This window comes from Nocardioides sp. LMS-CY, assembly GCF_018732145.1.
Classification (GTDB): Bacteria; Actinomycetota; Actinomycetes; order Propionibacteriales; family Nocardioidaceae; genus Nocardioides; species Nocardioides soli.
Genome location: NZ_CP076104.1, coordinates 1421437 through 1478034, shown reverse-complemented (window position 1 = coordinate 1478034; position 56598 = coordinate 1421437). Strand labels below are relative to the sequence as shown.

General features: G+C 72.0%; 54 protein-coding genes (2 of these 54 cut by a window edge). 14 read left to right on the top strand and 40 right to left on the bottom strand.

Translation table 11 applies throughout. The annotated features are described in order from the left end of the window. A protein-coding gene (locus KM427_RS07040; RefSeq protein ID WP_215526757.1) for an acetate/propionate family kinase crosses the window boundary here: on the bottom strand, positions 1-281 show its 5' portion. It extends 748 nt beyond the left edge of the window; 281 of the gene's 1029 nt are visible here — the first part of the coding sequence; its start codon is at positions 279-281; its stop codon lies beyond the left edge, outside the window. A gap of 1 nt (position 282) precedes the next feature. Next, positions 283-2628: a phosphoketolase family protein gene (locus tag KM427_RS07035; protein WP_215526756.1), complete on the bottom strand. Its 2346-nt coding sequence runs from the start codon at positions 2626-2628 to the stop codon at positions 283-285. 139 nt (positions 2629-2767) lie between these two features. Here KM427_RS07035 and KM427_RS07030 point away from each other — a divergent pair, with 139 nt between their 5' ends. Together KM427_RS07030 and KM427_RS07025 are read left to right on the top strand one after the other, a co-directional pair. After that, a complete protein-coding gene (locus KM427_RS07030) occupies positions 2768-3211 on the top strand; it encodes a DUF5709 domain-containing protein (protein ID WP_215526755.1) in 444 nt (147 codons plus the stop codon). Between the two features lie 75 nt (positions 3212-3286). Further along, positions 3287-3430 (top strand): GPGG-motif small membrane protein, encoded by a 144-nt coding sequence (locus tag KM427_RS07025; protein WP_215526754.1) that lies wholly within the window; start codon positions 3287-3289, stop codon positions 3428-3430. On the opposite strand, the gene KM427_RS07020 is transcribed toward KM427_RS07025, so the two are convergent. After that, the gene (locus KM427_RS07020; RefSeq protein WP_215526753.1) at positions 3423-4070 is read right to left on the bottom strand and encodes a UdgX family uracil-DNA binding protein; all 648 of its coding nucleotides are present in this window, start codon (positions 4068-4070) and stop codon (positions 3423-3425) included. The genes KM427_RS07025 and KM427_RS07020 overlap by 8 nt on opposite strands. Before the next feature lie 191 nt (positions 4071-4261). On the opposite strand from KM427_RS07020, the gene KM427_RS07015 reads away from it, so the two are divergent. Continuing rightward, positions 4262-5128, top strand: coding sequence for a TIGR03619 family F420-dependent LLM class oxidoreductase (locus KM427_RS07015; protein ID WP_215526752.1), 867 nt, complete (start codon positions 4262-4264; stop codon positions 5126-5128). A gap of 193 nt (positions 5129-5321) precedes the next feature. Here the strand turns inward: KM427_RS07015 and KM427_RS07010 are convergent, their stop codons facing one another. From KM427_RS07010 to KM427_RS06965, 10 genes are all read right to left on the bottom strand, one after another. Beyond that, complete coding sequence (locus tag KM427_RS07010; RefSeq protein ID WP_215526751.1) at positions 5322-6920, bottom strand: IS1182 family transposase; 1599 nt, start codon at positions 6918-6920, stop codon at positions 5322-5324. 61 nt (positions 6921-6981) lie between these two features. Next, complete coding sequence (locus tag KM427_RS07005; RefSeq protein WP_215526750.1) at positions 6982-7281, bottom strand: type II toxin-antitoxin system RelE/ParE family toxin; 300 nt, start codon at positions 7279-7281, stop codon at positions 6982-6984. After that, a complete protein-coding gene (locus KM427_RS07000) occupies positions 7278-7532 on the bottom strand; it encodes a ribbon-helix-helix protein, CopG family (RefSeq protein WP_183591253.1) in 255 nt (84 codons plus the stop codon). The genes KM427_RS07005 and KM427_RS07000 overlap by 4 nt, the downstream gene beginning before the upstream one ends. Before the next feature lie 51 nt (positions 7533-7583). Further along, positions 7584-9161: a glutamine-hydrolyzing GMP synthase gene (gene guaA, locus KM427_RS06995; RefSeq protein ID WP_286674339.1), complete on the bottom strand. Its 1578-nt coding sequence runs from the start codon at positions 9159-9161 to the stop codon at positions 7584-7586. A 144-nt stretch (positions 9162-9305) separates the two neighbouring features. Beyond that, positions 9306-10346, bottom strand: a complete 1041-nt coding sequence (locus tag KM427_RS06990; protein WP_215526749.1) for a hypothetical protein — start codon at positions 10344-10346, stop codon at positions 9306-9308. Positions 10347-10671: 325 nt separating this feature from the next. Further along, positions 10672-12411: a GMC oxidoreductase gene (locus KM427_RS06985; protein WP_252275118.1), complete on the bottom strand. Its 1740-nt coding sequence runs from the start codon at positions 12409-12411 to the stop codon at positions 10672-10674. Continuing rightward, complete coding sequence (locus KM427_RS06980; RefSeq protein WP_215526748.1) at positions 12398-14017, bottom strand: succinic semialdehyde dehydrogenase; 1620 nt, start codon at positions 14015-14017, stop codon at positions 12398-12400. The genes KM427_RS06985 and KM427_RS06980 overlap by 14 nt, the downstream gene beginning before the upstream one ends. Before the next feature lie 147 nt (positions 14018-14164). Continuing rightward, positions 14165-15604, bottom strand: coding sequence for an aldehyde dehydrogenase (locus tag KM427_RS06975; protein ID WP_215526747.1), 1440 nt, complete (start codon positions 15602-15604; stop codon positions 14165-14167). Between the two features lie 54 nt (positions 15605-15658). Next, positions 15659-16765, bottom strand: coding sequence for an Rv3169 family protein (locus KM427_RS06970; protein WP_215526746.1), 1107 nt, complete (start codon positions 16763-16765; stop codon positions 15659-15661). Beyond that, positions 16762-17898: a phosphotransferase family protein gene (locus KM427_RS06965; protein WP_215526745.1), complete on the bottom strand. Its 1137-nt coding sequence runs from the start codon at positions 17896-17898 to the stop codon at positions 16762-16764. The genes KM427_RS06970 and KM427_RS06965 overlap by 4 nt, the downstream gene beginning before the upstream one ends. Positions 17899-18174: 276 nt before the next feature. Between KM427_RS06965 and KM427_RS06960 the strand changes: the two genes are divergently transcribed. Beyond that, positions 18175-19125 (top strand): type IV toxin-antitoxin system AbiEi family antitoxin domain-containing protein, encoded by a 951-nt coding sequence (locus KM427_RS06960; protein WP_215526744.1) that lies wholly within the window; start codon positions 18175-18177, stop codon positions 19123-19125. Between the two features lie 96 nt (positions 19126-19221). Here KM427_RS06960 and KM427_RS06955 read toward each other — a convergent pair whose 3' ends face one another. From KM427_RS06955 to guaB, 5 genes are read right to left on the bottom strand one after another with little or no spacing between them, the layout of a single operon-like run. Next, a complete protein-coding gene (locus tag KM427_RS06955) occupies positions 19222-20958 on the bottom strand; it encodes a glycerol-3-phosphate dehydrogenase/oxidase (protein ID WP_215526743.1) in 1737 nt (578 codons plus the stop codon). A 33-nt stretch (positions 20959-20991) separates the two neighbouring features. Then, positions 20992-21792, bottom strand: a complete 801-nt coding sequence (locus tag KM427_RS06950) for a carbon-nitrogen hydrolase family protein (RefSeq protein WP_215526742.1) — start codon at positions 21790-21792, stop codon at positions 20992-20994. After that, positions 21789-22250 (bottom strand): ribonuclease HI, encoded by a 462-nt coding sequence (rnhA, locus tag KM427_RS06945; RefSeq protein ID WP_252275116.1) that lies wholly within the window; start codon positions 22248-22250, stop codon positions 21789-21791. Before rnhA ends, KM427_RS06950 begins: the two co-directional genes overlap by 4 nt. Further along, on the bottom strand, positions 22247-23353 hold the full coding sequence (locus tag KM427_RS06940; protein WP_183591264.1) for a GuaB3 family IMP dehydrogenase-related protein: 1107 nt from the start codon (positions 23351-23353) through the stop codon (positions 22247-22249). The genes rnhA and KM427_RS06940 overlap by 4 nt, the downstream gene beginning before the upstream one ends. 16 nt (positions 23354-23369) lie before the next feature. After that, complete coding sequence (gene guaB, locus KM427_RS06935) at positions 23370-24872, bottom strand: IMP dehydrogenase (protein WP_183591265.1); 1503 nt, start codon at positions 24870-24872, stop codon at positions 23370-23372. Positions 24873-24959: 87 nt separating this feature from the next. On the opposite strand from guaB, the gene KM427_RS06930 reads away from it, so the two are divergent. Beyond that, complete coding sequence (locus tag KM427_RS06930; RefSeq protein WP_215526741.1) at positions 24960-26435, top strand: glycosyltransferase family 39 protein; 1476 nt, start codon at positions 24960-24962, stop codon at positions 26433-26435. A gap of 79 nt (positions 26436-26514) precedes the next feature. On the opposite strand, the gene groL is transcribed toward KM427_RS06930, so the two are convergent. Then, positions 26515-28140, bottom strand: coding sequence for a chaperonin GroEL (gene groL, locus KM427_RS06925; protein ID WP_215526740.1), 1626 nt, complete (start codon positions 28138-28140; stop codon positions 26515-26517). Positions 28141-28220: 80 nt separating this feature from the next. Then, positions 28221-28514, bottom strand: a complete 294-nt coding sequence (groES, locus tag KM427_RS06920) for a co-chaperone GroES (protein WP_183592203.1) — start codon at positions 28512-28514, stop codon at positions 28221-28223. A 191-nt stretch (positions 28515-28705) separates the two neighbouring features. Between groES and KM427_RS06915 the strand changes: the two genes are divergently transcribed. Continuing rightward, on the top strand, positions 28706-29872 hold the full coding sequence (locus tag KM427_RS06915; RefSeq protein ID WP_215526739.1) for a class I SAM-dependent methyltransferase: 1167 nt from the start codon (positions 28706-28708) through the stop codon (positions 29870-29872). A gap of 64 nt (positions 29873-29936) precedes the next feature. Here KM427_RS06915 and KM427_RS06910 read toward each other — a convergent pair whose 3' ends face one another. The 3 genes from KM427_RS06910 to KM427_RS06900 all read right to left on the bottom strand — a co-directional run bounded on the left by KM427_RS06910 (position 29937) and on the right by KM427_RS06900 (position 32451). After that, complete coding sequence (locus tag KM427_RS06910; RefSeq protein ID WP_183591269.1) at positions 29937-30569, bottom strand: hypothetical protein; 633 nt, start codon at positions 30567-30569, stop codon at positions 29937-29939. 140 nt (positions 30570-30709) lie between these two features. Next, the gene (locus KM427_RS06905; protein ID WP_215526738.1) at positions 30710-31354 is read right to left on the bottom strand and encodes an MBL fold metallo-hydrolase; all 645 of its coding nucleotides are present in this window, start codon (positions 31352-31354) and stop codon (positions 30710-30712) included. Then, complete coding sequence (locus KM427_RS06900) at positions 31351-32451, bottom strand: S-(hydroxymethyl)mycothiol dehydrogenase (RefSeq protein WP_183591271.1); 1101 nt, start codon at positions 32449-32451, stop codon at positions 31351-31353. Before KM427_RS06900 ends, KM427_RS06905 begins: the two co-directional genes overlap by 4 nt. 94 nt (positions 32452-32545) lie before the next feature. On the opposite strand from KM427_RS06900, the gene KM427_RS06895 reads away from it, so the two are divergent. The 3 genes from KM427_RS06895 to KM427_RS06885 all read left to right on the top strand — a co-directional run bounded on the left by KM427_RS06895 (position 32546) and on the right by KM427_RS06885 (position 36453). Continuing rightward, a complete protein-coding gene (locus KM427_RS06895) occupies positions 32546-33079 on the top strand; it encodes a SigE family RNA polymerase sigma factor (protein WP_215526737.1) in 534 nt (177 codons plus the stop codon). After that, positions 33076-34200, top strand: coding sequence for a WD40 repeat domain-containing protein (locus KM427_RS06890; RefSeq protein ID WP_215526736.1), 1125 nt, complete (start codon positions 33076-33078; stop codon positions 34198-34200). The genes KM427_RS06895 and KM427_RS06890 overlap by 4 nt, the downstream gene beginning before the upstream one ends. 93 nt (positions 34201-34293) lie before the next feature. Continuing rightward, positions 34294-36453, top strand: coding sequence for an MMPL family transporter (locus KM427_RS06885; protein WP_215526735.1), 2160 nt, complete (start codon positions 34294-34296; stop codon positions 36451-36453). 110 nt (positions 36454-36563) lie between these two features. Here the strand turns inward: KM427_RS06885 and tsaD are convergent, their stop codons facing one another. The 6 genes from tsaD to KM427_RS06855 form a co-directional block, all read right to left on the bottom strand. Next, the gene (gene tsaD, locus KM427_RS06880; protein WP_215526734.1) at positions 36564-37619 is read right to left on the bottom strand and encodes a tRNA (adenosine(37)-N6)-threonylcarbamoyltransferase complex transferase subunit TsaD; all 1056 of its coding nucleotides are present in this window, start codon (positions 37617-37619) and stop codon (positions 36564-36566) included. Between the two features lie 182 nt (positions 37620-37801). Beyond that, complete coding sequence (gene rimI / locus KM427_RS06875; RefSeq protein WP_215526733.1) at positions 37802-38266, bottom strand: ribosomal protein S18-alanine N-acetyltransferase; 465 nt, start codon at positions 38264-38266, stop codon at positions 37802-37804. Next, positions 38263-38907 carry a tRNA (adenosine(37)-N6)-threonylcarbamoyltransferase complex dimerization subunit type 1 TsaB gene (gene tsaB, locus KM427_RS06870; protein ID WP_215526732.1) on the bottom strand — a complete coding sequence of 215 codons (645 nt, stop codon included), beginning with the start codon at positions 38905-38907 and terminating at the stop codon, positions 38263-38265. Before tsaB ends, rimI begins: the two co-directional genes overlap by 4 nt. A 22-nt stretch (positions 38908-38929) precedes the next feature. Then, on the bottom strand, positions 38930-39481 hold the full coding sequence (locus KM427_RS06865; RefSeq protein WP_215526731.1) for a mycothiol transferase: 552 nt from the start codon (positions 39479-39481) through the stop codon (positions 38930-38932). Next, positions 39481-39843 (bottom strand): STAS domain-containing protein, encoded by a 363-nt coding sequence (locus tag KM427_RS06860; protein WP_183591280.1) that lies wholly within the window; start codon positions 39841-39843, stop codon positions 39481-39483. Before KM427_RS06860 ends, KM427_RS06865 begins: the two co-directional genes overlap by 1 nt. Before the next feature lie 40 nt (positions 39844-39883). Continuing rightward, positions 39884-40963: a DNA polymerase domain-containing protein gene (locus KM427_RS06855; RefSeq protein ID WP_215526730.1), complete on the bottom strand. Its 1080-nt coding sequence runs from the start codon at positions 40961-40963 to the stop codon at positions 39884-39886. 143 nt (positions 40964-41106) lie between these two features. Between KM427_RS06855 and msrB the strand changes: the two genes are divergently transcribed. Further along, positions 41107-41511, top strand: a complete 405-nt coding sequence (gene msrB / locus KM427_RS06850; RefSeq protein WP_215526729.1) for a peptide-methionine (R)-S-oxide reductase MsrB — start codon at positions 41107-41109, stop codon at positions 41509-41511. Between the two features lie 7 nt (positions 41512-41518). Here the strand turns inward: msrB and KM427_RS06845 are convergent, their stop codons facing one another. Both KM427_RS06845 and hemQ read right to left on the bottom strand, forming a co-directional pair. Continuing rightward, positions 41519-42157 carry a hypothetical protein gene (locus tag KM427_RS06845; RefSeq protein ID WP_215526728.1) on the bottom strand — a complete coding sequence of 213 codons (639 nt, stop codon included), beginning with the start codon at positions 42155-42157 and terminating at the stop codon, positions 41519-41521. Between the two features lie 198 nt (positions 42158-42355). After that, complete coding sequence (gene hemQ / locus KM427_RS06840; RefSeq protein WP_183591293.1) at positions 42356-43084, bottom strand: hydrogen peroxide-dependent heme synthase; 729 nt, start codon at positions 43082-43084, stop codon at positions 42356-42358. A gap of 85 nt (positions 43085-43169) precedes the next feature. On the opposite strand from hemQ, the gene KM427_RS06835 reads away from it, so the two are divergent. Further along, positions 43170-44033 (top strand): AraC family transcriptional regulator, encoded by an 864-nt coding sequence (locus tag KM427_RS06835; protein ID WP_215526727.1) that lies wholly within the window; start codon positions 43170-43172, stop codon positions 44031-44033. A 6-nt stretch (positions 44034-44039) separates the two neighbouring features. On the opposite strand, the gene KM427_RS06830 is transcribed toward KM427_RS06835, so the two are convergent. The 4 genes from KM427_RS06830 to hemG all read right to left on the bottom strand — a co-directional run bounded on the left by KM427_RS06830 (position 44040) and on the right by hemG (position 48981). Further along, entirely contained in the window at positions 44040-44705 is a 666-nt protein-coding gene (locus KM427_RS06830; protein WP_215526726.1) for a response regulator transcription factor, read from the bottom strand. Beyond that, positions 44702-46759 (bottom strand): sensor histidine kinase, encoded by a 2058-nt coding sequence (locus tag KM427_RS06825; RefSeq protein WP_215526725.1) that lies wholly within the window; start codon positions 46757-46759, stop codon positions 44702-44704. The genes KM427_RS06830 and KM427_RS06825 overlap by 4 nt, the downstream gene beginning before the upstream one ends. Before the next feature lie 7 nt (positions 46760-46766). Continuing rightward, positions 46767-47477 (bottom strand): hypothetical protein, encoded by a 711-nt coding sequence (locus tag KM427_RS06820; protein ID WP_215526724.1) that lies wholly within the window; start codon positions 47475-47477, stop codon positions 46767-46769. A 145-nt stretch (positions 47478-47622) separates the two neighbouring features. After that, on the bottom strand, positions 47623-48981 hold the full coding sequence (gene hemG, locus KM427_RS06815; protein WP_215526723.1) for a protoporphyrinogen oxidase: 1359 nt from the start codon (positions 48979-48981) through the stop codon (positions 47623-47625). Between the two features lie 60 nt (positions 48982-49041). Between hemG and KM427_RS06810 the strand changes: the two genes are divergently transcribed. Next, on the top strand, positions 49042-49992 hold the full coding sequence (locus KM427_RS06810; RefSeq protein ID WP_215526722.1) for a DUF4349 domain-containing protein: 951 nt from the start codon (positions 49042-49044) through the stop codon (positions 49990-49992). Here KM427_RS06810 and hemE read toward each other — a convergent pair. Beyond that, positions 49977-51032, bottom strand: a complete 1056-nt coding sequence (gene hemE, locus KM427_RS06805; protein ID WP_215526721.1) for a uroporphyrinogen decarboxylase — start codon at positions 51030-51032, stop codon at positions 49977-49979. The genes KM427_RS06810 and hemE overlap by 16 nt on opposite strands. 70 nt (positions 51033-51102) lie before the next feature. On the opposite strand from hemE, the gene KM427_RS06800 reads away from it, so the two are divergent. Next, entirely contained in the window at positions 51103-51741 is a 639-nt protein-coding gene (locus tag KM427_RS06800; protein ID WP_183591300.1) for a DUF3000 domain-containing protein, read from the top strand. 4 nt (positions 51742-51745) lie between these two features. Beyond that, positions 51746-52993 (top strand): HRDC domain-containing protein, encoded by a 1248-nt coding sequence (locus KM427_RS06795; RefSeq protein WP_215526720.1) that lies wholly within the window; start codon positions 51746-51748, stop codon positions 52991-52993. A 608-nt stretch (positions 52994-53601) separates the two neighbouring features. Here the strand turns inward: KM427_RS06795 and KM427_RS06790 are convergent. The 4 genes from KM427_RS06790 to hrpA form a co-directional block, all read right to left on the bottom strand. Beyond that, positions 53602-54981, bottom strand: a complete 1380-nt coding sequence (locus tag KM427_RS06790) for an ABC transporter substrate-binding protein (protein WP_183591302.1) — start codon at positions 54979-54981, stop codon at positions 53602-53604. 108 nt (positions 54982-55089) lie between these two features. Continuing rightward, entirely contained in the window at positions 55090-55536 is a 447-nt protein-coding gene (locus KM427_RS06785; protein ID WP_221199516.1) for a type II toxin-antitoxin system PemK/MazF family toxin, read from the bottom strand. A gap of 126 nt (positions 55537-55662) precedes the next feature. Further along, positions 55663-56280, bottom strand: coding sequence for a hypothetical protein (locus KM427_RS06780; protein ID WP_252275114.1), 618 nt, complete (start codon positions 56278-56280; stop codon positions 55663-55665). Beyond that, a protein-coding gene (hrpA, locus tag KM427_RS06775; RefSeq protein ID WP_252275111.1) for an ATP-dependent RNA helicase HrpA crosses the window boundary here: on the bottom strand, positions 56277-56598 show its 3' end. Its footprint extends 3482 nt past the window's final position; only the last 322 of its 3804 coding nucleotides appear in the window; the start codon falls outside the window, past its right edge — the gene reads right to left on this strand; its stop codon occupies positions 56277-56279. The genes KM427_RS06780 and hrpA overlap by 4 nt, the downstream gene beginning before the upstream one ends.

The following is a 56598-nucleotide window of genomic DNA, read 5'->3' as shown; positions in this document are numbered from 1 at the left end:
GTGTCGAAGCAGGCGACGACCGGCACGCCGGGGTGCCGCTCGACCAGGTCGCGGGCGGCCTCCAGGGCCGGCGGGTTGTGCAGCGGCGCCAGTCCCGAGACCTGCTCGAGCTCGTCGAGCACCGCCTCCGTGACCAGGACGGCGGAGGTGCGCGACCCGCCGTGCACGAAGCGCACACCGATGGCGTCGTACGGCCCGCCGTCGTCGTGGGCCTCCCGGCCGTCGTCGAGCAGGGAGACCTTGAGGCTGCTGGAGCCGGGGTTCACGACCAGCGTGCGCACCTCAGCGGCCTGTCCACTCCCAGTCACGGATCTCGGGCAGGTCCTCGCCGGCGGTCCGAACGTACTGCCGGTGCCGGATCAGCGCGTCCTTGAGGCGCTCCCGCGCCGCCCCGGACGTGGCGTGCAGCCGCGGCACGCGGTCGATGACGTCCATCGCCAGGTGGAAGCGGTCGATCTCGTTGAGCACGGTCATGTCGAACGGCGTAGTGGTGGTGCCCTCCTCCTTGTAGCCGCGCACGTGGATGTTCTCGTGGTTGGTGCGGCGGTAGGTCAGCCGGTGGATCAGCCACGGATAGCCGTGGTAGGCGAAGATCACCGGCCTGTCGCGGGTGAAGAGCGCGTCGAAGTCGGCGTCCGACAGGCCGTGCGAGTGCTCCCGCTCCGGCTGCAGCCGCATCAGGTCGACGACGTTGACGACCCGGATCCGCAAGGAGGGCAGCTCCTCACGGAGCAGCTGCACCGCGGCGAGCGTCTCCATCGTCGGCACGTCGCCGGCGCAGGCCATCACGACGTCGGGCTCCCCCTCGGCGTCGTTGGACGCCCACTCCCAGATGCCGGCGCCCTTGGTGCAGTGCACGATCGCGTCGTCCATGGAGAGGTACTGGCGGGCCGGCTGCTTGCCGGCGACGATGACGTTCACATAGTGCCGGCTGCGCAGGCAGTGGTCGCCGACGGACAGCAGCGTGTTCGCGTCCGGCGGCAGGTAGACGCGCACCACGCTCGCCTTCTTGTTGACGACGTGGTCGATGAATCCCGGGTCCTGGTGGGAGAACCCGTTGTGGTCCTGGCGCCACACGTGCGAGGTGAGCAGGTAGTTCAGCGAAGCCACGGGGCGCCGCCAGGAGATCCGGCGCGTCGACTCCAGCCACTTCGCGTGCTGGTTGAACATCGAGTCGACGAGGTGGATGAACGCCTCGTAGCACGAGAACAGCCCGTGCCGCCCGGTGAGCAGATAGCCCTCCAGCCAGCCCTGGCAGGTGTGCTCGGAGAGGATCTCCATGATCCGCCCGTCGGGGGCGAGGTGGTCGTCGTACTCGCGGATCTCGGCATTCCAGGTGCGGTCGGTGACCTCCATGACGTCCTGGAGCCGGTTGGAGCTGTTCTCGTCGGGCGAGAAGAGCCGGAAGGTGTCGAGGTTCTGGGCCATCACGTCGCGCAGGAAGCCGCCCAGCACGCGGGTGGCCTCCGCCGAGCCGGTGCCGGGCCGGTCGACCTCGACGGCGTAGTCGCGGAAGTCGGGCATCCTGAGGTCGCGCAGCAGCACCCCGCCGTTGGTGTGCGGCGATGCGCTCATCCGCAGGTCGCCCTCGGGGTGCAGCTCGGCGATGTCGACGGCCGGCGCGCCGGCCTCGTCGAAGAGCTCCTCGGGCCGGTAGCCACGCAGCCACTCCTCGAGCACCTTGCGGTGCGCCTTGTCGGTGCGCGCGTTGGCGAAGGGCACCTGGTGGGAGCGCCAGTAGCCCTCGACCTTCAGGCCGTCGACCTCCTGGGGTCCGGTCCAGCCCTTCGGGGAGCGCAGCACGATCATCGGCCACGGGCGCCGCGGCGTCGGCTCCGACGAGGCGCGCGCCTCGCCCTGGATGTCGGCGATCTCGTCGAGCGCGTCCCCGAGCGCGCCCGCGAAGTCGGCGTGCATCTGGGCCGGGTCCGACCCCGCAACGACGTACGGCGTGTGCCCGTAGCCGCGCAGCAGCGAGACCAGCTCCTCCTCGGGGATCCGCGCGAGCACGGTCGGGTTGGCGATCTTGTAGCCGTTGAGATGCAGGATCGGCAGCACCGCGCCGTCGCGGCGCGGGTCGACGAACTTGGTGCCGTGCCAGCTGGTCGCGAGCGGCCCGGTCTCCGCCTCGCCGTCACCGACCACCGCGGCCACGACCAGGTCGGGGTTGTCGAACGCCGCGCCGTACGCGTGCGAGAGGGCATAGCCGAGCTCGCCGCCCTCGTGGATCGAGCCCGGCGTCTCGGGGGCGGCGTGGCTGGGGATGCCGCCCGGGAACGAGAACTGCGTGAACAGCCGCTCCAGGCCGCGCTCGTCGAGGCCGACGTTCGGGTAGGTCTCGGTGTAGGTGCCCTCGAGGTACGACGCGGCGACCACGCCCGGGCCGCCGTGGCCCGGACCTGTGATGAAGATCATCGGCTGGTCGCGCTCCATGATCGCGCGGTTGAGGTGGGCGTAGACGAAGTTCAGGCCGGGGGTGGTGCCCCAGTGGCCGAGCAGCCGCGGCTTCACGTGCTCCTCGCGGAGCGGCTCGTGCAGCAGTGGGTTGCCCATCAGGTAGATCTGCCCGACGGAGAGGTAGTTGGCGGCCCGCCACCAGCGGTCCAGCGTCACGAACTCGGGGTCCATGCATCCCACCGTCCTCGGATGCGCCCGCCGGAGGCAAGGGTCCGGGGTCCCGGCGGCCGAATCTCACCTGAACCGGGTGGGCACCATGGGCGGAGTAGCGTGATCTGACCGACCGCGGACCGGCGACGAAGGAGGACCCGTGACCACCAGTCATGGCGACGGCGACCAGGAGCTGTACGGCGACTACAGCGTCGACGACGAGGACCAGCCGGGCAACATCGACGACCTCGGCGACGACGACGTCGACGACGAGCTCGACCGCGGCTACTCCCCACCGGAGCGCTACTCCGCGGGCCAGGGCTACGGCAACACGCCCTGGGAGGAGGAGCACCGCGAGACCATCGACCAGCGGATCGGCCAGGAGGAGCCCGACCCCGACCCGTACGCCGAGACCGACGACGAGTTCGTCGACGACGGCGAGGTCGGCGACGCCCGAGCCGGCCGGCTGGTCGACCCCGACGAGGGCCTCGGCGAGGACCGGGAGAAGGACCTCGTCGGCGACGACGTCGGCATCGACGGAGCGGGCGCGTCCGCCGAGGAGGCGGCCGTGCACATCGTCGAGGACTTCGTCGACGAGGAGTGATCCAGGAGTGCTGTCGGGCTCGACTGGGTAACGCCTCGGTGACACGGAGACTCCGTGTCGAGGGAGGGGAATACCGTGGAGTTCCTGCTGTGGATCCTGGCCGTCATCCTCGTGGTGAGCGGCGTCGTGGCCCTGTTCCGCGGGGCGATCCTGTGGGGCATCGTGCTGATCGTCGTCGGCCTGCTGGTCGGGCCGGGCGGGGTCAGCGTCTTCACGTAGCAGCCCGCGCTGCCGCGACCCGCAGGTCGGCGACGAGAGCGTCGTACGCCGACCTGCGGTCGTCGGCTCGCAGCACCGCCGAGGGATGCGTGGTGGCGAGCACCCACTCCGGCGGCCGCGCCACCGGGAACGACTCGGGCCAGTCCCGCAGCTGCCCACGGGCCTCGCCGACCTTGAACGAGGTGCCATAGACGGCTTTGCCTGCGGTGCCACCGAGGAGGACGACGCCGATCGGGCGCACCAGCCGCAGCTCGGCGTCGAGCCACGGGCCGCAGGCGGCGACGTGGGCGCGGCTCGGCGACTGGCGGATCCGCCGCTTGCCACGGGTTCCGGACCAGCGGAAGTGCTTGACGACGTTGGTCTTGAACACCTCCCTCGGGTCGATGCCGACGTCGGTGAGCGCGTCGTCGAGCACCCGGCCGGCCGGTCCGACGAAGGGCTCCCCCTGCTGGTCCTCGCGATCGCCCGGCTGCTCCCCGAGCAGCAGCAGCGCCGCGTCGCGGCGTCCGTCGCCCATCACGCCCTGGGTGGCGTCTCGATAGAGCTCACAGCCGCGACACTCCTGCACCGCCTCGCGCAGGCTCGTGAGGCTCAGCCGGTCGGGCACCCACTCCGTCGCCCCGGGACGCTGCTCGGTCACGACGGTGAGGTACCGCGTCCCGCCCCGTCGTATGCCCGGCCCCGTCGTATGCCGGGCCGGGCCGGCCGCTGCGTGAGTCGACCGGCCCCGCCCCTTCTGCAGGCGAGGTAGCCCCCCACAGCCACCTCGAACCCCACCCGAAAGGGTCGAATTGACGAGAACGTGTTCTAGTTCGGCTCTAGAGTAGCCAGGTGCGCTTCGCGATCAGCACCTCCTTCCAGCCGGTGGACCACCTGGCCCCGATCGCCCGGGCGGCCGACGAGCTCGGCTACCACTCGCTCGGGGTGCCGGACCATGTCGTCGACTTCGAGGAGCTGGCGACGCCGTACCCCTACACCCCGGACGGCTCGCGTCGCTGGACCCACGACACCGCCTGGCCCGACCCCTGGGTACTGATCGGCGCGCTCGCCGCCGTCACCACCCGAGTGCGGTTCTTCACCTCCGTCTACGTGCCCGCGATCCGCAGCCCGTTTCAGGTCGCGAAGAGCGTCGGCACCGCCGCGGTGCTCTCCGGCAACCGGGTCAGCCTCGGCGTGGGTATCGGCTGGTGCCGCGAGGAGTTCGAGCTACTGGGACAGGACTTCTCGACCCGCGGCCGGCGCACCGACGAGGCGCTGGCCCTGATGGCGGACCTCTGGCGACCCGGCTGGACGGAGTTCGACGGCGAGTTCCACACCGCGCCGCGGTTGGCGATGGAGCCGACGCCGACCGAGCGGATCCCGATCTTCGTCGGCGGGCTCTCCGACGTCGCGTTCCGCCGGGCCGCGCGCCACGACGGTTGGGTCGGCGACCTCTTCTCGATCGAGCGGGCCGGCGAGATCGCGGGCCGGCTCGCCGCCGCCCGGGCGGAGATCGGCGCCGAGGGCGACTTCTCGGTGATCACCGCGCTGAGCGACGCCTTCCTGCCCGAGCACTTCGAGCGGGCGGAGGCCGCCGGCGTCACCGACTGCTGGACGATGCCGTGGGCCTACTACCACGGGCTCGACGCCACGCTGGAGCAGAAGCTCGAGTCGATGGAGCGGTTCGCCGCCGACGTCCTGGTGCCACTGAACGGCTAGGAGACTGCTGAAGAAGGCGTCATCTTGGCGTGGTTGATGGTTGGCGGCGGGCGGAGCGCCACCAATACGGCCGTCGAGCGGCATTTCTGGTCAGCACTCTGGGTGCGACAACGGGGATCGGTCCGCCCGCCTGTGGCCATCCTGCGGGATCGTCAGTGCTGGAGCAAGGGCCTTGCTGGGTCCCGGGCGGGGGTCAGGCCAGGGTCCAGGCTCCGTTGTCGATGGTGAGTCCCAGGGCCAGGAGCCGGCGCAGGTTGAGGGCCGCGACGCGGTGGTGGAGCCAATTGTTGTTCTTCTCGACCCCTCGGTACGGGACGCGGCGAGCACCACGGACCAGCCAGGCGATGGAGCGTTCGACCATCGGTCGGTGTTGGCGGTAGACGGCTTGGAATCCTTCGTCGGCGGCTCGCTGGCGGTGCTCGCGCTGGAGCAGGTCGTGTTCGCCGACGACGAGTTTGCGACCGCGTGCGGAGTTGGTGCAGCGCGTAGCGAGTGGACAGTCGCGGCAGGCGATTCCGTAGGTCACGTTGCCCTTGCTGGTGATCTGGCGGGTGACCCCGGCCGGACAGGTCGCGGTGCTGGCTTCGTGGTCGACGACGAAGTCGTCGATGGTGAACCCGCCCGCGACGGCCGGCTGGATCGGCCACGGCTTGACCAGCGCAGCCCACTGTCTTCTGGCCAGGGCGGCCAGCATCGTGCCACTGGCGTAAGCGGAGTCACCGAGCACCTCGACCGGCTCGCCGTCGGTGACGGTGGGATCGGCGGCCACGAGCTCGGCGCCCACGTTCGCGTCGGAGTTCTCACTGCCGCTGGTCTTGGTCAGCCTCACCACAGGCATCAGGCCGGTGTCGGGCTCGACCACGACATGAGCCTTGTAGCCGTCCTGGCGGCGTTCGCGGGTCTTGTGGGCGTGCCGGGTGTCGGGATCGACCGTCGAGATCACCCGGTCCGGCGCCGTCTTCTGAGCGATGCGCCACCGGCCATCGGTGCCATCGGAATCCTCGGCCGGCTCCACGTCCTGGCCGGCGACCAGGGCCAGCAGCGCGACCGCCTCAGCCGGCCTCCCACCGCTCTTGGTGATCGCCTCAACATCCAACGCGGCGAGCAGAGCCAGTGCGTCACCGACCAGCGCGGACACCAGCTCATCACGGGCGGCTGGGTCGTCCCACGCGATCGGCGGCTTCCCGGTGCTCCCTGGCCCGGTGTAGTCCTGCCCGGTCAGTGCCGCCAGCCGGGTGCACTCGGTGGCGATCAGAATCTTGGCTCCGGCCACTTCGCGGCCGACCCGGCGGATCTGGGCGATCAACTGGGTCACGGTGTCCTGGCGGGCGACCGCGTCGTCGAGGACCGTGGAGTCCAACGCACGACGCGTCTTCCCCTTCACCGCGCCGGTCTGCTCGATGACCTCGCGGACCACCTCGAAGATCCGCTGCGGCCGGTCGCTGGCCGCCAGCCGCTTGCGCCAATACGTCAACGTCGAGGAGTCGAAGCCCCTCGCGTCGATCGCGTACCCACACGCCGCCTTCCACCGCAGGTCGAACGTCAACGCGTCGACCGCCTCACGGTCGGAGTGCCCATACAGCGCCTGCAGCACGATCACCGAGGCGATCACCTCGCCCGGAATCGAGGGCCGACCACGCCCCGAAGGGAACAGGTCGGCGAACAACTCGGCCGGGAACAACCGGCCACGATGCTCGGCCAGCAACGCGAACACGCTGCCCGACTCGAGCAGATGCCCAGCAACCGACTCCACATCCAGCAGCTCACGCTGCCGATCCGCCTCGCCCTGCATACCAACAGGATTTCAGACCGCCCCGACCAACACGAGAGGCGCACCCTTGTTCAGCAGTCTCCTAGGGCTCGTCTCCCGATCCGGAGCTGTCGCGAGCGGCGTGGACGATGCGCAGGACTTCGATGGTGTCAGGCTCAAGGACCCGATAGCAGACCCCGGAGGGGAAGCGGCGCATCCGGGCCCGGCGTACGCCGGGAAAGCCCTCGACCGGCGCAGCGCCGTTGGGGAACATCTGCATCCGCTCGACCACCCGATCGAGGTCGGCAACGAATCCGTCGGCCAGCTCCTCGGTGATCCGCTCGTAGTGGTCGCGAGCCTCCTCGAGATCCTGGATCGCATGACGCCCGAATCGGAGCGTCACTCGCCCGGCCCCAGCTCCCGCCGCACGTCGATCCACGACCTCGTGGCCGCAGGCTCCTCATGCAGTGCGTCGAGCGCCTCGACCAGCTTGCGGCGCTCGGCATCGGACGGCACGTAGACCGCCTCTCCGAAGTGGGTGCGGAGCGCCTCCTGGATCACCTCGGAGCGCGTTCGGTGCTCGATCGCCCGGGCGCGCTCGACCAGGTCGTACAGCTCCTCCGGCAGCGTCACCGCCACCTTCCTCACTGCCATCGGGGCCTCCTTCGGTATGAAGAAATCATGCCCACAGAGCGCAGCTGTGGATCACTCCCACTCGATGGTGCCCGGCGGCTTCGAGGTGATGTCGACGGTGACCCGGTTGATCTCGCCCACCTCGTTGGTGATCCGGGTCGAGATGCGCTCCAGCACGTCGTACGGCAGCCGCGCCCAATCGGCGGTCATCGCGTCCTCGGAGGTGACCGGGCGCAGCACGACCGGATGGCCGTAGGTGCGGTGGTCGCCCTGGACGCCGACGCTGCGCACGTCGGCGAGCAGCACGACCGGGAACTGCCAGATGTCGCGGTCGAGCCCGGCGCGGGTCAGCTCCTCGCGCGCGATCGCGTCGGCCTCGCGGAGGATGTCGAGGCGCTCGCGGGTGACCTCGCCGACGATCCGGATACCGAGGCCCGGGCCCGGGAAGGGGTGCCGCCAGACGATCTCTGCCGGCAGGCCGAGCTGCTCGCCCACGAGGCGGACCTCGTCCTTGAACAGCGCGCGGAGCGGCTCGACCAGCTCGAACTCGAGGTCGTCGGGCAGGCCGCCGACGTTGTGGTGCGACTTGATGTTGGAGGTGCCCGCTCCCCCGCCCGACTCGACGACGTCGGGGTAGAGCGTGCCCTGCACGAGGAACGCGACCTTCTCCCCCTCGGCCGCGGCGGGACCCAGGACCTCGGCCTCCGCGGCCTCGAAGACCCGGATGAACTCGCGGCCGATGATCTTGCGCTTCTCCTCCGGGTCGCTGACCCCGGCGAGCGCGTCGAGGAACTGCTTCTCGGCGTCGACGACCCGCAGGTCGGCGCCGGTGCTGGCGACGAAGTCGCGCTCGATCTGCTCGGTCTCTCCCTTGCGCATCAGCCCGTGGTCGACGTACACGCAGGTCAGCCGGTCGCCGATCGCGCGCTGGACCAGCGCGGCCGCGACCGCCGAGTCGACGCCGCCCGACAGCGCGCAGATGGCCTGGCCGCGCTCGCCGATCTGCTCGCGGATCCGGTCGACCTGCTCGTCGACGATGTTGACCATCGTCCAGCTCTGCCGGCAGTGCGCGATGTCGACGAGGAAGTGCTCGAGCACCGCCTGGCCGTGCTCGGTGTGCAGCACCTCGGGGTGCCACTGCACGCCGGCCAGGCCACGCTCGACGTCCTCGAACGCCGCGACCGGCGTGGTCGCCGTCGACGCGAGCACGTCGAATCCGGCGGGTGCCGCGGTCACCGAGTCGCCGTGCGACATCCAGACGGTGTGCTCGGGCGGTACGTCGCGGAGCAGGGTGCCGCCGCGACCGACCGTGACCGCCGTGCGGCCGTACTCACGGGCGCCGGTGGGGCTCACCTCGCCGCCGAGGCCTCGGGCCATCAGCTGGAAGCCGTAGCACATGCCGAAGACCGGCGTGCCGGCCGTGAAGACGGCCGTGTCGATCGACGGGGCACTCTCGGCGTACACCGAGGAGGGGCCGCCGGACAGGATGATCGCCTTCGGGCGGCGGGCGAGCATCTCGGAGACCGGCATCGTGTGCGGCACGATCTCGGAGTAGACCCGCGCCTCACGCACCCGACGGGCGATCAACTGGGCGTACTGCGCACCGAAGTCGACCACCAGGACCAGATCGTGCTCCGGGGACAGCGTCATGGGCTGAGCCTACCGAGCGGTCCTGGGTCGCGCGGCGCCGCCCGAGCCCGTCGTACCTGACCAGAGTGTCGTGGACTCCGCGGATGCACAGCACTCTGGTCGGGTACGACGCGGAGGGTGGTCGAACCTGGCTCAGCAGCCGGCTCAGGAGGCCCGTCGGTAGCGCAGCCAGATCGCCCGCTCGGCCTCATCGAGCGCCCGCCGTCGGGCGACCGTGGACGTGTCCACCCACCAGTCCGGCTGCTCGACGGTCCAGCGGCGGGCACGGGCGCGATGGTCGGTGGATCGCCGGTAGCAGGCGCGGAGACGGCCCAGGAAGGCCGCCGTGTCTGCGGTGTTGCCGGACATCTTCGTGACCACCTCGATCCGCAGGTCTCGGTAGAGCGCATCCCGGTCGAGGTCGCGACGACGTGGGCCCTCGTGGAGATGGATCGCTCCGTCGTACTCCCCCGCGACACCCGCGACGGGGTCGAACAGGTCCGGCGTGATCAGGTGCCGTCCGTCCGGATCGAAGATCGGGGCGTTGCACGGCACCCTCGCGGTCGGAAGCGCGAGGCGCCACACCAGGCGCATCGGCACCTCCTGGATCGACCAGACGTTCTCCTCGGCCAAGCTCAGCGCGGCTCGGAGGCGCCGGATCCCCGGGCGACCCGACAGACGGCCGGCGTAGGTCGTCAGCGAGGCGATGCTCACGAGGTCGTCGGCCGCCGCCATGTCGATCACCTGCACGGCGCGGGTCAGGGTCCCGGCCCGCCGGGCCTCGAAGCTCACGGAGCGCTCCGCGATCGTGATCGGCAGGCCGTCGACCTCGATCACGTCGCCGCCGAGCAGCCAGTCCTCGGCGATCCGTACGCCGGGACGAGGCCTCACCACGCGCTGGTCGCCCAGGCCGACCGGCACCGGGAGCCGGATCCGTCCGTCCGGGCCGAGCCCGCGGAGCCAGCGGCTGCCCAGCCAGGCCAGGCCGGCCCACCCGGTGGCGGAGGCCATCGGGCCGCAGCCGGCGACCGCCTCCACGATCCGCTGCTCCACCTGCTCGGGGTCGGCCGCCTCGGCGACGTGGAGACCGCCACCGACGGCGCGCCAACGCGGTCCCCGCGCCTGGCCCCGCGTCGGTCCGGCCACGCCGGCCGGATCGACGCGCACCGGCACCACGACACCGGGGCGGGTGATGCGCAGAACCATGCCGCCAGCGTGCCCCGGTTCGGTCGGGCGCGCGGTGCGCTCTCCACAGCCCGCGTCGTACCTGACCTGAGTGTCGCGAAATCCGCGAATCACGACACTCAGGTCAGGTACGACGCGAAACCCCAGGCCCGGCGCTCGCTCCCGTCAGGACCCGGCCGGGGAGGGAGGATGGCCGGGCCCTGACCGTCCACGCAACTGCCGGACAGCGCCTGGACATGGGACCCGGCGGTGGGAGGGAGCGTATGACCGGGTCCGCTGGCTCAACGAGAGGCTCAGACCCGGGTCACGGCCATTCCGGACGATTTTCGACCCGTCCGGCGCCGGCTCAGCCGACCCCGACGATCGGCAGCCGCAGCGCGCCGGGGGCACTGTCGGGCACCACCGGGGCGACCGGGCGTACCGGCTCGATGCGGCGGTACGTCGTACCGAGGCGGGGCCGGGGGTCGGGCTCGCCCTTGTTCGGCCAGCAGGCCATCGCCCGCTCGGCCTGCGCGGTGATCGTCAGCGACGGGTTGACGCCGAGGTTGGCGGTCACGGCCGAGCCGTCGGCGACGTGCAGCCCGGGGTGCCCGTAGACCCGCTGGTAGGGGTCGAGCACGCCGGTCTCGGGCGAGGTTCCGATCGCGCAGCCGCCGATGAAGTGGGCGGTCAGCGGCATGTTGAAGGCGTCGCCGACCGCGCCACCCGGGAAGCCGCCCATGATCGAGGCCATCGTGCGGATCGCCTCGTTGCCGGCCGGGATCCAGGTCGGGTTCGGCACTCCGTGCCCCTGCCGCGAGGTCAGGTAGCGCCTGCGGGTGCCCGGGATCCGCCTGGTGTACGTCGTGATCGAGTTGTCGAGGCTCTGCATCACCAGGGCGATCACGGTGCGCTCCGACCAGTGCCGCATGTCGTAGAGGTCGGCCACCTCGCGCCGCTGCCGCCACATCTCGCGCAGCCAGGTCCGCCAGCGCGGCTCGTCGTCGTCCCCGTCGGTGAGCACCGACTGGAGCAGCGACATCAGGTTGCTGCCGGGGCCGTAGCGCACCGGTTCGATGTGGGTGTTCTCGTCGGGGTGGAAGCTCGACGTGATCGCGATGCCCTGGCTGTAGTCGACGCCGGAGTCGGGGGCGATCGCGCCGCCGATCGACTCGGAGTTGGTGCGGGAGAGGTGGCCCAGCCGGTCGGACAGCCGCGGCAGGTGGCCCTCGTCCCTCATCCGGTGCAGCAGCCGCTGGGTGCCGAGCGCACTCGCGGCGAAGACGACCTGCTCGGCGGTGAGGACCCGCCTCGACGAACGCCGGGCGACCTTGGCCTTCGTGTAGCGCACGTGCACGTCGTACCCCCCGCCGTCGCGCGGGGCCACCCGGGTGACGGTGGTGAGCGGCAGCACCGTCGCGCCGTGGGACTCGGCGAGGTGGAGGTAGTTCTTGACCAGCGTGTTCTTGGCGTTGTGCCGGCAGCCGGTCATGCAGGAGCCGCACGCGATGCAGGTACGCCGCTCCGGACCGGCGCCCCCGAAGAACGGGTCGTCGACCCGCTGGCCGGCGCCGGCGCCCTCGTCGCCGAAGTAGACGCCGACCGGGGTCGGGTGGAAGGTGTCCCCCACGCCCATGGCGGTCGCGACCTGCTCCATCACGTCGTCCGACGGTGTGCGCAGCGGGTTCTCGACGACGCCGAGCATCCGCTTCGCCTGGTCGTAGTACGGCGCGAGCTCGGCGCGCCAGTCGGTGATGTGGCTCCACTGCGGGTCGTCGTAGAACGGCGCGAGCGGCTCGTAGAGCGTGTTGGCGTAGACCAGCGAGCCGCCGCCGACGCCGGCACCCGAGACGATCAGGCAGTCCCGCAGGGCGTCGATGCGCTGGATGCCGTAGCAGCCGACCTCGGGACGGAAGAGGTACTTGGTGACCTCGAACGACGTCTTCGGGAGGTCGTCGTCCTCGAAGCGCGCACCGGCCTCGAGCACGCCGACCCGGTAGCCCTTCTCGGTCAGCCGGAGTGCGGTCACCGAGCCGCCGAAGCCGGAGCCGACGACGAGGACGTCGAAGTCGTACGTCGTACTCGCCGCCACCTCAGGCTCGCCCAAGCTTCTTCATCAGGCGCAGGTTGGCGTTCATCAGCTTCGCGTAGGCCTCGTCGGACATGCCGAACTGGGGGCCGAAGCGGATCAGCCGCTGGGTCGCGACCGACTGGGTCTCGGTGTAGCGGAGCACGCCCTCGGCGCCCTGGCGCCGGCCCATGCCGGACTCGCGCATGCCGCCCATCGGAGCGTCCAGGCTGGCGAAGGTGGCGGCGAACGCCTCGTTGACGTTGACCGTGCCGCACTTGAGGTAGCGGGCCACGATCCGGGCGCGGGCGCGGTCCTCGCTGTAGACCGAGGCGTTGAGGCCGTACTCGCCGCCGTTGGCGCGGTCGACCGCGTCGGCCTCGTCGTGGAACCGGTAGAGCGACACGACCGGACCGAAGGTCTCCTTGCCGAAGCAGGCCATGTCGGGACTGACCCCCTCGAGGATCGTCGGCTCGAAGAAGTAGGGGCCGAGGTCGGGGCGCGCGCTGCCACCGGTGAGCACGCGGGCCCCCTTGGCGACGGCGTCCTCGACGTGCGCGGTCACGGTGTCGAGCTGGGCCTGGGAGATCAGCGGGCCCATGTCGTTGCCCCACTCGAGGGTCGATCCGAGCGTCATCGCCTGGGTGCGGGCGACGAAGCGTGCCACGAAGCGGTCGTAGACCTGGTCGGCGACGAAGATCCGCTCCATCGAGACGCACAGCTGGCCGGAGTTGGAGAAAGACGCGCGCACCGCGCCCTCGGCGGCCTTCTCGACGTCGGCGTCGCGGAGCACGAGCAGCGGGTTCTTGCCGCCGAGCTCGAGCGAGCACCCGATCAGCCGGTCGGCGCAGCCTCGGGCGATCACCCGGCCGGTCGCCGTCGAGCCGGTGAAGCAGACGTAGTCGGCGTGCGCCACGATCGCCCCGCCGATCTCGGCGCCAGGCCCCGCGACGACCTGCCACAGCTCGCGCGGGATGCCCGCCTGCTCAAGCAGCTCGGCACCCAGGAGGGCGGAGAGCATGGTCTGCGCGTCGGGCTTGGCGACCACGGCGTTGCCGGCGACCACGGCGGCGATGCCGTCGATCAGCGCGAGGTCGAAGGGGTAGTTCCAGGGCGAGATGATGCCGACCACGCCCTTGGGGACCCGGTTGACGTCGACCCGGGTCAGACCGGGCACCACCCCGGGCCGCCGGCTGGTCGCGAGGTGTCGCTTGGCGGTGCGACCGTAGTAGCGGGCGGTGAGCGCGACGTGCAGCGGCTCGTCGAAGGCATGCTTGCGCGCCTTGCCGGTCTCCCACTGGATCAGGTCGATGATCTCGTCCTGGCGGTCCAGCACCAGGTCGTGCAGCCGCAGCAGCGCCCGCTGGCGCTCCTCGATCGGCGTGCGCGCCCAGGCCACCTGCGCCCGTCGCGCCCGCCCGAACGCCTCGGCCACGTCGCCCGTCGTCGACTGCGGGATGTGCGCGAGCGGGGCGTCGTTGAGCGGCGACCGCACCTCCGCGGTGGTGCCGCCGGTCGCCATCAGCCGGTCGGTGAGCGCCGCGACGTACTCCGGCTCCAGCGCGTACGACGCGCGCGGGTCGTGCTCGGGGTCGTGCGGTCCGACGACGGCGGGGTCGCCCGCCGGGTTGCTGTGAGCGCTCATGGTCCCGAGGGTAGGTGACCCGCGGTCGCGGTTGCTACCCCGGAGTAGCCCGTGGCCTGGTGGGTCTCGTTTCCCCGGTCGCCCGGTGAAACGAGGGCGACACGCCGCGGGTGCACGGCGTGTCGCCCTCGGATCCCCTGACAACCCCTACGGCTTGTAGATGGACTTCAGCTCCGTGTAGTGCGCCAGGCCCTCGGGGCCGAACTCGCGGCCGATGCCCGAGGACTTGTAGCCGCCGAAGGGCGCGGCGAAGTCCATCGTGTAGGTGTTCACGCCGTAGGTGCCGGTGCGGACCCGGCGCGCGACGTCGAGACCGGCGTCGACATCGCCGGTCCAGACGGTGCCGGCCAGGCCGTACTCCGAGTCGTTGGCGATGCGCACCGCGTCGTCGACGTCGTCGTACGCGATCACGGAGAGCACCGGGCCGAAGATCTCCTCCTGGGCGATCCGCATCCGGTTGTCGACGTCGGCGAAGACGGTCGGCCGGACGTACCAGCCCGAGGTGAGGCCGTCGGGCATCCCGTTGCCGCCGACGACGACGCGGGCGCCCTCCTCCTGACCGAGGGCGATGTACTTCTCGACCCGCTCCTGCTGGCGCTGTGCGACCATCGGGCCGATCTCGGTGGCCGGGTCGAGCGGGTCGCCGACGACCATGCCCGAGACCGCCTCGGCGAGCGCGTCGACGACGGCGCCGTAGTTGGCCCGCGAGGCGAGGATGCGGGTCTGGGCGACGCAGGCCTGGCCGGAGTTCATCAGCGCCGTGAACTTCAGGCCCTCCATGATCGCGGCCAGGTCGGCGTCGTCGAGCACGATCGCGGCCGACTTGCCACCGAGCTCGAGCGAGACCCGCTTGAGCTGCTCGCCACAGATCGACGCGATCGTCCGGCCGGCCGCGGTCGAGCCGGTGAACGCCACCTTGTCGACGCCGGGGTGCCGCACCAGGTGCTCGCCGACCTCGCGGCCGGCGGCCACGATGTTGACGACACCGGCGGGTACGCCGGCCTCCTGGAGCAGCTCGGCCATCAGATAGGTGTCGAGCGGCGTCTCCGGCGCCGGCTTGATGACGATGGTGCAGCCGGCCAGGAGCGCCGGGACCAGCTTGGACATGATCGTGAACTGCGGGACGTTCCACGGCGGGATCGCCGCGACCACGCCGACCGGCTCGCGCCGGACGATGACCTCGCCGAGCGCGCCCGTCCGGGTCTCCTCCCACGGGTAGGTGCGGGCGATGCCGAGGAACGCCTCGATCTGCATCCACGGCGCCGGGGCCTGCGCGAGGTTCGAGAACGAGACCGGCGCGCCCATCTCCGTGGAGATCAGCTCGGCCATCTCGCCCAGCTTCGCCGCGTAGAGGTTCGAGAAGTTCTGGACGACGTCGATGCGCTCCTCGGGCGTCAGCCGCGGCCACGGGCCCTCGTCGAAGGCGCGGCGAGCGGCCGCGACGGCGGCGTCGATGTCGGCCTTGCTGCCCTCGGGCACGGTCGCGACGACCTGCTCGGAGTGCGGTGAGACCACCTGGATCGTGTCCCCCGAGGCAGGGGCGGCCCAGTCTCCGTCGATGAAGAACGTGGTGCGGTCGAGGCTCATTGGTTTCGGTTTCCTCTCGGTGCGGGGCCGCACAGGCTCGACCCCGGCGGACGGTTACGGAGCGAGCGTGAAGAAGTCGGTGAACCCGGACGGGTCGTGGCGGCCGATGCAGAAGTGCTCGAACAGGCCCCAGCCCTCGTGCCCGTCCAAGGTGGCCCGGCCGACGTGGTCGACGCAGCCGAACATGAACCGGCCCTGCACCGCCTCGTCGGCCATGTCGTAGGTGACCCGCTCGGCGAAACCCTCGCCCTTCCACATGCCGTGGATCCAGTCGGGGTCGCCGCCGTAGCCGCCGCCGACATGGAGGGGTACGGCGAGCCGCGACTCGACCTCGAGCACCAGCGGCTTCCCCTCGGGAGTGGTGCAGCGGATCGTCGCGCCGCTCGGCGTACGCGTGCCCGGGAGGTAGTGGACGTCGATCAACGGCCAGCCGAGCTGCTCCACCCGACCGTCGGGCCACACCCGGGTGCAGTCGTTGAGGGTGCGGAAGCCGTCGGGGCTCTCCTGGACGATCACGACGATGGCGAAGTCGTCGAACTGGACCGGGACGTAGAGCCACCACATGCCCTCGAACGGCGGATCGGAGGGGGCTCCCGGGGGTTCCGCCTCCCCCACGGGGCGGATCCCCCAGGAGCGGTCGCGACTGCCGAGCCAGACCGCCGGGTCCACGGTGATCTCGGCGCCGTCCAGGACGATGGTGCCGCTCCAGGTGCCGAGTTGGGCGAACCGCTGGGCGTCGAGCGTGACGCGGCTGCCGGACCTCAGCACGTGCGGCTGCTCCTGGACGACGTCGCTGGTGCCCTCCCAGGTGAGGTCGAGCGCCATGCCGTCGGTCTCGTCGAGCACCACCCGGATCTTCCGCAGCGGGTCAGGGACCTCGATCCGGTAGCCGCCGACGCGTGGGTTGAGGCGGTCCTGGTCCATCAGGTCGGAGAGGTGGACCGCGGTCTGCTTGCCGTCGCGTGCAACCAGGACGAAGGCGTCCTTGGTGCCGAGGTTGGGGTAGTAGCCCATGCCGGTGATCAGCATGATGTCGCCGGTGCGGTCGTGGGCGTTGAAGTACCAGCGGTCGTAGAAGTTGCGGTCGCTGCTGTTGGCGTACGCCAGCGGGAGCGGCGCCTGGTGCAGCGGGAACTCGTCGAGCGGGCCGATGTCGCTCATGCCCCGACCTCCTCGAGCAGTCGGTCGAGGAGCGGCTTGTGGTGGAAGAGCGACTCGATGTCGTCGGGGCGCTCGATCTCGCCGAAGTGGATCTGCCGGGCGCCGGTGCGCATGAAGACGATCGCCCACTGGATGCCGTTGTAGATGTGGTACCAGTGCAGGTCGCCCAGCTCCGCCCCGGTGATCCGCTCGTACTCGGCGCGCACGTCGTCCTCACGCAGGAAGTGCGGCATGCCCGGCATCTCGAGCATCCCGGTGATGGCCTCGAAGACCCGGTGGGCGAAGACGATCCACGACACGTCCAGCTCGCGCGGTCCGAGCGCGGCCATCTCCCAGTCGAGGACCGCCACCGGTTCGAAGTCGCGGTACATGATGTTGCCGATCCGGGAGTCCCCCCAGCACAGCACTGCTTCGGCGGTGTCGGGGAGATTGGCCTCCAGCCAGGCGAGACCCCGCTCGATCACCGGCGAGCGACCGATGTCGGCGACCGCGAACTCGTACCACGCCCGGGTGCGCGCGAGGTTGCGCTCGAGCAGGGTCCCCCCGGCGTACCCGTGCCGCTCGGGGTCGAGGAAGTCGAACGTCGCGGTCGCATCCGGGATCGCGTGCAGCTGCGCGAGTACGTTGACGCTGTTGTCCTGGAGGCGCTTCTGGTCGTCGTGAGTGGCGTCGTGGAGCCAGTTGTCGCCGAAGTTGTACGGCAGCACGTCCTGCGGGACGACGCCCTCGATCCGGTCCATCAGGAAGAACGGCGTGCCGAGCACCTCGCCCGTCGACTCGACCCAGCCGACACCCGGCACCGGCACGCCCGTCAGCTCGCCGACCAGTCGGATCGCGTCGTACTGGTCCTGGAGCTCGTAGTGCGGGAACACCGGCAGGTCCTCGGCGGCCGGCGCGACCCGGGCGACATACTCGCCGTGCCTGCGCTCGCCGTCCTCCACCCAGTCGACGTCGAGGATGATCGTCTCCGACGACATCCCGTTGGCGTCGACGCCGCTGTGCACGGTGACCGACGGGTCCGCGCCGGGCGGCAGCACGGTCGTGAGCCAGTCCGCGAGGCGGGTCGGCAGCGTGGCGGCGTCCCGGCTGGAGCGCTGAATCCTCATGTCGGCCGGCGGCGGAGCCTGGGTCACGGTCCCTCCCTCGTCGCGTGTGGCCTCGGTCGCACACGCTGACGCCAGCATCGGTGGAACGTGTTCTAGTTGTCAACGGGGTGGCGCTCGTTTCCCCGGCCGCCCGGTGAAACGACGACGACACGCCGACGTTCCGCGGCGTGTCGTCGTCGGGTCGCCTGACCGTGAGCACGGGAGTGCGCCGGAATTCGTACACAGGTCGTGGTCGCGATCGGTCTATCCACAGCGACGCCACCTCGTGGGTCGTCGTGCGCCGGACGTGGACAGAGAAGGAACATGCTGAATCTCAACTCGATCGATATCCACGACGGTCCGGTCATGATGCGCTTCGAACTGCTGGCTGCGGGCTATGACGGGAGCGCGATTGCTCGGATGCGCCGAGCGGGCGCCCTCCATCGGCTCCGGCACGGTGCCTACGTCGAGGGCGCGTTGTGGCGCTCCCTCAATGCCGCCGGTCGCCGTCGACTCGTCGCTCGCGCGACGCTGCGCAGTGCTCGTTCGCCGGCCGTGCTGGCAGGGCCGAGCGCAGCCGACGAGCTCCAGGCACCCGTGTGGGACATGGGAGACGCGGTACACATCACCCGCCTCGACGGGAGGGCCGGACGGCGAGAAGCGGGCGTTGTGCAGCATCGTGGCTCGATGCGCGCGGGCGACCTGACCATCCGCGACGGGATACCGCTCACGAGCGGCACCCGGACCGCAGTCGACATGATCGCGATCACCGAACCCGAGCACGCGCTGGTAACCATCAACGGACTCGTGCGGGCCGGCGAGACGTCGGTTGAGTTGATGGAGCAACGACTCGCAGGCATGAAGGCCAACCCCTTCAGCCTGAACGCACCCATCGTTCTCAGTCTGGTCGAGCCCCGCTGTGAGTCGGCCGGAGAGACGCGGACTCTCATGCTCTGCTGGCGCCACCACCTCCCGCGCCCGATACCGCAGTACGAGGTGAGGGACGCCGCGGGACGACTCGTGGCACGCGTCGACTTCGCCTGGCCCGATCTGGGGGTTTTCCTCGAGTTCGACGGCAAGGAGAAGTACCAGCGCTATCGGCGGCCTGGCGAATCGGTCTCGGACATGGTGCTGCGCGAGAAGGAGCGTGAACGCGTCGTCTGCGGCATCACGGGCTGGCGTTGCATCCGCATCGTGTGGGCAGACCTACTACACCCTCAGCGCACCGCCGGGCGCATTCGCTCCACCCTGGCGGGACAGCCTTGGGCCGCGTGAGCCGAAGGATCTGTCAGGCAACCCGAGCACGACACGCCATGCCGCGTCGGCGTGTCGCACTCGTTTCACCGGGCGGCCGGGGAAACGAGCCCACCCTCACACCACATCCCCCACCACGACCCGCGCCTCATCCGCCTCCTGGTCGGTGAGTTTCAGCTGCGACTGACGCTCGGCCTCGACCCGGCGCAGGTAGTGGTCGACCTCCTCGGCGGTGCGGGCGTCGTCCCAGCCCAGCTCCTCGGCCATCACGCGGGCGACGCCGGGGGCGGCGGCGACGCCGCGGTCGAAGGTCTCGATGGAGATGCGGGTACGCCGGGTGAGGACGTCGTCGAGGTGGCGGGCACCCTCGTGGGTGACGGCGTAGACGACCTCGGCGGCGAGGTAGTCCTCGGCACCCTCCAGCGGCAGCGCGAGGGAGCGCCGGGCGGCGATCAGGCCGAGCAGGTCGTCGATCAGCCCGCCGTAGCGCCCGAGCAGGTGGTCGACGCGCGCGACATGCAGACCGGAGCGGCGGGCCAGCAGCACCCGCTGGTTCGAGCGGGTCTCCCAGTCGGCGGCGCCGAGCAGCGGCACCCGGTCGGTGATCGAGGGGCGCACGGTGAGACCCAGCGTCGAGGTCAGCGAGTGCGCGGCCGCGTCGACGGCGTCGCGGCCCATCACGCGGTACGTCGTGAGCTTGCCGCCGGCGATCATCACCAGGCCGGGCACGGGCGTGACGACCGTGTGCTCGCGGGAGATCCTGGACGTCGGCTCGGACTCGCCCGAGAGCAGCGGCCGCAGCCCGGCGTACACGCCCACGACGTCCTCGTGGTCGAGCGGCTCGCGCAGGATCGCGTTGACGTGGCCGAGCACGTAGTCGATGTCGGCCTTCGACGCGGCCGGGTGCGCCTTGTCGAGGTTCCACGCGGTGTCGGTGGTGCCGATGATCCAGTGCCGGCCCCACGGGATCACGAACAGCACCGACTTCTCGGTGCGCACGATGAACCCGGCTTCGGACCGGATCCGGTCGCGCGGCACCACGAGGTGGATGCCCTTCGACGCCTGCACGTGCAGCGCGCCGCGCCCGCCCACGAGCTCCTGGATCTCATCGGTCCACACCCCGGCCGCGTTGATGACGACCCGCGCCCGGATCTCGAGGTCCCGGTCGTGCTCCAGGTCACGGGCGCGTACGCCGACGATGCGCTCGCCCTCCCGCAGGAAGCCGGTCACCTTCACCCGCGTCGCGACGTGCGCACCGTGGGAGGCGGCGGTGCGGGCGATCGTCAGCACCAGCCGGGCGTCGTCGACCTGGCAGTCGTAGTACTTGATCGCCCCGGCGAGCGACGCCGGGTCGAAGTCGGGCGCGATCCGCTGCACGGCCCGCCGGGAGAGGTGCCGGTGCCGCGGGACGCCCATCTCGCCGCCGAGGTTCGCCAGCGCGCCGAGCATCGCCATGCCGTCGTAGAGCGTGAGCCCGGCCGCGACGTACGGCCGCTCCCAGCCGCGATGGGTGAGCGGGTAGAGGAACGGCACCGGTCGCACCAGGTGCGGCGCCAGCCGGGTGAGCAGCAGGCCGCGCTCCTGCAGCGCCTCGCGGACCAGCCCGAAGTCCAGCATCTCCAGATAGCGCAGGCCACCGTGGACCAGCTTGCTGCTGCGGCTGCTGGTGCCGCTGGCCAGGTCGCGCTGCTCGACCAGGCCGGTGCTGAGTCCGCGGGTGACCGCGTCGAGCGCGGTGCCCGCGCCGACGACGCCGCCACCGACGACGAGCACGTCGAGCTCACGCTCGTCGTGCGTCATCGCCGCGAGCGCCTCCTCGCGTGCCTGCGGTCCGAGAGCGCTGGAGCGGGTCATGCGACCAGTCAAGCAAACGGACGCGGCAGGCTCCTAGGCCCGGACCCGCGGTCCGAGACTGGCGCGGTGGTCGTGGACCATCGTGTGCGTGGCCCGGGTCTGCGCGACGACCTCGGTGTCGATCTCGGCGATCGCCAGGCCCTCCTCGTCGCCCAGCCGGGCCAGCGGGCGCCCCTCGGGGTCGTAGACCGCCGAGCCACCGATGAACTCCCAGGCGCCGCAGCGTCCGGTGAGGCCGGCGAGCACGACGTACATGCCGTTCTCGACGGCGCGCGCGGCGTAGTAGAGGTCGCGCCGGTGGCCACCGCCCGGGAAGTACGCCGCGGCGGCCAGGTAGCCGACCGCGCCGTCGAGCGCGGCCGCCTGCGCATGCTCGGGGAAGCAGCCGTCGTAGCAGACCGACAGCCCGAGCTCGACGCCGTCGACGTCGATCGACGCGCCGTGGTCGCCGACCGTGAAGAGCTGCTTCTCGAGGCCGTCGAGGTGCTGCTTGTCGTACGGCGCGGTGGCGCTGCCGTCGGGACGCACCACGACCAGCGAGAGCCGCCGGGCGTCGCCGCGGCGCACGGCGGCGCCGGCCACCACGGTCACCCCACCCTCGGCCGACGCCGCACGAAGCGGGTCGAGCCAGCCGCCACCCAGGTCGGCGACGTCGGGCAGCGGACCGGTGAACGCCTCGACGTCGTACCCGGTGAGGAACGCCTCGGGCAGCACGACCAGCCGCACGCCCTGGCCGGCGGCGAGGTCGACCAGCCGGACGGCGGTGCCGACGTTGGCGGCCAGGTCGCCCGACACGGCGGCGGCCTGCGCCGCCGCGACGAGCAGGGTGCTCATGCCGGCGCCGCGGCGACCGCCTCGGCGAGACCGCGGGCGGCGAGCCGGTCGGCGCGCTCGTTGCCCTCGTCGCCGGCGTGCCCCTTCACCCAGTGCCACTCCACCTCGTGGCGGGCGCAGGCCTCGACGAGGCGCTGCCAGAGGTCGACGTTCTTGACCGGCTGCTTGGCACTGGTCCGCCAGCCGTTGCGCTGCCACGAGACGACCCACGAGGTGATGCCGTTGCGCACGTAGGTGCTGTCGGTGTAGAGGTGCACCACCGACGGTCGGGTGAGCGTCTCGAGCGCCTCGATCGGGGCGGTCAGCTCCATCCGGTTGTTGGTGGTCGACTCCACCTGGCCGCCGCAGAGCTCGCGCTCGTGCTCGCCGTACCGCAGCAGGGCTCCCCAGCCCCCCGGGCCAGGGTTGGGCACGCAGGCGCCGTCGGTGTGGATGGTGACGGAGCCGGGCTCGATCACTCGACCACGACCTCCACCCGCTGGAACTCCTTGACCTCGGTGTAGCCGGTGGTCGCCATCGAGCGGCGCAGCGCACCGACCAGGTTCATCGTGCCGTCGGCGACGCGGGAGGGACCGAAGAGGATCTCCTCGAGCGTGCCGATCGTCTCGAACTCCACCCGCTGGCCGCGCGGCAGGTCGTGGTGGTGAGCCTCGGTGCCCCAGTGGAAGCCGCGACCGGGCGCGTCGGTGGCGCGCGCGAACGGCGAGCCGACCATCACCGCGTCGGCACCGCAGGCGATCGCCTTGGCGACGTCGCCGGACTTGCCGATCGAGCCGTCGGCGATGACGTGGACGTAGCGCCCGCCCGACTCGTCGAGGTAGTCGCGGCGGGCGGCGGCGACGTCGGCGACCGCCGAGGCCATCGGCACGGCGACACCGAGCACGGTCCGGGTGGTGTGGGCGGCGCCGCCGCCGAAGCCGACGAGCACGCCCGCCGCGCCGGTGCGCATCAGGTGCAGCGCGGCCTGGTGGGTCGCGCAGCCGCCGACGATGACCGGCACGTCGAGCTCGTAGATGAACTCCTTGAGGTTGAGCGGCTCGGCCTGCGAGGAGACGTGCTCGGCGGAGACGGTGGTGCCGCGGATCACGAACATGTCGACCCCGGCGTCCACGACCGCCTTGGCGAACTCCTTGGTCCGCCCCGGGGAGAGCGAGCCGGCCACGGTCACGCCGGCCTCGCGCATCTCGCGCAGCCGCTCGGTGATCAGCTCGGGCTTGATCGGCTCGAGGTAGATCTCCTGGAGCCGCCGGGTCGCGTCGGTGCCCCGGAGCCCGGCGACCTCCTCGAGCAGCGGGTCGGGGTCCTCGTAGCGGGTCCAGAGGCCCTCGAGGTTGAGCACGCCCAGCCCGCCGTACCGCCCCAGCGCCACCGCGGTCGTCGGCGACATCACCGAGTCCATCGGCGCGGCCAGGACGGGGATGTCGAAGCGGTAGGCGTCGATCTGCCAGGCGGTGCTGACCTCCTCGGGGTCACGGGTGCGCCGCGAGGGCACGATCGCGATGTCGTCGAAGGAGTAGGCGCGCCGGGCGCGCTTGGCCCGGCCGATCTCGATGTCGGTCACAGTCGTGGGTCCTTTGTCAGCGTCCGGAGTAGTTGGGGGCCTCGACGGTCATCTGTACGCCGTGCGGGTGGCTCTCCTGCAGCGAGGCCTGGGTGATCCGGACGAACCGACCCTTCTCCTGCAGCTCCGGGATGGTCCGGGCGCCGACGTAGAACATCGACTGGTTGAGGCCGCCGATCAGCTGGTGGGCCACGGCGGCGAGCGGGCCGCGGTAGGCGACCTGGCCCTCGATGCCCTCGGGCACGATCTTGTCGTCGCTGGCGACCTCGGCCTGGAAGTAGCGGTCCTTGGAGTAGGACTTCTTGCCGCGGCTCGACATCGCGCCCAGCGAGCCCATGCCCCGGTAGGACTTGAACTGCTTGCCGTTGACGAAGACCAGCTCGCCGGGCGACTCCTCGCAGCCGGCCAGCAGCGAGCCGACCATCACGGTGTCGGCGCCGGCGACCAGGGCCTTGGCGATCTCGCCGGAGTACTTCATGCCGCCGTCGGCGATCACCGGCACGCCGGCGGCCTTGCACGCCAGCGCCGCCTCGTAGACCGCGGTCACCTGGGGCACGCCGACCCCGGTCACCACGCGGGTGGTGCAGATCGAGCCCGGCCCGACGCCCACCTTCACCGCGTCGGAGCCGGCGTCGACGAACGCCTGCGCGCCCTCCCGGGTCGCGACGTTGCCACCGACGACCTGCGCGTGGCGGGTGGCCGGGTCGGACTTGAGTCGGCGGACCATGTCGAGCAGCATCCGCACGTTGCCGTGCGCGGTGTCGGCGACGAGCACGTCGACGCCGGCCTCGATGAGCGTGGTCGCGCGCTGCCAGGCGTCACCGAAGTAGCCGATGGCCGCGCCGACCATGAGGCGGCCGGCGCCGTCGTACGACGCGTGCGGGAACTGCTCGCCCTTGACGAAGTCCTTGACCGTGATCAGGCCGGTGAGGTGGCCCTGCTCGTCGATCAGCGGGAGCCGCTCGCGCTTGTGCCTGCGCAGCAGCACGGTGGCGTCCTCGCGGCTGATGTCGGCGGGGCCGGTGATCAGCGGCATCGGCGTCATCACCTCGTCGACCTTGGTGGTCGCCCACTCGGCGACCGGGGTGAAGCGCAGGTCGCGGTTGGTGATGATGCCGAGCAGCCGGTTCTCGCCGTCGACGACCGGGAAGCCGGAGACGCGGTACTCCCCCGCAAGCCGGTCGAGCTGCTCGAGCGTGGCGTCGGGGCCGATGGTGACCGGGTTCGAGATGATGCCGGTCTGGGTCCGCTTCACCAGGTCGACCTGGTAGGCCTGGTCCTCGATCGACAGGTTGCGGTGCAGCACGCCGAGGCCGCCCTCGCGGGCCATCGCGATCGCCATCCGCGACTCGGTGACGGTGTCCATCGCCGCGCTGACCAGCGGCACCTTCAGCGAGATCTCGCGGGTGAGCCGCGAGGTCGTGTCGATGTCCGCAGGCGCCAGGTCGGAGTGACCGGGCAGCAGGAGGACGTCGTCGTAGGTCAGGCCCAGCGGGGCGAACTTCTCCGGCAGCTCCACTCCCACAGCCTACCGGCGCGACCCCTCCGGCCCGAAGCCGACGGGTGCCCCGCCGGAGGCGCCCGACGACCTGAGAAGGTGGGGCCCGTGCGCGACTTCGTACGGCGACATCCGGTCGCGATCGCCGTCGCGGTGGCCGTGCTCGCCCGCCTGCCCGCGCTGACCCGCCCGGTGCGCGCGGACGAGGCCGGGTTCCTCCTGGTCGCCGGCGCATGGGACCCGCGCCCGGACAGCCTGTTCGGTCCCTACTGGGTCGACCGGCCGCCGGCCCTGATCGCGGTCTTCGACGCGGTCGACGCCCTCGGCGGCGTCACCACGCTGCGGCTCCTCGGCGCGCTGGTCGCGGGACTCTCGGTGCTGCTGGCGGCGGCCATCGCCGGCACCGTGAGCGGCCCGCGCGCGACCGTGTGGACCGCGATGCTGACCGCCGCGCTGCTCTCGAACCCGATGATCGACGTCGTGGCGGTGAAGGGCGAGCTACTCGCCCTGCCCTGCGTGCTCGGCAGCATGCTGCTCACGCTGCTCGCCGTACGCCGCCGCTCCTGGCCTGCCGCGTTCGTCGCCGGCGCCGCGGGCGCGCTGGCGGTGGGACTGAAGCAGAACCTGGTGACCGGCCTGCTCTTCGCCGGCGTGCTGCTGCTGGTCACCTGGCGCACCGGCCGGCTCGAGGGGCGGTCGACGGCGGTGCTCGCCGGTGCCGGTGTGCTCGGGGCCGCGGTCCCGGTGCTCGCGACGGTCGCGTGGGCGGAGCTGGCCGGGGTCCGGCTCGGCACGCTGTGGGACACGGTCTACGGGTTCCGGGCCGCCGCCGCCCGGGTGATCGCCGACGGCACCACCGACGCCCCCGAGCGCCGGGCCTGGATCCTGCTGGCGATCGCGCTGGCGACCGGCCTGCTGGCCGTGCTGGCCGGGCCGATCGCGAACGCCCGCGAGCTGTGGCGCGACGACCCGCCCGTGGTCGCCGCCACGATCGCGGTGGTGGTCGCCGACCTGCTCTCGCTCGCCGCCGGCGGCAGCTTCTGGCAGGACTACCTGATCCCGCTGGTGCCGGGGGCCGCGCTGTGCACGGCGCTGCTCGCCGGCCGCGCGGGTCGGTCGGGTCGCACGATGCGCGGTCTCGTGGTCTTCGCGACGCTGTCGGCGGCCGTGGGCATGGTCTCCTGGCTGGCCTGGAACCTGACCGGGCAGCAGGAGTTCGACGAGGTCCGCACCGGCGAGGCGATCGCGGCGTCCGCCGAGCCGGGCGACACGCTCATGGTGTTCGGCGGCCGAGCCGACCTCCAGCACGCCAGCGGGATGGCCTCGCCGTACCCGTACCTCTGGAGCCTGCCGATGCGGACCAAGGACCCCGGGTACGCCGACCTCGCCGCGCTCCTCGCCGGGCCGCGGGCGCCCACGTGGCTGGTCGAGTGGGTCGCCCTCGACGCGTGGTCCGACCGGGGCGTCGACGAGCTCGCCGAGGTCATCTCCGACGAGTACGTCGAGGCGGGGACGGCCTGCAACGGGCACCCGGTCTACCTGCTGCGCGGCGTCGATCGGCCCCTCGTCACGCCGTCCTGCTGAAACGCCGAGTCGGCGCCAGATTTCAGCCCGGAGGTGAAATCTGGCGCCGACTCGACTGCAATCTGGCGCCGGCTCGGCGTCAGTGGCCGTGCCCGTGGCCGTGCCCGTGACCGGCGGCCTCGGACTCCTCCTCCTCGGGCTTGTCGACGACCAGGGTCTCGGTCGTGAGCAGCATGCCCGCGATCGAGGTGGCGTTGACGAGCGCGGAGCGGGTCACCTTGACCGGGTCGAGCACACCCTGGGCGACCAGGTCGCCGTACTCGCCGGTCGCGGCGTTGTAGCCGTTGCCCTTGCCGAGCTCGCGGACCTTGGTGGTGATGACGTAGCCGTTCTCGCCACCGTTCTCGGCGATCCAGCGCAGCGGCTCGTCGGCGGCCTTGCGCACGATGCGCACGCCGACCGCCTCGTCGCCGGACAGGCCGAGGTCGCCGTCGAGCACCGACACCGCGTGGATGAGCGCGGAGCCGCCGCCGGCGACGATGCCCTCCTCGATCGCGGCGCGCGTCGCGGAGACGGCGTCCTCGATGCGGTGCTTCTTCTCCTTCAGCTCCACCTCGGTGGCCGCGCCGACCTTGATCACGCACACGCCGCCGGCCAGCTTCGCGAGGCGCTCCTGGAGCTTCTCGCGGTCCCAGTCGGAGTCGGTGGACTCGATCTCGGCCTTGATCTGGTTGACCCGGCCCTCGACCTCGGCGGAGTCGCCGGCGCCGTCGACGATCGTGGTGTTGTCCTTGGTCACCACGACGCGGCGGGCCTGGCCGAGCACCTCGAGACCGACCTGGTCGAGCTTGAGGCCGACCTCGGGGGCGACGACCTGACCGCCGGTCAGGGTCGCGATGTCCTGCATCATCGCCTTGCGACGGTCACCGAACGCCGGGCTCTTCACCGCGACGGCGTTGAACGTGCCGCGGATCTTGTTGACGACCAGGGTCGACAGCGCCTCACCCTCGACGTCCTCGGCGAGGATGAAGAGCGGCTTGCCGGCGGCGATGACCTTCTCCAGCAGCGGGAGCAGCTCGGCGACGGCCGAGATCTTGCCCTGGTGCAGCAGGATGTACGGGTCGTCGAGGACGGCCTCCATCCGCTCGGGGTCGCTGACGAAGTACTGGCTGATGTAGCCCTTGTCGAACTGCATGCCCTCGGTGAAGTCGAGCTCGGTGCCCATGGTGTTGGACTCCTCGACGGTGATGACACCGTCCTTGCCGACCTTGTCGAAGGCCTGCGAGAGCAGGTCGCCGATCACGCTGTCGCGGCTCGAGATCGTCGCGACCGAGGCCATGTCCTCGACGGACTCGACCTCGCGGGCGGCCTCCTTCAGCGCGTCCCCGACGGCCTCGGCCGCGGCGTCCATACCCCGCTTGAGACCCATCGGGTTCACGCCGGCCGCGACCGCGCGCAGGCCCTCGTGGACCATCGCCTGCGCGAGCACGGTGGCGGTGGTGGTGCCGTCGCCGGCGATGTCGTTGGTCTTGGTGGCGACCTCCTTGGTGAGCTGCGCACCGAGGTTCTCGAACGGGTCGTCCAGCTCGACCTCACGCGCGACGGTCACGCCGTCGTTGGTGATGGTCGGGGCGCCCCACTTCTTGTCCAGGACGACGTAGCGGCCCTTCGGGCCCAACGTCACCTTGACGGCGTTGGCGAGCGCGTCGACGCCGCGCTCGAGCTTGCGGCGGGCGTTCTCGTCGAACTCCAGGATCTTCGGCATGACTCTCCTCTCAACGAAGATCGGGTCGTCCGCCTCAGGAGGGGCTACAGACCCCTGAGAGGCGGACGACCCGAGGGAAATCAGGAAACGACAGCCAGTACGTCGCGCGCGGAGAGGATGAGGTACTCCTCGCCGGCGTACTTGACCTCGGTGCCGCCGTACTTGCTGTAGATGACCTTGTCGCCGACGCTGACGTCGAGCGGGACGCGGTTGCCGTTGTCGTCGATGCGACCCGGACCGATCGCCAGGACCTCACCCTCCTGGGGCTTCTCCTTGGCGGTGTCCGGGATGACCAGGCCGGAGGCCGTGGTCTGCTCAGCGTCGAGCGGCTTGACGACGATCCGGTCCTCGAGAGGCTTGATGTTGACCGACACGATGTCGACCTCCACTTTCTGGCACTTCGATGGTGGGTGGTGCACGTCTGGTGCCTGCGGGTCCGGTACGCCGTCGCGGGGGTCGCACCGGTTCACAGGCGCTGGCACACTCACGAGGAGAGTGCCAGATCAGAAACTAGCACTCACCCCAACTGAGTGCCAGCGTTACCCCGCACTGACAGGATCGGACCGTGGATCTCGACGCGTTCCGGTGGCTGCTCACCGACGACGGCCAGCGCCTGCTCGACGCGGCGGCAGGCGAGCTGCGCGCCTCGGGCGACTCCCTCGCCACGCAGACCAGGCTGCGCCGTACGGCGGAGCCGGCACACGTCGCGGCGGCGCTGACCCAGGTCACCCTGCGGGTGCGGGCCCGGGCGAAGTTCGGCGACCTCGCCGACCGGATGTACTTCACGCCCGACGGCCTGGAGCAGGCGACCCGGCCGCGCGTGGCCGAGCACCGCGCCGCCCGGCTGGCGGCCGCTTCGGCCACCACGCTCATCGACCTCGGCTGCGGCATCGGCGGCGACCTGCTCGCGGCGGCCCGCGTCGGCCTGGTCTGCGCCGGGGTCGATCTCGACCCGGTCCGCGTGGAGGTCGCCCGGGCCAACCTGGAGGCGCTCGGTCTCCCGGGTGCGGTGACGGTCGCCGACGCGACGACGGTCGACACCACGCCGTTCGACGTCGCCTTCGCCGACCCGGCCCGGCGGGGCGCCCGCGGCCGCACGTTCGACGTCGACGGCTGGACGCCGCCGTGGTCGTTCGTCGAGCGGCTGCTCGCGCGCGACTCCTGCGTGAAGGTCGCGCCGGGGATCCCCCACGACCTGCTGCCGCCCGGCGTCGAGGCCGAGTGGGTCAGCGACCGGGGCGAGGTCAAGGAGGCCGCACTCTGGTCCGGTCGGCTGGCGACCTGTGCCCGCCGGGCGACGGTGATCGCCGAGACCGGACTGGCCACGCTCACCGACGAGGACGACCCCGGGGCCGACGTCCGCGTGGTCGGTGCCTTCCTCTACGAGCCGGACGGCGCCGTGATCCGGGCCGGACTCGTCACCGCCGTCGCCGCGGGCGTCGACGGCGGCCTCGTCGACGAGCACATCGCCTACGTCACCTCCGACGCGTCGTACCGGACGCCGTTCGCGCGCGGCTACCGGGTCGTCGAGGAGCTCCCCTACCGCGAGAAGCAGCTGCGGGCGGCGATCCGCGAGCGCGGCATCGGGCGGCTCACGATCAAGAAGCGGGGCGTCGACGTCGTCCCCGACCAGCTGCGCAAGCGCCTCGACCTGCGCGGGGACGGCGAGGCGACGATCGTGCTCACCCGGGTGGCCGGCGAGGGCACGGCGCTGCTGGTGGAGCCCTTCTGATCGACGCCGACAGACGAATCTCCCGGGAGCCGACTGGCTCCCGGGAGACTCGGGTCGTGGGCGGTCAGGCGACCTGCGGGACCGGCTGCCCCTCGGCCTCGACGCGACGGGCCTGGCGGGCGTGCCAGATACCGAAGCCGAAGAGGACCAGCAGGACCGCTGCTCCGGCGAAGGCGGCGATGGCGGCGATGCCGGCGATGGTGCCGACGGTCGCGAACGCGTAGCCGTAGAGGAGCAGGCCGCGGAGGGTGTTGCCCATGAAGAGCGACTCACGCAGGTCCATCCACGCCTGGGCCTCGTCCTTCTGCGCCTGGGTGGCGTTGGGGTTCTCCGCGATGGCCGCGGAGAGCTCGCGACCCTTGGCGCTGGCCTCCTCGTAGGTGACGGGGTCACCGTTGTTGAGGGCCGCACCCGACGCGTTCATGTGCGCCAGGATGTAGTGGTCGGCGAACGCCTTGGCCTCGGGCCCGGTGTCCAGCGGACTGCCGGCGTAGGGCTTCAGGGCCTCGGCGTCGGCCTCGGGGAGGCTCGCGAGCGCGTCGCCCTCCGGCATCACGATGTCCTGCTGGGTGAACTGGGCCTCGACCTGGTCACCGATGAACACGTTCGCCCAGGTGAGCAGGCCACCGGCCATGAGGAGGACGGCGGCGAGGGCCAGTCCCGTCCATGAGATCAACTTGTCGAATGCCGAGCGCATCGTGCGCCTCCCTGTGTTGGCGGGACTCCTTCGTCCTGCTTCACCCAGAACGTTAGAAACTGCTGAACGCCGTCAGCAGGGCCGCACGGACGGTCCTGACGGGACCTAGGTCCCGTCAGGACCGCCGCAGCGTCGGCGGCTCAGCCCAGCGCGGCTCGCTCGGCGCCGATGGTGGTGTCGTCACCGTGACCGGTGTGCACGACCGTGTCGTCGGGCAGGGCGAAGAGCCGGGCCCGGATGGACTCCAAGATCTGGTCCCCGTCGGAGTAAGAGCGGCCGGTCGCGCCCGGCCCACCCTGGAAGAGGGTGTCGCCGGTGAACACGCACCCCAGGTCGGGGGCGTAGAGGCAGACCGCGCCCGGCGCGTGACCGGGCGTGTGCAGGACCTGCAGCGTCGTACCGCCCACCTCGATGACCTGACCGTCGGCCAGGTCGAGGTCCCACAGGTGGTCGCTGTGGGTGAGCTCCCACAGCGGCCGGTCGGCCGGGTGCAGCATGATCGGCGCGCCCGACCCGTCGTTGACCGCTTCGCGCAGCGCCGGCGCGACCCGCACGTGGTCGTCGTGGGCGTGGGTGCACACGATCGCCTTGACCCGCCGGTCCCCCACCACGGCCAGGATGTCGGCGACCGAGTGCGGGGCGTCGATCACCACGCACTCGGCGTCGTCGCCGATCACCCAGATGTTGTTGTCGACCTCGAAGGTCTGCCCGTCGAGGGAGAAGGTGCCCGAGCTGACCGCGTGGTCGACCCTGGCAGATCCCGGACCAGTTCCCGGACCGGTCACAGGATCACCACGCTGCGCAGTACGTCGCCGTGGTGCATCCGCTCGAAGGCGGCCTCGATGTCGCCGATGCCGATCTCCTCGGTCACGAACGCGTCCAGGTCCAGCCGGCCCTGCTGGTAGAGGTCGACCAGCATCGGGAAGTCCCGGCTCGGCAGGCAGTCGCCGTACCAGCTCGACTTCAGCGCACCGCCGCGGCCGAACACGTCGATCAGCGGCAGGTCCGGCACCTTCATGTCCGGGGTCGGCACACCCACCAGCACGACCGTGCCGGCCAGGTCGCGGGCGTAGAACGCCTGCTTCCAGGTCTCGGGACGCCCGACCGCCTCGACCACCACATCGGCGCCGTCCGCACCGTCGTAGGTCTCCGCGCAGATCCGCTTGATCTCCTCGACCGCGTCGACCTTCGAGGAGTCGACGGTGTGGGTCGCGCCCATCCGCTTCGCGGCCTCGAGCTTCTTCGGGTCGATGTCGACCGCGATGATCGGCGAGGCGCCGGCCAGCGCCGCCCCCGCGATCGAGGCCACGCCCACGCCGCCGCAGCCGATGACCGCGATCGACCGACCCCGGGTGATCTCACCGGTGTTGATGGCGGCGCCGATGCCGGCCATCACACCGCAGCCGAGCAGGCCGACGGCGGCCGGACGGGCCGACGGGTCGACCTTCGTGCACTGGCCCGCCGCGACCAGGGTCTTCTCCGCGAACGCGCCGATGCCCAGCGCCGGGGACAGCTCGGTGCCGTCCTCGAGAGTCATCTTCTGCGTCGCGTTGTGGGTGTTGAAGCAGTACTGCAGCTCGCCCCGCTTGCACGCCCGGCACTCACCGCACACCGCGCGCCAGTTCAGGACCACGAAGTCGCCCGGCGCGACACCGGTCACGTCCGGACCGACCGCCTCGACCACGCCCGCGGCCTCGTGGCCCAACAGGAACGGGAAGTCGTCGTTGATGCCACCCTCGCGATAGTGCAGGTCGGTGTGGCACACCCCACACGCCTGGACCTTCACCAGCGCCTCGCCCGGACCCGGGTCCGGCACATTGATCGTCACGACCTCGACGGGCTGACCCTTGCCACGGGCGACCACGCCCTTCACCTGATGCATGCGGCTAGCCAACCGCATCGGGCAAGTTTTGCAACCATCGGGCTCCCGACCGCGTCTCGGGGATGTGCGGACGATCGAGGAGACTGGAGCGGCGATGACCGACCGCGACGCCGACTTCACGGCGTACCTCCAGGCGCGCCAGCCGCGGCTGCTGCGTACGGCGTACCTGCTGACGGGCGATCAGCACCAGGCGGAGGACCTGCTGCAGACCTCGCTCGCGAAGCTCTACCTGGCCTGGGAGCGGGTGCAGGAGCGCGACTCGGTCGACGCCTACGTGCGACGGATCATGGTCAACGAGAACAACTCGGTCTGGCGGCGCCCCTGGCGTCGGCGCGAGGTCACCACCGAGGCGGTGCCGGACCGCACGCCGGTGCACGACGCGTACGACGAGGGCCGGTCCGCCGCGGTCTGGCAGGTCGTGCAGACGCTGCCGCGCAGGGCCCGCGCCGTCGTGGTGCTGCGCTACTACGAGCAGCTCACCGAGGCCGAGACCGCCGAGGTGCTCGGCATCTCGGTCGGCACCGTGAAGTCCCAGTGCAGCCGGGCGCTGGCCGCGCTGCGCGAGCGAACGCCCGTCGACCTGAACCCCCACGCCGATCCGGGCAGCCACCGGGAGGAGGAGCGATGACCGAGGAGACCTTCGTGCGAGAGCTGGAGCGCCACGCCGACGACGTCCACGGCGTGCCTCTCACCCTCGAGACCGTGCGCGGCCGCGCCCGGCAGATCCGGCGCCGGCGGCGGACGGCGGCCGCGGTCGGCGTGGCTGCGGCCGTGGCGGCGGTCGTGCTGGTGCCGGCGGCGTTGACCGGCGGTGGGAGCGAGCGGGCGCCCGAGCCGGCCCCGCCGCTCACCGCGCCCGGCTCGTCGGTGCTGCACGACGGCGTCGTCACCAAGCCCGACGGCGAGACCGTGCGCCTCGATGTCGACAATGCCGACGTGACACAACTGGGCGTGCTCACCGACGGTCGGATCGTGCTCGCGGTGCAGCGGCCGTCGCAGGTCCGCGTGTACGCCGCCGACGGCTCGCTCGACGCGACGTACCCGGTGCGCCAGAACGTGTTCTCCATGTCTCCGCGCGACGACGCGGCAGCGTGGGTCGCGAAGGATCTCACCGTGCGGGTCCTGGCGAGCGGCACGACCGAACCGGCGACGTGGGCACGGATCCCGAGACTGCCGGGGACCGACGGAAACATCAGCGCCGTCATCGACCCCGGTCATCTCCTGGTCGACGACGGAACTGCGACGTCGGTCGAGATGACCTCCGCGGGCGAGTCGGCGCTGACCACCCCCGAGCCCTTCCGGGTCGTGGACGTCAGCCCCGACCGGAAGCTCTGGGCGGTCTCGTTCGTCCCCGACGCCGACCACGAGCAGTTCGGGTGCAGCGGCCTCTACGAGCCCGAGACGGGCACGGTCGTCGCTCGCAGCTGCGACGTCGGGTACCTCGAGTTCGCCCCCGACGGGCAGCACCTCATGGCCCTCCGGGGCGACAACAACATGTTCGGCGAGGCGTCGACGTACGACCTCGATCTGCAGGAGATCGGCCGCTACGCGTCCGCGGGGAAGGGTGACGTCATCAGCCGAGCCGCCTGGGCCGATGCGACCCACCTGGTCGTCGCGCGCACCGACTGGAAGACGTCGACATGGTCGCTGGAGCGGGTCGACCTGACGTGGGACGACCCCGAGGTCGTCGTACCGGAGGCGCCGGGCCGCAACCCCGAGTCGGTCCAGGAGTTCGTGCTCTCCGAGTGAGCGATACGTCACCGGGACTTCGCCCCGAGTTAGGTCGGGGGTAGACGAAAGTCGGAGGCATCCGGACGCCGCTCGTCGGTAGGCTTGCCGATCGTGTTCGCAGCTCTTGGTCGTCTCACGTCCCGTCGTCCCTGGTTCGTCATCGCCGCGTGGGTGGTGATCGCCATCCTCGTCGCGGCCTTCGCGCCCGCCTTGACCACCACCCAGGAGGAGTCGGAGTTCCTGCCCGACCACTACGAGTCGGTGCAGGCGGCCCAGATCCAGGAGGAGCAGTTCCCCGGCGCCACCACACCGGCGGCGCTGATCCTCTTCGAGCGCGAGGACGGCAAGGCACTCACCGAGGACGACCAGGCGGAGGTCGGCCGGATCGCCGAGGAGCTCGGGCCGGAACTGGGCAAGGACACCTTCGTCCAGCAGGTCGTGACCGTCGGTCCCGACGGCCAGCCGAACATCTCCGAGGACGGCAAGGTCCAGGTCGGCATCGTCGGCCTGGCCGAGGGCTCGACCGGCTTCGACACCCAGGCGTTCGACGACGCGAAGTCGATGCGCGACGACATCGCCGATCTGACCGAGGGCACGGACCTGAAGGTCACCTCCACCGGCTCCGTGCCGCAGGGCCTGGACTCCCAGGAGTCCAGCGAGCGGTCGCTCGCCATCGTCGGCATCGCCACGATCGTGCTCATCGTCGGGCTGCTGGCGATCATCTTCCGCAGCGTCATCATCTGCCTGATGCCGATCGTCGTCGTCACGCTGGTGTCCATGGTCGCGACCGGCCTGATCGGCTGGGCCAACGAGGCCTTCGACCTCAAGGCCGACTCGTCGATCCAGACGATCCTGGTCGTCGTCCTCTACGGCATCGGCACCGACTACATCCTGTTCTTCCTGTTCCGCTACCGCGAGCGGCTGCGGCAGGGCGAGGACACCCGCGCCTCGGTGGTGCACGCGCTCGAGCGGGCCGGTGAGGCGATCGCCTCCGCCGGCGGCGCCGTGATCGTCGCCTTCCTCGCGCTGCTGCTCAGCTCGCTGGGCATCTTCAAGGCGATCGGCCCGGCACTCGCGATCGCGGTGGCCGTGACGCTGCTCGCGGCGCTGACCCTCGTGCCGGCGGTCGTGACCGTGCTCGGCCGGGCCCTCTTCTGGCCCTCGAAGAAGTGGCGCCAGGAGCCCGAGGCGGCTCGCTTCGGCAAGATCGGCCAGAACCTGGGCCGGCGCCCGGGCGTGTTCGCCGCCGCGTCCGGCCTGGTCCTGGCCGTGCTCGGGGTCTTCGCGTTCAGCTTCAACCCGTCGTTCGACTTCACCTCGAGCCTGCCCAAGGACGTCGAGTCGACGAAGTCGCTGAACACCTTCCAGGAGCACTTCGCGGCCGGCGCGAGCGAGCCGGTCCCGGTCATCGTGCGGGCCGACGACGGCACCCTCGACGAGGCCTCCCTGGAGACGTTCGCCAGCGACCTCGGCGAGGCGCAGGGCGTGTCCCAGGTCTACCCGGCCACGGTCTCCGACGACGGCACCACGGCGCAGTTCATGGTCGTCCTCGACAACGACCCCGCGTCCGACCAGGCGCTCGACGACGTCAAGGGACCGATCCGCGACGCCGCCCACGCGGCCGCACCGGACGGCACCGAGGCCTTCGTCGGCGGTACGCCGGGCATCTTCGCCGACCTGCAGGAGGCGATGATCCGCGACTACAAGGTGGTCTTCCCGGTCGCCGCGCTGGTGATCATGCTGATCCTCGCCCTGCTGCTGCGCAGCCTGGTGGCCCCGCTCTACCTGATGGCGGCGGTCGGCCTCAGCTTCGCGGCGACCCTCGGCGCGACCGTGATCGTGTTCCAGGGCATCGCGGGCGACAGCGGCCTGATCTTCATGCTGCCGATCTACATCTATCTGTTCGTGACGGCACTGGGCACCGACTACAACATCCTGATGATCGCGCGACTACGTGAGGAGGCCCGCGAGGGCAAGGAGCCGCGGGCGGCGGCCGCCGAGGCGCTCAAGCACGCGGGGCCGACCATCGCCGCGGCCGGCGTGATCCTGGCCGGCACGTTCGCCTCGCTGATGCTCAGCGGCAACACGCTGATGATGTCGATGGGCTTCGCGCTCTCCTTCGGCATCTTCATCGCGGCGTTCGTGATGGCGATGTTCTTCACCCCGGCTCTCACCGCGCTCATCGGACACGCAGCCTGGTGGCCCGGCCACCAGGACCGGCAGGCCCCCCAGGAGCTGTCCGACGTGCCCGAGGAGCCGGCCCGCACCTGACGCCAGGATCGCGGGCGTACGCCCGAGCGCGCGATACCCAGTGACGAAGTGGTCGTTCCGACAGCACCGGAACAGCCACATCGTCACTGGGTATCGCCATTTCGGCACCCTCAGACGAGGACCTCGGTCACCGGCTGGGAGGAGTCGGCGGGCAGGTCGAGTCGCGACGGCGTACGACCGCGGGCGACCATCTCGGACCCGAGCGCGGCGACCATCGCGCCGTTGTCGGTGCACAGGCCGGGGCGCGGGACCCGCACCCGGATGCCGCGGGCCGCGGCGCGCTCCTCGGCCAGCACCCGCAGTCGCGAGTTCGCGGCGACGCCGCCGCCGATCAGGATGTGGTCGATGCCCTCGGTGACGGCGGCGTCGATCGCCTTGCGGGTGAGCACGTCGCAGACGGCCTCCTGGAACGACGCGGCGACGTCGTTGACCGGCACCGGCTCGCCCGAGCGCTCGCGGGCCTCGACCCAGCGCGCCACCGCGGTCTTGAGACCCGAGAACGAGAAGTCGAACCGGTGCCGCTCGAGGTCGCGGCGCGCGGTGAGACCGCGCGGGAAGTCGACGTAGACGCTGTCGCCCTCGCGGGCGGCGCGGTCGATGTGCGGGCCGCCGGGGAAGGGCAGCCCGAGCAGCCGGGCGACCTTGTCGAAGGCCTCCCCCGCCGCGTCGTCGATGGTCGCGCCGAGCGGGTCGACCCCGCCGTGCTGACCCGTCACGTCGGTGACCCGCAGCAGCGACGAGTGCCCACCCGAGACCAGCATCGCCAGGCACGGCTCGGGCAGCGGGCCGTGCTCGAGCTGGTCGACGGCGACGTGCGCGGCGAGGTGGTTGACGCCGTAGATCGGCTTGTCGAGCCCCACGGCGAGCGCCTTGGCCGCGGCGACGCCGACCATCAGGGCCCCGGCCAGGCCGGGGCCGCTGGTCACCGCGATCGCGTCGACGTCGGTCAGCGCGATGCCCGCGGTCTCGCAGGCACGCTCGATGGTCGGCACCATCGCCTCGAGGTGGGCGCGGCTGGCGACCTCGGGGACGACGCCACCGAAGCGGGCGTGCTCGTCGACGCTGCTCGCGACGGCGTCCGCCAGCAGCGTGTGGCCGCGGACGATCCCGACACCGGTCTCGTCGCAGGAGGTCTCGATCCCGAGGATCAGCGGCTCGTCGCTCACCCGATCATTGTGCCGAACGGCCTAGATGAGTAATTCCAAGGGATCGTGCAAGCGAGCGGCGCTCAGCGCCGCGCTGGCCAGGCGCCGGCGCGACGACAGGCTGGATGTCTCTCGAGCGCTGGCAACGCAGCCAGCGTGGATGCTGAGCGTCGCGTAGCGTGCGAGACCTTGGAATTAGTCATCTAGCCGCGGGCGCCGCAGCCTCGGCCCAGGCCGCGGCGCAGCACGATGGCCGTGGTGCCGTCGCGGTAGTAGCGGCGCCGCCGGTCGACCTCGACGAAGTCGCGGGCGGAGTAGAACGCCAGCGCGCCCGCGTTGTCCTCGCGCACCTCGAGCAGCAGCCGGTCGGCACCGGCCGCGCGGGCGGCGACCACCACGGCGTCCAGGAGCTCGGAGGCGAGCCCGTGGCGGCGATACCCCGGATCGACCGCGATCCGCTGCAGCTCGGCGATGTCCGCGACGATGCTGGCCACGGCATGGCCGACGACGACGCCGTCGACCTCGGCGACCAGGTAGCTCACGGTCGGCAGCGCGCCGGTCACGCCCTCGCCGACCAGCGCCTCCGACCAGGCGTCGGCGCCGAGGTTGTCGCGTTCCAGCGCCGCCACCGCGGGTATGTCGCCGGCGGCCGCGAGCCGGACCGTCACGAGACCGGCTTCGGCGGGTGCGCGGCGGCCGCGTCCGGCCGGCGCAGGTAGAGCGGCTCGGGGTCGAGCAGCTCCGCTCGCTCCTCCGCCACCGTACGGGCCAGCCAGCCGGCGTCCGGCGCTTCGGGTCCCACCCGGCGCGGGAAGGAGTCGGGGTAGAGGACCGCTCCCTGCCCCACCACCGGGACGTCGGTGGCGAGCACGGCAGGCTTGTCGACGAGCGGTCCGTCGAGACGAGCGCCGTCGGCGTCGTACCGCGCGAGGTAGACCTCCTTGCGGCGGGCGTCGGTCGCCACCGCGAACGGCTCTGTCACGACACCGGTGTCGACGGCCTGCACGGCCAGCACGTCGAGCGAGCACACGCCGTACACGGGGATCTCGAGCACGAAGGCGAGGGTGCGCGCGGTCACGAGGCCCACGCGCAGGCCGGTGAACGGTCCGGGCCCGACGCCGACGGCGATCGCGGTGAGGTCCTGGCGGACGATGCCCACCTCGCTCATCGCCCGGTCGATGAGGGGGGCGAGCTGCTCGGCGTGCTTCATCGGCCGCTCGGCACGGAGCTCGGCCACCATCTTGCCGGACTCCCCGTCATGGAGGGCGACGGAGACGTGCGGGGTGGCGGTGTCGAAGGCGAGCAGCACGGGTCGAGGCTAGGGCATCGGCCTAGGCCGACCGCACGTCGCCGAGCTCGACCGCGATGTCGAGGTGGCCGGCGTGCCGGGCGTACTCGGCCAGCACGTGGAAGCAGATCCACTCCAGCGTCGGCGGGTCGTCGGCGAACCGGCCTCCCGGCGCGGCGGTCGCGTCGAGCGGGAAGTCTCGCAGCACGCCGCGGGTCCGCTCCCCGATCCGCTCCAGGCGCTCGACGAGCTGCTCGGCGGTCACGTCGTCGGCGACCGCCCAGCGCCCGTCGGCGGCCTCGTCCCACGGCTCGTCGACGGTCCAGTCGCCCCACGGGTCGTCGACCGAGTCCCCGAGGAAGCCCCAGACGAACCAGCGCTGCTCCATGTGGAGCACGTGGCTGAGCAGCTCGATCGGCGTCCACCCCGACGGCACCAGCGTCGTACGCCGCCGCTCCTCCGGCAGCGCCAGGACGGTCGCCGCGAGGTCGGCGCGGACCCAGTCGAGGTACGCCGCCCAGCGCGCTGCTCCGGCCGGACCGCCCTTCGCGGGCTCGGCGTCGTCGCGCGAGACCCGGTGGTCGTCCGTCGCCATCAGGGTCCTTCGGTCGCGGCCGTCACCGACGCGTGGATCTCGAACACCTTGTCCAGGCTCACCATCTCGAGCAGCCGGAGCGCCGGGCCGGGTCCGCAGACCAGACCGATCTCGGCCTCTCGGCTGGCCAGCCAGCGCCGCGCGGCGACCAGCGTCCCGATCCCGGTCGAGTCCATGAAGGTCACGCCGTCGAGATCGACGACGACCCGCGGCTGCGAGCAGAGCACCGGGTCGAAGAGCACCTGCCGGAGCCGCGAGGCCGTGAAGACGTCGATCTCCCCGCTGACGGTGACCACGGTGTGCCCGTGCCCGGACCTGACCCCGATCTCGAACGGACGCTCGGTCGTCGCCGTGTGATCCACGAGACAGACGGTACCCCGACGGCGGCCGTCCGGAACGTGCTCACTCGATCCGGTTGCCGGCCTCGTCCCAGTGCTCCGCCACCTTCTTGCTCGGCTGCACCCGCGGCGGCTCCCCCGGCATCTTGGGGTAGTCGGGCGGGAAGTTCAGCTCCCCGCCCGGGAGCTCCTCCCAGAGTCGCAGCAGCGGATCGAGGGAGTACGCCGTCTCGTCGATCGTGGCCCACGGGTCACCGTCTCGGACCCGATCGGGGACGGTGAAGAGGTTGTACTCCCGCGGGTCCCTCACGCCGGCGAGCTCGTCCCAGGTCATCGGTGTCGAGACGGGGGCACCCGGCAGCGGGCGCAGGGAGTACGCCGAGGCGATGGTCCGGTCCCGGTTGTTCTGGTTGAAGTCGACGAAGATCCGCTCGCCGCGCTCCTCCTTCCACCAGTCGACGGTCACGCCGTCGTCGCGCCGGGCGAGCTCGCGGCCGAAGCCGATCGCGGCGTGCCGGACGTCGGTGAACTCCCAGCGCGGCTCGATCCGCACGTAGATGTGCACGCCCCGGTTGCCCGAGGTCTTCGGGTAGCCGCGCAGGCCGAGCTCCTCGAGCAGCTCGCGGGCGACACCGGCGACCCGGACGGCGTCGGCGAACGTCGTACCGGGCTGCGGGTCGAGGTCGATGCGCAGCTCGTCGGGGTGGTCGGTGTCGGTGCGCCGTACCGGCCACGGGTGGAAGACCAGCGTGCCCATGTGGGCGCACCAGACCGGCACGGCGATCTCGGTCGGGCAGATCTCGTCGGCGGTGCGTCCCGAGGGGAAGGTGACCTGCACGGTCTCGACGTACTCGGGCGCCCCCTTGGGCACCCGCTTCTGGTAGAAGGCGTCGGCGTCCTTGTCCTGCGGCCCGGTGGCGAGCTTCATGCCGGGCCGGACACCGGAGGTCCACCGCTCCAACGCCGTCGGCCGGTCGCGGAGCGCGCGCATCAGCCCGTCCTCGACGCTCGCGAAGTACTCCGCGACCATCAGCTTGGTGACCTCGGGCGTGGTCTCGGTCGCCTCGTAGATCACCCGGTCGGGACTGGACACGCGGACGGCACGGCCGCCCGCCTGGACCTCGGCCGCGGGGGTCTTCGCCATGCGTCGACCCTAGCCCGGCACGACGGAGGAGTGCCGGGCGTGGGGAGGCAGGTCGAGCAAGCCTGCGAGGTCGCAACGGCGCGTCGAAAGCTCACGGTAGCGGGCCGTGAGCCCGCCCCACCCCCACGACGTACGCTGAAGGCATGGCCTACAACGTGTCGAAGACCGACAAGGAGTGGCGCGAGGAGCTCACGCCTGAGGAGTACGCCGTCCTGCGCCAGGCCGGCACCGAGCGGGCGTTCGTCGGCGCGTACACCGACACCGAGACGACGGGCGTCTACCGCTGCAAGGCCTGCCAGGCCAAGCTCTTCGAGTCGGACACCAAGTTCCACTCCGGCTGCGGCTGGCCCTCCTTCTACCAGCCGATCAGCGACACCATCGAGTACCTCGAGGACAACTCCCACGGGATGAAGCGGGTCGAGGTGCGCTGCGCCAACTGCGGCTCGCACCTCGGCCACGTCTTTCCCGACGGCTACGGCACCCCCACGGGCGACCGCTACTGCATCAACTCGATCAGCCTGACCTTGGAGCCGGCGGACCAGCAGTGACGCGAGGTCACTCCTCGTCGACGAGCGCGCCGGTGACCACGACGACGGCCTCGCCGTAGGTCCGGTCCGCCCACTGCTGCAGCGAGCCGTCGTCGTAGGTGACGTCCACGACGACGCGCGGCCCGGTGACGTAGGCGTCCTGGGCGCCGGGCAGCTCCAGCACCTCGGCCTGGATCCGCTCCAGCTCGGCCCTGCTCAGCTGCTCGGCCGGCTCGGGGTAGGTCGGCTCGGCGGCCGGCATCGCGTCGTACAGCGCGGCGGGGACGGCGCTGGTCACGGTCAGCCGCTCGCCGTCCCAGGTGCCCGTGACGGCGAACTGCCCCCACCGGGTCGCGCCCTCCCGCTCGAAGACGCCGCGCTGGGCCGCCCAGTCCCAGCCGACCAGCTCGGGCCCGTCGCACTGCGGCGGGTGGGACTCCCGGACCGGCCCCAGGCAGAGCTCGGGGGTGCCGGTGTCGATGACCGTGGCGAGCGTGCGGGTGTGCACCGGGCCGGGGGCCGCCGGGGTCGCGGCGGGCGGCGCGGCCGCCGTCGGCCGGTCGGCGGAGGTCACGGAGTCGTCGGTCGCGGTGGCGTCGTCACCGCTGCCGCACGCGGTCAGTGCGAACAGCGCGGCGGCGGCGAGGGCGATCGTGGTCTGCATCATGGCGGTACGACGACGCACCGGCCACGTCGGTTCCCTGCTAGATGAGTAATTCCAAGGGATCGTGCAAGCGAGCGGCGCTCAGCGCCGCTCCGGCAAGGCGCCGATGCGTCGGCAGACTGGACGTCTTTCAAGTGTCGGCAACGCCGCCGGAGCGGATGATGAGCGTCGCGCAGCGTGCGAGGCCTTGGAATTAGTCATCTAGGGCAGGCGGTCGACCAGCTCGGCGACGTCGACCCGGGCGCCGGTGTAGAACGGCACCTCCTCGCGCACGTGCCGACGGGTCTCGGAGCCCCGCAGGTGCCGCATCAGGTCGACGATGCGAGAGAGGTCGTCGGCCTCGAACGCCAGGATCCACTCGTAGTCGCCGAGCGCGAACGACGGCACCGTGTTGGCGCGCACGTCGGGGTAGCCGCGCGCCATCTGGCCGTGCTCGGCGAGCAGTCGACGGCGCTCGGCGTCGTCGAGCAGGTACCACTCGTAGGACCGCACGAAGGGGTAGACCGCGGCGTACGCGTGCGAGCGCTCGTCGGCGAGGAACGCCGGCAGGTGGCTGCGGTTGAACTCCGCCGGCCGGTGCAGCGCCATCTGCGACCAGACCGGCGCCAGGCGGGTGCCGAAGCGGGTACGACGCAGCCGGTGGTACGCCGCCTGCAGCTGGTCGGCCGAGGCCGCGTGCCACCAGACCATCACGTCGGCGTCGGCGCGCAGGCCGGCGACGTCGTAGACGCCGCGGACGACCACGCCGTCGGCCGCCAGGTCGGCGAGCAGCTTCTCGAGCTCCTCGGCCTCGGCGGCGCGGTCGGCGTTGTCGCCGAGCCGCTCCTCGAGACGGAAGACCGACCACATCGTGTACCGGATCGTCTCGTTCAGCTCGTTGATGCGAGCGGCGTTGCTCTTGATCTCGGCCTGCGGGTCGGTCTCGCTCATGCCCCTATTGTGCAAGGCGCCCCCCGATCGCAGCGGGCCGGGATCATCGGGCGTGACCCGCACCGCACCGCCTAGGTTCGGAGCCATGATCACCGAGCTGAACCGGCTGGTCGCACTCGTCGAGGAGCGGCTCACCGACGGCCTCGACGTCGGTGCGCTCGCCCGGGCGCTCGGCACGACCGAGCACCACCTGCGGCGGATGTTCGCCGCGCTGGCCGGCATGCCGCTCTCGGAGTACGTACGCCGGCGCCGGATGACCGTCGCCGCCGCGGACGTGATCGGCGCCGACGACGATCTGCTGACGATCGCCGTGCGCTACGGCTACGGCTCGACCGAGGCGTTCGGCCGTGCCTTCCGGTCCGTGCACGGCAGCGTGCCGGCCGAGGTACGCCGCGCCGGCGGTCCGCTCCGGTCCCAGCCCCGCCTCACGTTCCGTCTCACCGTCGAAGGGAGCACCCCCATGGACACCCGCATCGTCGACCGGCCCGAGTTCCGCCTCGTCGGCCACGCGTTCCGCGTGCCGTTGATCTACGAGGGCGTCAATCCGCACATCCGGCAGCACATCGAGTCCCTCGCCCCCGAGCAGCACCGGCGGCTCAAGGCGCTCTCGGACACCGATCCGGCCGGCATCCTCGCCGTCACCGCCGACAGCGAGCCCGACGCGGCCGAGGGCTCGATGCTGACCTACCTGCACGGCGTCGCCGTCACCGGGGCGGTCCCCGACGACCTCGACGCCGTCGCGGCACCGGCGGGCTCGTGGGCGGTCTTCCGCACCAGCGGCGCCTACCCGCAGGTGCTGCAGGAGACCTGGGCGGCCACCGCGACGCAGTGGTTCCCGTCCAACCCGTGGCGGCTCCGTCCGGGCCCCTCGCTGGTCGCGATCCTGGAGCACGCCGACGACTTCGGCACCGCCACCGCCGAGCTGTGGCTGCCGATCGAGCCGGCGTGACGGAGCTCAGTCGCGGCCGTAGCCGGCCTCCCGCGCCTTGATGATCGCCTCGGCCCGGCCGGCGGCGTGCAGCTTGGCGTAGACGCCGGAGACGGCGTTGCGGACGGTCTTGTTGGAGACGTAGAGCTCGGCCGCGATCGCGTCGTTCGACCGGCCCGCGGCGAGCAGCCGGAGCACGTCGCGCTCACGATCCGTCAGGTCCGGGAACGGCTCGGGCTCCTCCGCCCGCGTCGCGGCCCCGGAGAAGTACGACGACACGCGCGCCGCCAGGCTCGCGCCGAAGACCATGCCGCCGGTCGCCGCCGCGCGGATCGCCGTCTGCACCTCGTCGGCCCCGGAGCCCTTCAGCAGGTAGCCGCTCGCACCGGCGCGGATCGCGCTGAGCACGGTGTCGTCGTCCTCGTTCATGGTCAGCATCACCACCCGGACACCGGGCTGCCGGCCGGTGATGTGCCGGGTCGCCTCGATGCCGTCGAGGTGCGGCATCTGGATGTCCATCACCACGACGTCGGGCTCGGTCTCCGCGATCACGTGGATCGCGTCCCGGCCGTCGGCGGCCGCGCCGACGACCTCGATCCCGTCGAGGGCGCCGAGCAGGCTCGACAGCCCCTCACGCACGATCTGGTGGTCGTCGACGACCACGACGCGGATGTCGCTGGACGGATCGCTCATGGGGTGCTCCTCAGGGGCAGCCAGGCGCGCACGACCGTGCCGCCCGAGGTCGGGCAGGTGATCTCGCTGCGGCCGCCGAGCTCGGCGGCCCGCTCGCGCAGCCCGACGAGACCGACGCCCGCCTGGGCCGACGGTGCGATGCCGACGCCGTCGTCGGCGACCTCGACGAGCAGCGCGTGGTCGGCGACCTCGAGCCGGACGGTGCAGGTGCTGGCCCGGGCGTGCCGGGCCGCGTTGGTCATCGCCTCACCGGCGATCCGGTAGGCCGCGACCTCGACCGCGGCCGGCAGCGAGCCGAGCTCACCCGCCACGACCGTGGCGGCCGGCTCGAGCAGCTCGCCCTGCTGGCGCAGCGCGCCGGCCAGGCCACGGTCGTCGAGCGCGGGCGGCCGCAGGTCGTGGACGAGACGGCGTACGTCGGCGACGACGTCCTGCACGTGCCCGCTGACGCCGGCGATCTCGCGCTCGGCGGCATCGGGGTCCTTCGGGACGAGCAGCCGCGCGGACTCGAGCTGGAAGACCACGCCGCTGAGCGCCGGGCCGAGCCCGTCGTGGAGGTCGCGGCGGATCCGGCGCCGCTCCTCCTCGCGCGCGGTGACGAGGCGCTCGCGGCTCTCCTGGAGCTCGTCGGCGAGCCTGCTGGTGCGCGCGGCGGTCGCGGCCTGGCGCACCAGGTCGCCGAGCAGCTCCTCGTCGCGGCGCGACAGCCGGCTGCGCAGCCCGCGGGCCGGCAGCACCAGCCTGCCGACCTCCGCGTCGCGGTAGGTGATCGGCAGCGCGCGGGTCTCGGCGGGACGGTCGCCGTACGTCGCGAGCAGCCGCTCGCCGTTGCTGCGGTCGACCTCGACGCTGACGAACCCCACCCCGAACGCACTCGCCACCGACCGGGCGACGACGGCGAGCTGCTCGGCGCCCTCCTCGGTCGACTCCAGCGTCGAGGCCAGCCCGGCCACGACGTCGTACGGGTTGGCGCGGTCGCCGAAGAGGGACCGCCGCACGCCCCGCGACAGCCGGTTGCGCAGCGGTCCGTAGAGCAGCACGGTCGTCAGCAGCACGACCAGCACCACCTGCGACTGGGCCATCGCGTCGTCGAGCACGAGCGTGATCGCCGCGACCACCGCGAAGTCGATCACGACCAGCACCAGCGCGAGCAGCGAGAGCAGCACCGTGCGGCCGAGCAGCTCCTCGATGGGGACCAGCCGCGGGTTGACGACGGCCACCGTCATCGCGATCGGTGTCAGCACGATGCAGACGAAGAACACGACCGCCGTCAGGTCGCCGAGCTCGAGGAAGAGGGTCACGACGATGGTCGTCGCGGTCACCAGCGCACCCCACAGCAGCCAGCGCAGCTGGTCGCGCTCGGTGCCGCGGGACCGGCGGTAGCGGTGCACGACGACGCCGACCGGCACGATGAGGCCGATCACCGTCAGGGCCTGGAGGCCGCCGGTCAGCACGCCCGCGATCGGCTCGAGGGCCCAGACCGTGGTCCAGTCGGGATCGACGCCGGGCATCAGGCGGCCGGTGGGCTGGTCGTACGGCGTGACGACGAACGCCAGCGCCCCGACGACGAGCACGATCATGCAGACCCAGCTCGCCGCTCCCCACGGCCCGCGCGGGAACCGGCCCTCGGGGAAGACCAGCGGCAGCACCACGATCGTCGCCGGCAGCAGCGAGGTGAAGCGTGCGAGGAACCAGACCGCGAAGGTCATCGCGGGCAGCGCGTGGTCGGTGACGAGCCCGAGGCGGACGTAGGCCTCGGACAGCCCGTCGAGGGACCAGAAGAGGCCGACCGCGCCCAGGGTCCAGCCGATGCCGCGGTGGCCGGGGTGGCGCAGCACCACCGCAGAGAGGACCGCGAGGATCAGACCGATCAGGCCGGTGCCGACGCCGTGACCGATCTCGATCTCGGCGCCGAACGACCACAGCATCGGCTCGCCGTACGACCTGCTCTCGAAGACGAGGATGCCGACGAGGCAGGCCAGGCAGAGGACAGGCAGCACGACAGCGACCGGCCAGGCGGCCGGTCGCTGCGCGGTGCTGTCGGTCGGATTCACCGGCACATCATGACCGGTACGCACGGTCGCCGAGGGCGAAACCGAGCGCGGCGACGAGGACCAGCAGCGGCCCGGTCGCGCCGGCCATGTACTGCGCCGGCGAGACGCCGATCACGACGGTGAGACCGCCGAGCACCAGGCCGGTGCGGCCGATCCAGCGCGGGACGGCGCCGGCGCGGCTCGCGGTGAAGGTCGCGAGGCCGGCGAGGCCGGCGAGCACCCAGCACCACGGGATCGTGCCGGTCCAGTGGTTGAACATGACCGCGTTGACCGGCTCGATCATCTGCTCGTCGGCGCCGATGCCGAAGACGAACTCGGTGTCGAGGCCGCTGCCGATCACGGCCACCACCGCGGTGCCCAGCAGGCCGCCGAAGGCGACCAGCGGGGCCGCCGAGCGATCGCCGAGGCCGTCGCGCAGGCGCCGGAACAGGCCGGCGGCGAACACCACCAGCAGCAGGGCGCCGACCACGGTGAACACGTGGAACGCGAGGATCTGCGGGGTCTGGTCGGCGAGCTTGTCGGCCATGCCCTGCGGGTCGCCGAACAGGCTCTTGTCGTACACCGCGTCGATCATGCTCGACGAGACGATCGTGCCGATGCCGGCGAGGCCGGCTCCGATGCCGGCGAACGCCCACGAGCGGGAGGCGCCGGCCGGGCGCGGGGTGACGGTGGAGACGTCCGATCGGACGGGGTTGTCGGTGGTGACGTGGGTGGTCATCTCGGTGCCTTCTGTGAGTGGTTCCTGTCGATGACCACAGGCTGGCGGGCCGGTTGTCCCGGCAGCCAGGGACAACGGGGCAGACCCGATACCCAGCGGCACAGTGGTTGTTCCCGGCACCCGGGAACGACCACATCGTCACTGGCTATCCCTCAGTGACGAGCTCTCGGGCGGCGCGGTGGGCGGAGGCGATGACCGCGGGGATGCCCACCCCGTCGTAGGCGGCACCGCAGACGGCGAGGCCGGGTACGCCGGCGACGGCCGCCCGGGCGCGGGCCACCCGGTCGAGGTGGCCGACGGCGTACTGCGGGAGGCCGCCGCCCCAGCGCTGCACGTGGGTGTCGACGGGCGCGGCCGCGACCCCCACCGCGTCGCGGAGGTCGGCGAGCGACCAGGCGACCAGCTCCTCGTCGGTGGCCTGGAGGGCCACGGCCTCGCCGTACCGACCGAGGGAGGTGCGCATCAGCAGCAGCCCGGCGCCGGCGCGGCGCACCCAGCCCCACTTCGAGAAGGAGAACGTCGCCGCCTTGATCCGGCGGCCCTCGACCGGCGGCACCAGGAAGCCGGAGGAGTCGGTCGCGTCGAGCGTCGGCACGTCGGCGGCCCGGAAGGCGAGCGTCACCACCGCCATGGACGCCGACTCGATGCCGGCCAGCACCGCCGCGGCGGTCGGCGCGACCGTCGACAGCAGCCGGGCCGTCGGCGCGGCCGGCGTCGCGAGCACCACGGCGTCCGCGGTGACCGGCACCGCGGCGGTGGTCGGCCCGACCACCAGCTCGAAGCCCCCCGCGGCGGTGCGCCGCAGCTCGCGCACGGTGGCCCCCGTGCGCACGGTCAGGCCGGCGGCCAGCGCCTCCGGCAGCCGTCCCATCCCCTCCGGGATGCCCGCGAAGACCGGCGCGTCGTACGTCGTGGGCACCGCGCCGGCCGCCTCCAGCACCGACCCCGCCGAGGCGTAGGCGACCAGCTGCGGGACCGCGGCGCGGGCGGAGATCAGGCGGGCGTTGCCGGCGTACACCCCGCCGAGCAACGGCTCGACCAGCCGGTCGGTGACCTCCGCGCCGAAGCGGCGGTCGACCAGCTCCCCCACCGAGATGTCGTCGGCGATGCGCTCGGGCGGCAGCGTCGGCTCGAGCCGCACCCGCTCGACGCCCTCGGGCGTCAGCACACCGGACGCCGCCAGCTGGGCGAGGTCGAGCGGCACGCCCATCAGCGAGCGCGGCAGCGGCCGCAGCGCGCCGCGGGTCCAGATCCGCGAGGAGGCGACCGCGGGGTGCTCGATCGGCAGCCCGAGCTCGCGGGCCAGCGTCACGCCCTCGGGGCGCCGGTTGAGCATCGCCTCGGCGCCCACGTCGACGTGCACTCCGGCGACCGAGGTCCGCAGCAGCTTGCCGCCGACCCGTGGCGACGACTCCAGCACGACGACGTCGTGCCCCCCAGCGACCAGGTCGCGGGCGGCCGTGAGGCCGGCGACCCCGGCGCCGACCACGACCACGCTGACCACGCGCCCACTCTCCCAGACCGGATCCGGAACCGAGCCGGCGCGGGTCGCGTCCCAACGGACATGGCCCGCTCACTCACCCGTTCGCTCTCTCCGACGGTGGCCGGCACCGCGCTGCTGGTCGCCCTGGTCTTCGCACTCACCGGCTGCTCCTCCGACGACCACGACGAACGGGACGACGCGGCGTCGGGCAGCACCGCCGCGCTGGACGCGCCCGCCGCGGACGCCCTCGAAGGCGCTGCCGACGCGGGCGGCGACGCCGCCCGGGGCCCGGACGCCGCCGCGCGGAGCGTCGCCCAGGAGATCCCCCAGGCGGTGATCCGCAAGGGCAACGTCGCACTGCGCGCCGACGACGTCGGACGAGCGCAGATCGAGGTGCGCAAGGTCGTCGACCGCCACGCCGGAGAGGTGACCGAGGAGAAGACGCAGTCGGACGACGACGGCCGGCCGACGTACGCACGGATGGTGCTGCGGATCCCCTCCGACGACTTCGGCGAGGCGGTCGAGGGGCTCAAGAAGATCGGCGAGCTCGAGTCCGCGAGCACCAACGAGGACGACGTGACGACGCAGGTCATCGACGTGCGGACCCGGCTCCAGGTGCAGCAGCGCAGCATCGCGCGGATCAGCGTGCTCTTCCAGCGGGCCCAGAGCATCCGCGACATCATGGCGATCGAGTCCGAGCTGTCGCGCCGGCAGGCCGACCTCGAGGCGCTCCAGCAGCAGGAGGCCTACCTGGCCGACCAGACCTCCCTCTCGACGATCGTGGTGAGCATCGACCGGACCCCGGCGCACCAGACGAAGCCCGAGGAGGACGATCGGGGCTTCCTGGCCGGACTGTCGGCGGGCTGGGGAGCGCTCGCGACGTTCGCGGTCGGGCTGGCGACCGCCGTCGGCGCGCTGCTGCCGTGGGTCGTCGTGGTGGCGGTCGTCGGCGTGCCGGCGCTGCTGCTGGTCCGGTCGGTACGCCGCCGGACGGCGGCCCGGCCGGCCGAGCCCGCTCAGTCGAGCGAGTAGCCCTGCACGAACTCGGTCAGCCGCTCCAGCTGACCGGGGTCGGTCGTCGGCAGCACGCCGTGGCCGAGGTTGAAGACGTGGCCGCGGGCGCTGCGGCCGGCCTCGATGATCTCGGCGGCCCGGGCGGTCATCACCTCGGTCGGCGCGAAGACCAGGGTCGGGTCGAGGTTGCCCTGCACGCCGCGGTCGCCGACCCGGGTGATCGCCTCGTGGAGGGGCGTGCGCCAGTCGACGCCGACCACGTCGGCGCCGGCCTCCCCCATCAGACCGAGCAGGTTCGACGTACCGACCCCGAAGTGGATCCGCGGCACGCCGAGCTGGCCGGCCCGGGCCAGCACGTCGGCGGAGTGGGGCATGACGTGCTCGCGGTAGTCGCCCGGGGTCAGCGCGCCGGCCCAGGAGTCGAAGAGCTGCACCGCGGACGCGCCGGCGGCGACCTGGATCTCGAGGTAGGCGGCGGAGATGCCGGCGATCTTGCGCATCAGCGCGTCCCAGACGTCGGGGGCGCCGAACATCATCGCCTTGGTCTTGGCGTGCTGCTTGGAGGGGCCGCCCTCGACGAGGTACGACGCGACCGTGAACGGCGCGCCCGCGAAGCCGATCAGCGGCGTGCCGCCGAGCTGGTCCACGAGGTCGCGCACCGCCTCGCTGACGTAGGGCACGTGGTCGGGGGTCAGGTCGGGGATCGCCGCCACGTCGGCGAGCGTGCGCACCGGCCGGTCGACGACCGGCCCGACGCCGGGCTTGATCTCGAGCTCGACCCCGACCGCCTTCATCGGCAGCACGATGTCGGAGAAGAAGATCGCGGCGTCGACGCCGTACCGACGCACCGGCTGGAGCGTGATCTCGGTGACCAGCGCGGGGTCCATGCAGGACTCGAGCATGCCGACGCCCTCGCGCACGGCGAGGTACTCCGGCAGCGACCGACCGGCCTGCCGCATGTACCACACGGGCGTGTGCCGCACCGGCTCTCCACGGAGCGCCTTGAGGAAGGCGCTGTCCCTGAGTCGCTCGGAGACACGGTCGTTCGCGGCCTGCATGTGCGAATCCTCCCAGGTCAGTCGGCGTGTTCGCACATCCACGACGCTCGGACCGACCTACTGTGAACCCATGGTGGTCGGTCAGGAGACACACCCGAGCACGGGTGCGGGCGCGGCGCCGGCGGAGTTCCGCGAGGCCGTGGCCACCATGCACGCCGCCCGCCTGCGGCCCGAGGTGCTCTGCGAGGAGATGCCCGCGCCGCAGCGCATCGCGCCCTGGGCCTCGGCGCTCTCGGCCGACGTCACCGTCGACGGGACCGACATCGGGACCGGCCGGATCATCCTGCTGCACGACCCGGCAGGCAACGACGCCTGGTCGGGCACGTTCCGCTGCGTGGCGTACGCCCGGGCCGAGGTCGACCTCGAGCTGATCACCGACCCAATGCTCGCCGCCGTGGGCTGGACCTGGCTGACCGAGGCGCTCGACGAGCACAGCGCGTCGTACGTCGCGGCCTCGGGCACGGTGACCCGGGTCGCGACCGAGAGCTTCGGCGGGATGGCCGACGAGGGCGGCACGGCGCAGATCGAGATCCGGGCGTCCTGGACGCCCGTGGTGCCCGACGACGCCCCGGACCTGGCCCCGCTCGACCTGGCGCCGCACGTCGAGGCCTGGGGCGAGCTGCTCTGCACCGCCGCCGGGCTGCCGCCGGTCCCGCACGGCGTGGCCGTGATGCCGAGCCGGCGCGGACAACGGGGCGGCGGGCGCTGACCCGATGTCCGACGACGACGAGCCGACTCCCCCTCCTCCGCTCCTCACGCTGCGCGACGGCCTCCCACCCGTCGTCCAGACCGAGCCCGCCCTGGCCGACGTGGGCGCCGCGATCGCGGCGGGGACCGGCCCGGTGGCGATCGACGCGGAGCGCGCCTCGGGCTACCGCTACTCCTCCCGCGCCTACCTCATCCAGCTACGCCGGGAGGGCGCCGGGACGTTCCTCGTCGACCCGATCGCCTTCGAGTCACTCGAGCCGCTCGAGCGGGCGCTCGACGGCGCCGAGTGGATCCTGCACGCCGCGACCCAGGACCTGCCGTGCCTCACCGCGGTCGGGCTGCACCCGTCGGGACTCTTCGACACCGAGCTCGCCGGGCGCCTGCTCGGATATCCGAAGGTGGGGCTCGCGACACTCGTCGAGGAGCTGCTCGGCTCGCGCCTGGCCAAGGAGCACTCGGCGGTCGACTGGTCGACCCGGCCGCTGCCCGCGCCGTGGCTGGAGTACGCCGCCCTCGACGTCGAGGTGCTCGTCGAGCTCCGCGGCCTGCTGGGCGAGAAGCTCGAGGAGAGCGGCAAGGCGGAGTGGGCGCGCCAGGAGTTCGACCACCTGCGCGGCTTCGAGCCCGCCGCGCGCACCGAGGCGTGGCGGCGCACCTCCGGGGTGCACCGGGTACGCGGCCGACGAGCGCTCGCCGCCGTACGCGAGCTGTGGGAGGCCCGCGACCAGATCGCCGCGCAGCGCGACGTCACCCCGGGCCGGATCATCCCCGACTCCGCCATCGTGATCGCCGCCCAGGCGCTCCCGACGGACCGCGAGTCCCTCCTGGGCACCAAGGGCTTCCACGGTCGCGGCGCCGAGCGCTACGCGTCCCGTTGGGTGGCCGCGCTGCAGCGGGCTGTCGAGATGGACGAGGCCGACCTGCCGACCCGCAACCCCCGCGGCAACGGCCCGCCGGTCCCCCGCGCGTGGGCGGAGAAGGACCCCGTCGCCGCCCGCCGGCTCTCCCGCGCTCGCGAGGCGATCTCCGCCCGCTCCGAGGAGCTGTCGGTGCCGGCCGAGAACCTGCTCACCCCCGACTACCTGCGCCGTACCCTCTGGACGCCACCCGCCAGCCGCGACGCCGTCCAGCTCACCCCGGCCGTCGCCGACCAGCTCGCCGGGTACGGCGCGCGCCGGTGGCAGATCGAGCTCACCACCCCCATCCTCGTCGATGCGATCCTCACCGCCGAGGACGACACCGACGCCGGCTGACGGGCCCCGCAGCGGTGCGTCAGGCGGCGTAGTCGATGACGAAGTCGGGTGTGGAGGTCGCGCCGATCGGGGCGGGTGTCCGCAGCTCCAGCCGTTTCCCCGGCCGCCCGGGGAAACGGCGAGACACGCCGACGACCCGCCGGCGTGGTCAGGCAAAGCGAGGGCGACACGCCGGGGAGTGACGGCGTGTCGCCCTCGCTTTGCCTGACCGCCCCACAGTGCGCCCCCGGGAGCTCCAGCAATGGGGGCGACAGCGACGCCCGGACCGGCGATCGTTGGGCGAAGCCGGTGGTTTCGAGGCTCGGGCCTGACGGCCCTCGCACCTCAACCACCGTGGACCCGGCGACGGTGGTTGAGGAGGTTGCGCTAGCAACCGTCTCGAAACCACCCCTCACGCCGAACCGACCACAGGTCGGCGTCCTCCCGATACGGCACCCGCACTCGTGCCGCGGGGAGGGCGCCGACGATCGCTCGCGCGGTACAGGTGGTTTCGAGACAGGCGCTAGCGCGCCTTCCTCAACCACCTGGGCGCGCCTTCCTCAACCACCGCGGACTCGGCGAGGCTCGGGTCTGGCGGCTCTTACGCCTCAACCGGGGTGACCGGTACCTCAGTCAGCGGTCTCCGAGGGTGACTCGGACGGGTCGGCGGAGTCGGAGACGGACTCGGGGTCGAGGACGGTCCGGGACTCCTCGTCGATCGCGGTGGTGACGGTGTCGAGGTCGAGGACGCCGACGCCGTAGACGAGCTGGCGCAGGCTGGGGGCGACGGCCGCCTCGAGCTCGGGCATGGTGTCGATCATCGGCGCGACCGCCATGGAGCGCACGCTGGTGTTGAAGATCGACGAGTGCTGGGGCCGGCGACCGGGCTGGACGAACTCGTCGGAGAGGGCGACCTCGACGTTCGCGGGCTGGAGGTAGCCGGTGCGGGTGACCAGGCCGACGGAGTCGGCGCCGATCTCGTGCACGATGAAGTCGGCGGCGATCGCGGGGGCCGGGGTGGTCGCCGACATGCACAGGGCGGTCACGTCGCCGACGGTGGCCGAGCTGTCCAGCCGCGGCATCGGCAGGATGTCGAACTCGAGGTTCGTCTTGCGCCGCAGCACCGGCACCAGCGAGCGGTCGCCGGCGATCATGCCGAGCTTGCCGCGCAGGAACCACTTCAGCGCCGGCGCCTCGGCGAGCTCGGTCTCGTCGAGCGTCACCTGGGGGTTGCGGAGCAGTTCCAGGGTCCGCTCGAGCGCGTTCTTGCTGTCGTCGCTCGAGAAGGACAGCGACGAGGGGTCGTTGGCGTCGTCGAAGACCGAGCCGCCGCCGGAGGTGATGAAGGGCGACAGCCCCTCGATCGTCGGATCGATGTGCACGCCCTTCGCACCCTTGGCCGGGCGGCTGGCGAACTGCGCGGCCGCGGCGAACTGGTCGAAGGACCAGTTCGTCGCGTCGTCGTTGGGCGCGTCGAGGCCCCGATTGCGCATCCGCTCGAAGCGCACCAGGCGCTTGTTGTAGTAGATGACCTCGGGCGAGACGCCGTACGGCATGCACTGGAGGTGCTCGGCCGCGCTCAGCTCCTCGAGCGCGCTGCGGGTGTAGTTGTCACCGAACTCGACGCCGCGCTCGTCGAGCAGCTCGTCGACCGGCTGCGTGTACTGGTTGTCCAGCAGCCAGCGCAGGTCGGACCGCGAGGCGAGGAAGACGTCCGGTACGGCGGCGCCGGCCTCGATGTCGGCGCGCATCGCGGCCTCCGACGGCCACCGCTGGAGCTCGACGTCGACGTTCTCGGGGTCGAGGTTCCACGAGTCGACCGTGGCCTGGAAGGCGCGCAGCACCACCCGCGGGCCGACCACGCCGAACGTCAGCTGCTCGGGTGTCGGCGGGGTGCTCGTCGTCGGAGGGGGCGCGGCGGGCGGCTTCTCCGAGTCCGCGGTACAGGCCGCGGTGGTCAGCACCGATGCCACGGCGAGGACCGCCACCATTCCCCGGGTCGCCCTCACCGAACCTCCTCATCGACACACTCATCGACACGCTCACCGACGCACTCACAGACGCGCCCGGGCTGGCCCGGGCGCGACCCACCCTATCGAGGGGACGGTGGGCGATGCTCAGTCAAAGGCGTGGTGAACGCGTGCGGCGTCGATCACGCGCGCGAAGATCGCGGGGTCCAACGCGGCCCCTTCGCGGCGTACGGCGCGCGGGTCGAGCCGGATCAGGCGGTCCAGCCGCACCTCGCTCGGCCGCCGCGACCGGTCCCAGGCTCCGGAGCCGACGTCCATCCAGTGTCGGCCCCAGTGCGCCTCCTGCGCGGCGTCGCGGTCGTGGTCCTTGCTGGTGAGCATCAGCCCCAGCAGGTCGCCGTCCTGGACGCCGACGAGCAGCACCGGTCGGTCCTTGCCCTGTCGCGGGTCGTCTTCGTAGGGCACCCACCCCCAGACGACCTCGCCGGGGTCGGGCCGGCCGTCGGCCCGAGGGGCGTAGGTGACCTGCACCGTCCGGCGCGAGGCTCGCGTGGCGGCACCGGGTCGGCGCAGCAGACTTCGCAGCGATCGCATGAGAGCGACCCTAGGAGATGAAGCACGCCGAACCGGGAGCGCCTCACGGCGCGTGGCCGCTCGTGGCGGCTAATTTTGGGACCCGGGGCTGCCGCGGTCCGGCGTGCTCCGAGGAGTCTAACCGCCTCAGGCCAGACCTTGTTCCAGCTCCACATGTCCGGCCGCCTCGAGTTGCTCGGAGAGCAGCAGCATCCGCTGCACCTCCGCCTCCGACGGCCCGCTCAGCGCCGCCCGGCCGGCGGCGACGACCCGCGCGAAGGCCGCCGCGCGCAGGAGCACGTCGGCGAAGTCGCTGCCCGCGATGCCGCGCAGCACCTCGTCGATCATCGCCTTCAGCTGCTCGGGTCCCGGCGGCTCGGCGACACCGGCGACGACCCGCGCGACCTGGGCGCTGACCCGGCCGGCCTCGAACTCCCGGGACACCGCGAGCGGGTCGGCGTACACCCACGAGCGCAGCAGGTAGAGCCGCCACAGGCAGCCGGCCAGCGAGTCGGCCGGGGAGCCCGACCACACCTGCGCGATCGTCTCGATGCCCTCGCTGTCGGCGAGGTGCAGCAGCCGGTCGGCGACCGCCGCGTCGTCGGAGCTGCGGGCGCCACGCACCAGCAGTACGGCGGCCCGGTCGGCGGCCTCGCTGACCAGCGCCGGGTCGGCGCCGTCGTCGACGAGGGCCTCGAAGAACAGGCCGCCGGGCGTCATCGGTCGGTGGTGCCGACGGTCGCTGCTGCGTGGGGCGGTGTTCACCCTGCGAGCGTACGTCGGATGCGCTGGTCGCTGACGGGGTAGGGCGTGCCGAGCTGCTGCGCCCACAGCGAGACGCGGTACTCCTCCAGCATCCACCGCACCTGCCGCAGCTGGGCGCCCGGCGGCCGCCCCTCCGGCAGCGCCTCGACCTGGTGCAGGTAGGCGTCCTGGAGCTCCGCCAGCTGGTCCATCAGCTGCCGATCGCGGTTGAGCTGGCCGGGCAGCTTCTCGCGGCGCTGCTCGAGCGCGGTCAGGTACGCCGGATAGCGGCGCAGCTGGGCCGCGCCCGCCTCGCCGACGAAGCCGGGGTGCACCAGC

Bases quoted from the DNA above. Each gene is read 5' to 3' on its own strand.
- hemE (WP_215526721.1), bottom strand. From the start codon at position 51,032: ATGCAGGCCGCGAACGACCGTGTCTCCGAGCGACTCAGGGACAGCGCC.
- KM427_RS06990 (WP_215526749.1), bottom strand. From the start codon at position 10,346: ATGGTTCTGCGCATCACCCGCCCCGGTGTCGTGGTGCCGGTGCGCGTC.
- KM427_RS06810 (WP_215526722.1), top strand. From the start codon at position 49,042: ATGGCCCGCTCACTCACCCGTTCGCTCTCTCCGACGGTGGCCGGCACC.
- KM427_RS06970 (WP_215526746.1), bottom strand. From the start codon at position 16,765: ATGAGCGACATCGGCCCGCTCGACGAGTTCCCGCTGCACCAGGCGCCG.
- KM427_RS06950 (WP_215526742.1), bottom strand. From the start codon at position 21,792: ATGAGCACCCTGCTCGTCGCGGCGGCGCAGGCCGCCGCCGTGTCGGGC.
- KM427_RS07000 (WP_183591253.1), bottom strand. From the start codon at position 7,532: ATGGCAGTGAGGAAGGTGGCGGTGACGCTGCCGGAGGAGCTGTACGAC.
- KM427_RS06865 (WP_215526731.1), bottom strand. From the start codon at position 39,481: ATGGCGACGGACGACCACCGGGTCTCGCGCGACGACGCCGAGCCCGCG.
- KM427_RS06800 (WP_183591300.1), top strand. From the start codon at position 51,103: ATGGTGGTCGGTCAGGAGACACACCCGAGCACGGGTGCGGGCGCGGCG.
- KM427_RS07035 (WP_215526756.1), bottom strand. From the start codon at position 2,628: ATGGACCCCGAGTTCGTGACGCTGGACCGCTGGTGGCGGGCCGCCAAC.
- KM427_RS06845 (WP_215526728.1), bottom strand. From the start codon at position 42,157: ATGATGCAGACCACGATCGCCCTCGCCGCCGCCGCGCTGTTCGCACTG.
- guaA (WP_286674339.1), bottom strand. From the start codon at position 9,161: ATGACGCTGTCCCCGGAGCACGATCTGGTCCTGGTGGTCGACTTCGGT.
- KM427_RS06955 (WP_215526743.1), bottom strand. From the start codon at position 20,958: ATGACCCGCTCCAGCGCTCTCGGACCGCAGGCACGCGAGGAGGCGCTC.
- KM427_RS06900 (WP_183591271.1), bottom strand. From the start codon at position 32,451: ATGCATCAGGTGAAGGGCGTGGTCGCCCGTGGCAAGGGTCAGCCCGTC.
- KM427_RS06820 (WP_215526724.1), bottom strand. From the start codon at position 47,477: ATGACCACCCACGTCACCACCGACAACCCCGTCCGATCGGACGTCTCC.
- msrB (WP_215526729.1), top strand. From the start codon at position 41,107: ATGGCCTACAACGTGTCGAAGACCGACAAGGAGTGGCGCGAGGAGCTC.
- KM427_RS06795 (WP_215526720.1), top strand. From the start codon at position 51,746: ATGTCCGACGACGACGAGCCGACTCCCCCTCCTCCGCTCCTCACGCTG.
- KM427_RS06830 (WP_215526726.1), bottom strand. From the start codon at position 44,705: ATGAGCGATCCGTCCAGCGACATCCGCGTCGTGGTCGTCGACGACCAC.
- KM427_RS06975 (WP_215526747.1), bottom strand. From the start codon at position 15,604: ATGAGCCTCGACCGCACCACGTTCTTCATCGACGGAGACTGGGCCGCC.
- KM427_RS06980 (WP_215526748.1), bottom strand. From the start codon at position 14,017: ATGAGCGCTCACAGCAACCCGGCGGGCGACCCCGCCGTCGTCGGACCG.
- groL (WP_215526740.1), bottom strand. From the start codon at position 28,140: ATGCCGAAGATCCTGGAGTTCGACGAGAACGCCCGCCGCAAGCTCGAG.
- KM427_RS06855 (WP_215526730.1), bottom strand. From the start codon at position 40,963: ATGGCGAAGACCCCCGCGGCCGAGGTCCAGGCGGGCGGCCGTGCCGTC.
- KM427_RS07010 (WP_215526751.1), bottom strand. From the start codon at position 6,920: ATGCAGGGCGAGGCGGATCGGCAGCGTGAGCTGCTGGATGTGGAGTCG.
- KM427_RS06910 (WP_183591269.1), bottom strand. From the start codon at position 30,569: ATGCGCTCGGCATTCGACAAGTTGATCTCATGGACGGGACTGGCCCTC.
- KM427_RS06890 (WP_215526736.1), top strand. From the start codon at position 33,076: ATGACCGAGGAGACCTTCGTGCGAGAGCTGGAGCGCCACGCCGACGAC.
- KM427_RS06835 (WP_215526727.1), top strand. From the start codon at position 43,170: ATGATCACCGAGCTGAACCGGCTGGTCGCACTCGTCGAGGAGCGGCTC.
- KM427_RS06895 (WP_215526737.1), top strand. From the start codon at position 32,546: ATGACCGACCGCGACGCCGACTTCACGGCGTACCTCCAGGCGCGCCAG.
- hemQ (WP_183591293.1), bottom strand. From the start codon at position 43,084: ATGAGCGAGACCGACCCGCAGGCCGAGATCAAGAGCAACGCCGCTCGC.
- KM427_RS06785 (WP_221199516.1), bottom strand. From the start codon at position 55,536: ATGCGATCGCTGCGAAGTCTGCTGCGCCGACCCGGTGCCGCCACGCGA.
- KM427_RS06960 (WP_215526744.1), top strand. From the start codon at position 18,175: ATGCTGAATCTCAACTCGATCGATATCCACGACGGTCCGGTCATGATG.